Origin of the sequence: Muribaculum sp. NM65_B17, from assembly GCF_004793735.1 — a bacterium.
Lineage (GTDB): Bacteria > Bacteroidota > Bacteroidia > Bacteroidales > Muribaculaceae > Muribaculum > Muribaculum gordoncarteri.
Window position 1 is genome coordinate 1 of the sequence record NZ_SRYY01000004.1, and the last position, 57,671, is coordinate 57,671.

Consider the following 57,671-nt stretch of genomic DNA (forward strand, 5'->3'; position numbering starts at 1 on the left):
TTCATCCTGAGCCAGGATCAAACTCTTCGTTGTTTGTATCTTTTTTCTTATTTTTTTTCTGTGTCTTGACGGAAACGCTTCCATCTCGACCCCCTGGCCGGAGTGTTGTGCTATCGCAGAATTGACAGAGTGGCAATCATGTTTAACATGACCCTTCTCTTGTACTACTTCTTGTCTATTGTAATAATTTCAATGTCCTCGCTCTCTCGGGCTTTCCGGGAAAAGCGTTGCAAAGTTACAACGTTTTTTTCATTCCCGCAAACTTTTTGTTCAAAATTTTGTTGCCGCCCTTCCGGAGCGTCCCGGCCTCCGCCGGATGACCGCTTTCTCAAAAGCGAGTGCAAAGTTACACCCTTTGTCCGTAACCGCCAAATTTTTTCGCCACTTTTTTCAATCAAAATCCCAAACAAATCCGCAATCGCCTGGGAATCAACACCTGCAGAACACGAAAAAAAGATGACCGTGCATTGAAAGCAGAGTCATCTTTTCTAAATATTTGTGTCGCAAAAAAAATCGACAGACTAATTATATTTTCATTCAGTCACCTCACGAAGGAGAAAAATCTCGGTAGGGAAATGGTCGGAATAGCCGTTCAGAAATTCGCCTCGCGAATAAGTGCGCAACGGAGTGTCCTTATATTGACCCGAAGGCGTGCGCAGGAATCGCTTGTTAAACACGGTGCATTTCCAATACTGCAGCCCCACATCCTCGCCGTCGACAAGATTTCCCGAGAGTATAATCTGATCAAACAGATTCCACTTACCACGATAGGCCAATGTGCCGACACCGTGATCGAGCACACGCCAGAACGGGTTATAGAATCCGTGAGGCTTGGCTTTTTTCATGTCACGCACAGCACCGAGCGACTTGGCACACGACTTGTCGAACGGATCATCGTTCAAGTCGCCCATCACGATTACACCCTGATCGGGGTTTACGGTCCAAAGCGAATCGGCAATGTGCTTCGACAGCTCGCCGGCAGCCTCACGCAGGTAGCTCGACTCATCCTGTCCGCCAAGGCGCGAAGGCCAGTGGTTGACAATAAAGCTCATGGGCTTGTCAAGCAATGAGCCGGTAACGCACAGCTGATCGCGAGTGCGGAAATCGGGGTTGTCGGGAATCACGAGAGTGTGAGCCGTGACATTCTCAACGGCAAAATAGAGCGGATTGTATAGCAACGCCACATCAATACCGCGAAGGTCGGGCGACTCATGGTGTACAATCTGCAATCCCCACGGGTCGCGCCCCTCCTCGGCAAGACGATTGTCGACAGCCTTCACAAGATCCTCAACAACGCTGCGGTTCTCAACCTCGCTGATGCCTATTATGGCAGGACCGAGCGGAGTTTCGGGGGTAGCCATGGCCGATATGGCTCGCGCAAGGTTGTTGACTTTTTTCCAATATTTGTCGCTATCCCACTTGCGGGCACCTTGAGGCGAAAACTCAAGGTCATACTTGCCGTTGGCATTTATCGTGTCAAACAGGTTTTCCAAATTATAGAAGGCGACACCCACGATAAGATATTGCTTATCGGAATCAGACGAAGCGTCACGCTTACCGGCCACGGCATTTAATGCCACAATCAGTGCAAAAAAGGATATGAATATTAGTCGACGCATGATAATGATTATGTATTTTCAATTAAAATCAGACATGAAAACATATCACAAATATATAACATTTCACGCAATCGCGCCAACTTTACCATGCAAAAAGCAACCTCCATGCAGATAATATCGCTACATAATAATATATTAATGTATAGCTAACGGTGATTTTGATGAAAATTCACCGATAATTAGTAACTTTGCATGAGTAAACGCTTAATGAGCAAAAACAATTTCGACATGAACATCACCATAATCAACGGCCCCAATCTGAATCTGCTCGGAATCAGAGAACCCGGAATATACGGTTCAAAAGGATTTGACTCCTATCTGGAGGAGTTGCGCAACAGATATCCGCAGGTCGACATAGCATACTTCCAAAGCAACCACGAGGGCGACATCATAGACAAGCTCCACGAAGTGGGATTCGGAGCAACCGACGGCGTGGTGCTCAATGCCGGAGCCTACACCCACACCTCGCTCGCCATAGCCGATGCCATATCAGCCATTAATGCGCCGGTGATAGAAGTACATATAAGTAATGTACACGCGCGAGAAGAGGTGCGTCACCACTCAATGATATCGAGAGTGTGCCGCGGAGTCATCGCAGGCTTCGGGCTCGACAGCTACCGACTTGCGTTGGAACACCTCTTGAACAGCCGGCAATAATGCCGAAGCTGTGTCACGCATATTTTTTTCAAAATCCTATAATTCACTCTACAATGAACAAATTTACAAAAATAGTAGCCACCATATCGGACCGTCGATGCGACATACCGTTCATTCAGTCGCTCTACGACAACGGCCTCAATGTCGTGAGAATGAATTCGGCACACCTCCAGCTTGAAGGTTTCCGCCGAATAGTCGACAATGTTCGCGCAGTGTCACCTTCGATAGCGATACTAATGGACACGAAAGGGCCTGAGATACGCACTACGACCAACAAGGACGACCTTACGCTGTCGTTCTCGGCCGGCAACAAAGTGACATTCATCGGCGACCCCAACGGCACCACCGACAATGACACCATATACCTCTCCTACTCCAACATCGCCAACGACATCCGCCCCGGAATGCACCTGCTAATCGACGACGGCGAGCTCGACTTCCTCATCGACAGCATCGACGGATACCAAATATACGCAACAGCGCAGAACGGAGGCGAACTCGGTTCGCGCAAGAGCGTCAACATACCGGGAGCGAGCATAAACCTGCCGTCGCTCACCGAGCGCGACCGCACCAACATAGGATATGCCGTAGACCTCGGGCTCGACTTCATCGCACATTCATTTGTGCGCAGCGCACAGGACATACGCGACATCCAGGAAATACTCGACTCACGCAACAGCAGCATAAAGATAATCGCCAAGATAGAGAACCAGGAAGGCATCGACAACTTCGACGAGATCCTCGACGCCTCCTATGGAATCATGATAGCCCGCGGCGACCTTGGCATCGAAGTACCCGCCGAGCGAATCCCCGGCATACAAAGTTCGCTCATCAACAAGTGCATTCTCAAACACAAGCCGGTGATAGTGGCCACGCAAATGCTTCACTCGATGATAAACAGCCCGCGCCCGACACGCGCCGAAGTGAGCGACATTGCCAATGCAGTAAACCAGCACACCGACGCCCTCATGCTCAGCGGCGAAACGGCCTATGGCAAATATCCCGTAGAGGCGATAGCCACAATGTCGAGAGTAGCCTACGAAGTCGAAAAATCGCTTGCCAACACACGCATCACCCCGACAGTCGAAGCCGATGTCACATCGTTTCTTTCGCGACAGGCGGTAGCCTCATCGGCAACACTCGGCACCAAAGCCATAATAACCGACAGCTACACCGGGCGCACGGCACGCTACATATCATCCTACCGCGGCAGCTACCCCACCCTCGCAATATGCCATCACGAGCATGTGGTAAGATTACTCGCCCTATCCTATGGAGTAATAGCCATGCACCAGCATCGCGCCGAATCATCGCGCCGATACCTAATAACCGGGCTTGAGCACCTGATTGAAGCCGGCTTGCTCACCCGCGAGGACGACATAGCCTATCTCGGAGGATCATTCGGCGAAGGTCACGGCACATCGTTCCTTGAAATCAACCGCGTAGGGAAAATAATCGAGAACTACTCGTCATTTGAACTACCTAATCTTGAAGAAGCCAACACATGCAATTGACAGTCGACGAATACATATTGTCGCACATCGACCAGGAACCAGCGCACCTGCAGAAGCTCAACCGCGACACACACGTGATGTGCCTCTACGCCAATATGTGTTCGGGGCATCTTCAGGGAAGACTCCTAAAGATGCTCACACGCATGATAAAGCCGAAGCGCGTGCTTGAGCTGGGCACATTCACCGGCTACTCGGCGCTATGCTTCGCCGAAGGGATGCCGGGAGGCGCCGAACTGCACACGGTGGAAATAAACGACGAGCTCGAGGATTTCATACGCCAACAATTTGACGAATCGCCTCAAGCCGGTCAGATACACCTGCACATAGGCGATGCCGAAAAGATAGTGCCGTCGCTCGGAGGCAAGTGGGACCTTGTGTTCATCGACGCCAACAAGCGCAACTATCTCGACTACTACAACCTCGTGCTGCCACATGTCAACGACGGCGGATTCATAATCGCCGACAACACGTTATGGTATGGCAAAGTGGCCGACAAAAGCGCACATGACGCACAGACCGTCGGCATCCTCTCGTTCAATGACTTCGTTGCCGCCGACGACCGTGTGGAAAAAGTAATGTTACCTCTGCGCGACGGCTTGACCATAATATATAAGAAGCCGTCAGCGCAACGCCAATCCCACATCGACAGCTAACATTGCAGCAGTCACGAGCGTTATTCATTATAAGAAGTTCAACCAAAAACAGTATATAATCATGGAATCAACCCGTCAAGCAAAAATAGCACGACTCCTTCAGAAGGAGCTGAGTGAAATATTCCGTCAGCAGACAGCCAAAACCCACGGCGTCATCGTGTCGGTGAGCGCAGTGCGCGTGTCGCCCGACTTAAGCATAGCTCGAGCCTACCTGTCGGTATTCCCGTCGGACAAAGCCGCCGAAATGCTCGAAAGCATCAACCGCAGCGCGAAGACGATACGCTACGAGCTGGCCCAGAAGGTGCGCTACCAGTTGCGCAAGACACCCGAGCTCGCTTTCCATCTCGATGACTCGCTCGACTATCTTGAAAACATCGACAACCTCCTGGCAAAGGACCACAAGGAAGACCAGAAGCCCACACAACAGCCCGAGCAGTAAATGTTTACACTCCGAGTCGCCTTACGATACCTTTTCTCCAAGAAAACCCACAGTGCAGTCAATGTCATCTCCCTCATTTCGGTGACCGGGGTGGCTCTGGCATCTATGGCCATTGTGTGCGTGCTCTCGGTGTTCAACGGATTCACCGACCTCGCATCAGAGAAGATATCACAGCTGTCGCCCGACCTGCGCATAGAGCCAGTGCGGGGAAAGGCCATAGCCGATGCCGACTCGCTGTGTGCCGTCGTAGCCAATGTCGAGGGTGTCATGACGGCAGCTCCCACAATCGAGGAGCGGGCGCTCGCCATCTACGGGCCTCACCAGATGCCCGTGACCCTTAAAGGCGTAACACCAGACTATGACATACTGACCGGCATACGTGACATAGTGAAGGACGACGGCGACTTCCTGCTGACCGAGGACGACCTCGGCGATTTCGCTACACTGAGCGTAGGTGCCGCCATAAGCCTTGAGGCACATCCCGGATTTGAACAGCAGCTGATGCTTTACGCGCCCAAACGCACGGGAAGGATAAATCCCGCCAATCCGGCAAGCTCGTTCCGCGCCGACTCGCTGCTTGTGGGCGGAGTGTTTCAGGTCGAGCAGCCCGAATATGACACCGACCTTATAATCGTGCCTATAGATGTCACGCGAAAACTTCTCGACTACACCACTGAAGCCACAGCACTTGAAATCAAAGCCGACGACAACATCGAATCGACCGCATCGCGGTTACGCGATGCGTTAGGCCCCGACTTTAAGGTGAAAAACCGCATGGCCCAGCAAGAGGAATCGTTCAGGATGATAGCCATCGAAAAGTGGATAACCTTCCTGTTGCTCGCATTCATCCTCATCATAGCATCGTTCAATGTCATATCCACACTGTCGATGCTCGTCATCGAGAAGGACGACAACATACGCACCCTCTATTCCCTCGGAGCGTCACGTAACACCATAGCCCGAATATTCCTGCTCGAAGGATGGCTCATATCGCTCCTTGGAGGAGTCATAGGCATCATCGCCGGAGTCATCCTCAGCCTCGCTCAGCAGTGGGGAGGATTCATCAAGCTCGGAGGCAATCACGACGCAATGTCGATCGACACCTACCCTGTGCGCGTCGAGTGGATCGACCTGCTTGCAGTGCTCGCCCTCGTGGCATTAATAGGGTGGCTCACATCGACCGTCACCTCGATATTCACGCGCCGCCGGCTCAACCGCAAGAAGGCATAAGCAGATATCAAACGCGCCTGACTAAAGTTAATATTTATTAAAAATTCAATATAAGTCGGTAATGCGCCACTCCTCAAAAACCGTATAGTTGCATATCGCATAAATAAATCGTATCTTTGCAAATAGATTCGACAACCAGAGGGGGCGACAGTCCCCTCTGATTGTTTATGTAATTCTCACTCAACAATCTCACGATGATAGACAAGCAATTACTTATCGACACCATCCAAGAGGCGATAGCCGATACCGATGTATTTCTCGTAGAGGTACAGGTGAAGCCCGACAAATCAATAATCGTGGAGCTTGACAGCGACACGGCAGTCGACATCGACACCTGCGCCGATCTTACCCGCCGCATCGAGGAAACATTTGACCGCGATGTCGAGGACTACGAGCTTGAGGTGGGTTCGGCAGGACTGACCTCACCGTTCAAGATACGCCGCCAATATGTAAAAAACATCGGCAACGAGGTGGAAGTGCTCACCGGCGACGGCCGCAAGCTCAAAGGCGTGCTTACCGAGGTGGGCGACGACGACTTCACCATCGAGGTGCCCCGCAAGGTCAAGGAGCCCGGACAAAAACGCCCCGTCATCGTGAACGAGCCTTTGAAAATGAAATTTACCGATAACAAATACGTGAAATATTTAATACAATTCAAATAAGATTACCCCTATGGCTAAGAAAGAGGAAACCACCAACATGGTGGAACGATTTGCCGAATTTAAGGAGCTTAAGCATATCGACAAGACAACGATGATCTCCGTGCTTGAGGAGTCATTTCGCAATGTGTTGGCCAAGATGTTTGGCACCGATGAAAACCTCGATGTAATCATGAACCCCGACAAGGGCGACGTACAGATATTCCAGAACCTCGAAGTTGTCCCCGACGGAGAGGTGACGAATCCCTATACCCAAATCTCGCTCAGCGATGCACGCGCCGACCAGAACCCCGAAGTGGAGATCGGCGAAGAGCACACCCGCGAGATCATATTCGAGAAATTCGGCCGCCGCGCAATCCTGAACCTTCGCCAGACTCTTCAGTCCAAGATTCTCGACTTGCAGAAAGAGGCCATCTATTCACAGTTCAAGGGCCGTGAAGGCGACCTCGTGTCAGGCGAAGTTTATCAGACCTGGAGCAAAGAAACCCTCCTCATCGACTCAGAGGAAAACGAGCTCCTTCTCCCCAAGAGCGAAGCCATCCCCGGCGACTTTTTCCGCAAAGGCGAAACAGTGCGCGCCGTCATCCTTCGCGTCGACAACAAGAACAACAACATCCGCATCACCGTATCGCGCACATCCGACGAATTCCTGCGCCGCCTCTTTGAGCTTGAGGTTCCTGAAATACACGACGGCCTCATCAACATACGCGCCGTGGCACGCATCCCCGGAGAACGCGCCAAGATAGCCGTAGAGAGCTACGACGACCGCATCGACCCCGTAGGAGCATGCGTAGGTGTCAAGGGCTCACGCATCCACGGCATCGTGCGTGAATTGCGCAACGAAAACATCGATGTAATCAACTATACATCCAATCCCGAACTATTCATACAGCGAGCTCTCAGCCCCGCCAAGATATCGTCGATCAGGCTCAACACCGAGGAGAAACGCGCCGAAGTGTTCCTCCGTCCCGAGGAAGTGCCTCTTGCAATCGGTAAGGGCGCACTTAACATCAAGCTCGCTTCAAAACTCACCGGCTACGTAATCGATGTATATCGCGACACCGGCGAGGAGTTCAACGATGACATCTATCTCGACGAGTTCAAGGACGAAATCGACGGATGGGTCATCGACGCACTCAAGAACATCGGCTGCATCACCGCCAAAAACGTGCTTGCAATGCCGCGTGACCTTCTCATCGAGAAGGCCGACCTTGAAGAGGACACCGTTGATCAGGTGATTTCCATCCTCAAGGCTGAATTTGAAGACTAAATTTCGACAACCCCCTTTTCACATATATGGCGAGAATAAAGATAAGCAAAGTAGCAAAAGATTTAAACATTGCCCTTCCCACAGTAATTGAATTTCTTCAATCCAAGGGCATCAACATCGACATGAATCCCAATTCACGTATCGATGAGGATGCCTACAACCTGTTGGTAGCGGCTTACAGCAGCGATAAAGCTCAAAAGAGCAAGTCGGAGAAGCTCTCGTCCGACCGCCAGAAAGAGAGAGCGGTAAAACCCGAACCCAAAGCCGAGCCCGAGGCTAAGGAGATAAAAATCCCCACAACCACAATCAAGCCCAAAGTGGTGGGACACATCGACCTTGACGCTCACGGCAAGCCCGTAAAGAAATCGGAGCCCGAGCCCAAGGCCGTAGAAACTCCCAAGCCCGAACCCAAGGTTGAACCCAAACCCGAGCCCAAGCCTCAGCCCAAGCCCGAGGTAATCAAGCCCGAGCCTAAGGTTGTAGAAACGCCCAAGCCCGAGCCCAAGGCAGAACCGAAGCCTGAACCCAAGCCCCAGCCTAAAGCCGAGCCCAAGCCCGAAAAACCCGAACCCGCTGCAAAGCCCGTTCAGGAGCCTCGTGCCGAAGTAAAGCCCGAGGTGAAAAAGGCCGAAGCTCCCGCGCCAAAGGAAGAGCCCAAACCTCAGCCCCAGAAGGAGCCGGTTCAGGATGAGCCCGCAGCCTCCGACGATGTGTTTACAATGGAACGCACCGTTTCAGGCCCTCAGCTCAACGTAATCGGGAAAATCGACCTGTCGGCAATCAATCAGCAGACTCGCCCCAAGAAAAAGAGCAAGGAAGAGCGCCGCAACGAGCGTATAGCCAAGGATCGTGCAGCCCAGAACGCTCAGGGTGGTGCCGGTGCACAGCAGTCGGGCGACCGCAAAAAGCGCCGTCGCATCGGTAAGGAGAAGGTCGACATCGAAAAGACATCCAACCAGCAGCCCTCACAGCGTGGCGGTGATTCGGAAAAAGGACAAGGGGGAGGTTCTCGCCACGAACGCAACCGTGAGCGTGACAGAGATCGCGACCGCGACCGTGAACGCGAAAGAGCGCCCAAATCCAAGGAGCGCAACAAGCGACCCATCCACGCCGAAGCCAATGAGGAGGATGTTCAGAAGCAGGTAAAAGAAGTGCTTGCACGCCTCACCAACAAGGACAAAGGCCAGAAGAAAGGCGCGAAGTGGCGTAAGGAAAAACGCGAGGCCTTCCAGTCACGCGAGCGCGAAGCTGCCGAAATGGAAGCAGCCGAGAGCAAGGTGCTGAAGCTCACTGAATTTGTTACAGCCAACGACCTCGCTGTAATGATGGATGTACCCATCAACAACGTAATAGCAACGTGCATGAATCTCGGCGTAATGGTGTCGATAAACCAGCGCCTTGATGCCGAAACCATAAACATTGTGGCCGAGGAGTTTGGCTACAAGACCGAATACGTTTCAGCCGAAGTGGTTGAAGCCATACATCAGGAAGAGGATGATGAGGACAACCTTACCACCCGTCCGCCGATTGTCACCGTAATGGGACACGTTGACCACGGTAAAACCTCGTTGCTCGACTACATCCGCAACGCCAACGTGATTGCAGGCGAGGCCGGAGGTATAACCCAGCACATCGGAGCCTACAATGTCAAGCTCGGCGACGGCCGACGCGTTACATTCCTTGACACACCCGGTCACGAAGCGTTTACCGCCATGCGTGCCCGCGGAGCCAAGGTCACCGACTTGTGTATTATCATCGTCGCAGCCGACGACAACGTGATGCCCCAGACCGTTGAGGCCATCAACCACGCATCGGCAGCAGGCGTACCTATAGTATTTGCCATCAACAAGATTGATAAGCCCACCGCCAATCCCGACAAAATCAAGGAGGAGCTCGCAGCCATGAACTACCTCGTTGAGGATTGGGGCGGAAAATACCAGTCGCAGGACATCTCGGCCAAGAAGGGCCTCGGAGTCGACGAACTCATGGAGAAAGTGCTCCTTGAAGCTGAAATGCTCGACCTTAAAGCCAATCCCGACCGTCCCGCAACAGGCTCAATCATCGAGTCGTCGCTCGACAAGGGTCGCGGTTACGTGGCCACAGTGCTTGTACAGAACGGAACTCTCCACGTTGGCGACATAATCCTTGCCGGAACTCACTTCGGAAAGGTGAAAGCTATGTTCAACGAGCGTAACCAGCGCATAAAGGAGGCCGGTCCGGCAGTTCCCGCACTTGTACTCGGTCTTAACGGAGCACCCACCGCAGGCGACACATTCAATGTAATGGCCACCGAGCAGGAAGCCCGCGAAATCGCCAACAAGCGCGAACAGCTTCAGCGCGAACTCGGACTACGCACCAATAAGCGTACAACCCTCGAGGAGATTGGCCGTCGTCGCGCCATAGGCAACTTCCACGAGCTCAACATCATCGTCAAGGGCGATGTCGACGGTTCGATTGAGGCCCTGTCCGATTCACTCATCAAGCTTTCGACCGAAGAGGTACAGATCAACGTGCTTCACAAGGCTGTGGGCGAGATTTCGGAAAGCGATGTCACTCTTGCTGCGGCATCCGATGCGATCATCATCGGCTTCCAGGTGCGTCCCTCACAGGCCGCCCGTCGTGCCGCCGAGCGTGAAGGCGTTGAAATACGACTCTATTCGGTTATCTATCAAGCCATCGAGGAGGTCAAGGACGCAATGGCCGGAATGCTTGCACCCGAGCTTAAGGAAGAGGTGCTCGGTACCGCCGAAGTATTGCAGACCTACCACATCTCCAAGGTGGGCACAATCGCCGGAGCAATCGTGCGTGAAGGAAAAATCAAGCGTTCTTGCAAGGTGCGCCTGATTCGCGAAGGTATCGTGCGCTACACCGGCGAGCTCGGCTCACTGAAACGCTTCAAGGACGATGTAAAGGAAGTGCTTACCGGTTATGACTGCGGTCTAAGCATCGCAGGCTACAACGACCTTCAGGAAGGCGACTTCATTGAAGCGTTTGAGGAAGTTGAAGTAAAGAAGCAACTCTGATCTCTTGCATAAAGTCTACATAAACATAGGTTCCAATCAGGGCGATCGCGAAACTGCAATCGGCAGGGCGGTCGCCCTGATTGAGCATTTATGCGGCTCTCCCGCAAGGCGCTCGCCCATCATCGAAAGCGACCCGTGGGGCTACGAGTCGTCCAACCGATTCATGAACATGGGCATCGTGACCATGACCTCCATGCCACCTGAAAAAATGCTCAAGTCGCTGCTCGACATAGAGAAGTCGATATCCTCGGCATCGCATCGCGACGGGAGCGGCAACTATGTCGACCGCATAATCGACATCGACCTCATAGCCTACGACGACCTCATAATCGACTCCGAATCACTGACGCTTCCACATCCCCGCATGCACCTAAGGGAGTTTGTACTGCGTCCTCTCGCGCTGCTCTGGCCCGATTGGCGGCATCCGATTCTCGACCTCACCGCACAGGAATTGCTCGATTCAATGACCTCATTGTAGCTTCGCGACATTATGGGGTGAAATCGAGGCATCCCCCACACTATCTTTGCAGGCACAACCACCAACTACTGTCCTGCAATGAAAACACACATTCCCATCGCCGTAATAGCCACAATGGAGATAGCCACTCCGTTAAAAGCCAAAGAAGCCGTAAGCCACTTCACCATCGCCGAGCTCTCACGAAGCTCCACCGCACTGCGCCATGACATTGACAACACTCCCCCTCCCGAAGCGGTGCTGAACATGCAGCGCCTCATCGACAATGTTCTCGACCCTGCGCGAAACCTGCTGCAGAAACCTATAATCGTCAACAGCGGCTATCGGCGCCCGAGGCTTAACTCCATGGTAGGCGGCGCGAAACGCTCCTATCACCTGAGCGGTCGGGCGGCCGACATAACTACAGGCAACATCGACGACAATCGGCGGCTCATGGAGATACTGTCGCAACTCCCGCATGTCGAATTGATTTCGGAGCACGGGGGACTATGGATTCATGTTGCCTTTTAACAAAAGTTAAGAATCTATTGTAATTTTGAACACACTTAAAATTGCCGTTAGTGATAAATTTACTAACTTAGCAAAATCGAATACCAAATTTTTATATCATGACCGACAATCACAGATATTGCGTGATAATGTGTGGCGGTATCGGCAGCCGCTTTTGGCCATATAGCCGTACTGACCGTCCTAAACAATTTATCGACTTTTTCGGCACCGGTCGCTCTCTTCTCCAAATGAGTTACGACCGAATATCGCCGTTAGTACCTAAGGAAAACATCATAATCGTCACCAACAGCCACTACGCACCGCTGGTGAAAGAACAACTTCCCGAACTTAACGACGACCAGATTCTTCTTGAACCGGCCCGTCGAAACACAGCACCCTGCATTGCCTGGGCCGCCTACCACATCGCAGCCCGCGACCCTCAGGCATCAATGATCGTTACACCGAGCGACCATCTCATTACCCGCGACGCTGAATTTGAAAAGTCAATCAGGCTCGGATTCAACTTTGTGGAGAAACATGACGCTCTCCTCACCCTCGGCATAAAGCCTACGCGTCCTGAAACCGGCTACGGATACATTCAAATCGGACGCCCTGTCGAGGATGATGTACTGAAGGTAAAAACATTTACCGAGAAACCCGACATCGATTTGGCAAAGGTGTTTGTCGAGAGCGGCGAATTTTTCTGGAACTCGGGAATATTCCTGTGGAGTGTAAAGTCAATACTGGAGGCACTGCACAATTACGCTCCCGACCTCACATCGACCTTTGACAACGGACTGGCTACATTCGGTACTCCCGAAGAGAATGCCTTCATTCAACGTGAATTTCCAGGATGTGTCAACATATCCATCGACTACGCCGTAATGGAACGCGCCTCCAACGTTTACGTGGAATGTGTCAACTTCGGCTGGTCGGATCTTGGCACATGGAGCGCCCTATATGATAATTCGCCCAAGAACCGCGACTCAAATGTGGTTCAGAACTGCCAAGTTCTCGCCTACAACTCTTCAGGCAACATATTCGCCGTGCCGGGCGACAAACTCGTTGTCGTGAACGGATTGCATGACTATATTGTGGCCGATGCAGGCGATGTGCTGCTCGTGTGCCCCAAGTCGGAGGAGCAGCACATAAAGCAATATGTCAACGATGTGAAGCTATCCTATAAGGACAAGTATCTCTAATCATCCCGCTCACTATCCATCCCAACCAATAAAGAGGCTCGGAGTCCTTTAAATTGTATATACAGGATTCCGGGCCTCAACAATTTAAATCCCTATCTGTCGGGAATAAAAATCCGCAAAATGTAACGCTAAAGTGTGATTGCACCGTCACAACATAGCCCGGTTGACTACTATAAAAAGTTAACCGGGCTATTTTTTTCATTCATTATCCTCTGTAGTATAAAAAGCTTTTGTATTTTTGCCAATTAAAGTTTAACTTTTGAATGAGCAAGAACATAGACCCCCCGGCACCGAATACCGAAAAATGGACTGAAATAACTCTGCTTCCCGAATGGGAAGAGGAGTATTATCTCGTGTACACTGCTAAAAAGCACGGCAAATGGGTAATGCTTAAGACGCTAAAACCGGAATTTGCCGACAAGCCGGAATTTCAGGCCATGATTGAAAAGGAGTTTGATGTGCGCTACAATCTTTCCCATCCGAGTATCGTAATGATTAACGATTTCGAGGATGTACCCGGACTCGGACGATGCATAATCACCGATGATGTCTACGGCGATTCACTGCGCAAGCTCATCAATGAAGGCAAGGTTACCCCGGCGATAATAGACAAGCTGCGGCATGAGCTCGTCGATGCGATGGAGTACATACAGACCAACCATATCGTACACCATCCGATACGCCCCGAAACAATCATTTTCACCGAAAACATCGGCAATCTGAAACTTATTGATGTTGGATTTGACCAGCTCCGTCATCTCGAACCCGCCGATGCGTCGGAGGACATATACAATTACGGTCTTGTGCTTAACGAGTCGCTCGACAACATCGACACAAAATATCCTGCCCTGCGCAAGATAGCACAACGTTGCACCGACCCCGATCCAAAGAAGCGCTATAACGACGTTCAAGATCTGCATCTCGCACTTGAACATCGTTCTAGCAATCAGCTATACATCCTGCTCATTGCATTTATGGCGACAATGATCGTGATTCTTGCATGGCTTAACATACGCCGTCCCAAGTCAGAGGCCTACACCACCCCTCAACAAAACATTGAGCAGGTTATGACCGACCAAGCTTCACAGGATAAATAACATTACTGAAAACGACTATAAAACATATATATGGCTGTAGAAATACGCGAAATAACCCCGACTAAAAGCAATCTGAAAAAATATACAAAATTCGGAATCGACCTCTACAAGGGCAACGACTACTATGTGCCGCCGTTGATAATGGACGATGTCGAAACTTTGTCGCCCGACAAGAATCCGGCATTCGACTATTGCAAAGCAAAGTCATGGATGGCCTATCGTGACGGAAAGCCAGTGGGACGAATAACCGGCATAATCAACACCGTTGTCAACGAACGCACCGGAAAGCGTGATTTGCGATTCGGATTTCTCGATTTCATCGATGACAAAGAGGTGGTCGATGCATTGTTTGACGCGCTTGCCGAATGGGGTCGCAGCCAGGGACTCACATCCATGGTGGGACCGATGGGATTCAGCGACATGGATCATGAAGGAATGTTGACCGAGGGATTTGAAGAGCTCGGCACCATGGCCACCATCTACAACTATCCCTACTATCCCCAACACATGGAGCGCATGGGCTTTCACAAGGATGCCGAGTGGGTGGAGTACCGCATGACTGTTCCCGATAAAATACCGGAGAAGATGCTGCGTGTAGCCGAAATCGTGAAAAAGAAATATGGCGTGCGCACCATCAAGTACACATCGGCCAAGAAAATCAAGGAGGAGTACGGGATGGCGCTGTTTGAGCTTATAAATGAAGCCTACGACCAGCTCTACGGTTACTCACCGCTGTCACAGAGGCAAATTGAATACTACATCGACATATATCTCCCCATACTTCGCCTTGAGAATGTGTGCCTCATCGTCGACAGCAACGACAAGCTCATAGGGGTAGGCATCTCTATTCCCTCGATGTCACGCGCTTTGCAGAAAGGGCGTGGAAGGCTATTGCCTACAGGATGGATTCATCTGCTTAAAGCCATGTACATGCACAACGATGTTGTCGACCTGCTGCTCGTGGCCATCAAGCCCGAATATCAGAGCAAAGGAGTTAACGCACTACTTTTCGCCGACTTGCTTCCCGTCTACATCAAAAACGGATACCGCTGGGCCGAAAGCAACCCGGAGTTGGCCGACAACGAGAACGTACAGCTGCAATGGCAATACTTCGAGCGCCGACAGCATCGCCGTCGCGCGGCATTCCGCAAGGATATCCCTGCGGCTAAATAGGATAGAAGTAAATCGTTTGGGATGTATATGTATCGTATAGCTCAAGCTCCATATCAGGAGTAAAGTCCCATTGATAGTTCCATTCGTCCTCAATGAAGTAGATATTCAGATACCAGTCATCATAGTCCCATGTGAATTCGACGACATCGCCGTCATAATAGTTGGTGTAGTAGCCCGAACCGTTGGAGAAGAAAGTGAATCCGGTGGCTCCGCTATCTTGAATCCATGAACCCAGGAACGGGGCATCGGCGGGGTCGTATTCCACATCATCGCATGAAGAGAGTCCTGCAGCTAAGAATGCCATAACGAGGCTAAGAAGGAATGTCTTGGTCTTGGTCATTATTGTTGTGTAAAAAGTTTAAATTAGTGCAAATTTATAGAATTTAAACAAATTTACCGTACCTTTGTTGAAATAGTCTGAAAATTTAGTATGAGTGTCACCTCATTGATCAAGCCGATTTTCATGCAACGCGTAAAGGCAGCCCGCTACAACGCCACGCACACCGAAGCTGTACAGCGCAAACAGCTGTCATGGCTTCTGAGTCGCGCGTCACGCACCGAAACAGGCCGCCGTTACGGATTTGACGCCATGTCGGCCTACGAGGATTTTGCCGCCAAAGTGCCCGTAATCGAATACCCCGACATGCGTCACAGCGTAGAGCGCATGATACAAGGAGAGCGTGACATCCTGTGGCCCGGAGCTACGACACATTTCGCACAGTCGTCGGGCACCTCCGACGGCAAGAGCAAATACATCCCCATAACGGCCGACTCCTTCAAGCTTACCCACTATCGCGGTGGATTTGATGTCGTGGCACACTACCTCAGCCTTTACCCCGACAGCCGCATATTCGACGGAAAAAGCTTCATTCTCGGAGGAAGTTACGCCAACGAGCTGACGCTTCCCCGCGGAGTTGTGGTAGGCGACCTATCGGCCAACCTCATCGACCGCATAAACCCGTTGGTCAATCTCGTGAGAGTGCCATCCAAGCGTGTCGCACTCATGAAGGAGTGGAACGAAAAGCTTCCGGCGCTTGTCAAGGCCTCGATGCACGAAAACATCACCAACATATCGGGTGTGCCTTCTTGGTTCATGACCGTCATAAAGAACATCATCGAGCAAGCCGGAGCCGACACCATTCACGATGTGTGGCCCAATCTCGAAGTATTTTTCCACGGAGGAATATCTTTTGAACCCTATCGCGAACAGTATGCCCGAATAACCGATCCGTCGCGCATGCGTTATCTCGAAACCTACAATGCCTCCGAAGGGTTCTTCGCCCTCCAGAACGACATAGACGACCACGCCATGATGCTGCTTCTCGACCTCGCCACATTCTACGAGTTCATCCCCATCGACCAGACCGGCATTCCGTTCCCCGAGGCACTTCCGGCATGGAAAGTCGAGCCGGGTCACACCTACGCACTGGCAATCACATCGTGCAACGGATTGTGGCGCTATGCAATCGGCGACACGGTGACCGTAGAGAGTGTCGAGCCGCTCAAAATAACCATCGCGGGACGCGTCAAGCACTTCATCAACGCATTCGGCGAGGAGCTTATGGTGCATAACGCCGACGCAGCCATTGCCCGCACATGCCATGATCTCGACTGCTCGATAGCCAACTACACGGCCGCTCCCGTCTATGCCGGCGACCACACCCGAGGCCGTCACGAGTGGCTCATCGAGTTCAACCGCCGACCGGCCGACATGAATCAGTTTGCCGCACTCCTCGACAAAAACCTGCAGGCCGAGAACTCCGACTATCAGGCCAAACGCACCGACGGACTCTTCCTCGACCCGCTCACTGTAATCGAAGCCCGAAAAGGACTCTTTGACTCATGGCTTGCCTCGACCGGAAAGCTCGGCGGACAGCGCAAGGTGCCGCGACTGAGCAACGACCGTCACTTCATCGAACCCATGCTGAAATTCAACAACGGCAACAACGGCAACAAATAATTACCAATAAATAATATCAATTATCAACTCATGAAAATACGTTACATAATCCTAAGCGTAATCACATTGATTGCATCGCTCTCGGTAAGCGCAAAAGTACGTTATGTGTTCTACTTCATCGGCGACGGTATGGGCATGGGCCATGTAAACACCACCCAGTACTACAACCGCATGGTGCTCGGCAACGACACTCCGCTGCTCATGATGCAGTTTCCCGTAGCTTCACAGGCTCAAACCTACTCCGCATCGGCACCCATCACCGACTCGGCCGCAGCCGGTACAGCACTGTCAACCGGAAGCAAGACACGCAACTACACCATAGGTCTTGCTCCCGACACCATAACCCCCCTCATCTCAATAGCACGCAAACTCAAGGACGACGGATGGGGCGTGGCCGTACTATCGTCATGTGCCGCCGACGATGCGACCCCCGCGGCATTTTATGCCCATCAGGTCGACCGAAACATGTTCTATGAAATCAATCTTGACGCTGCAGCATCGGGCTACGACTTCCTCGGTGGAGCAAGCCTGCGTGGGGTGCGCAAACCCGAACAGGCCAAGGAGGTTTACTCCGCTCTTAAGAAAGCCGGATATGCAATAACCCACAACCCCGACAGCGTTACGCTCTTGGGTTCCGACCGCGTTATGCTCCTCGCCGACCCCGACAAGCGAGGCAACGACAACTCCATAGGCTATACGGTCGATTCACTTCAGGGGGCAATGACAGTGGCTCAAATGACTCAGGCCGCTCTCAACCACCTCATGAAGCAGTCGCCCGACCAATTCTTCATGATGGTCGAGGACGGTGAAATAGACCATGCTTCCCACGCCAACGACGCCGGAGCTGCAATAAAGGATATACTAAGCTTTCAGGATGCCATAAAGGTGGCCTATGACTTCTATAAGCAACACCCCGACGAAACACTGATAATCGTGACTGCCGACCACGACACCGGCGGCATGGCAATCGGAAGCCGCACCAACAGAGTAAACCTGAACCTCATCGACTCACAGCGCATAAGCAAGGACAAATTCTCGGACTACTGTCGCTCACTCATTCGCAACAACGAGTCAATGTCATGGGACGAAATGAAAAAATTCCTTTCCGACAAACTCGGATTCTGGACCACGGTACCCATCACCGAAAATGAAACCAAGGACCTGCAGGTGCTCTTTGACAAGGCAATCGTGGCTCGCGAAAGTCAGGACCAAAGAACCCTTTACAACAACTTCAACCAGTTTGCCGTAAAGGTGTTTGACCTGTTCAACTCACATGTAGGCACAAGCTTCATAAGCGGCAACCACACTGCCAATCCCGTTCCCGTATTTGCCATAGGAGCAGGAGCCAACAACTTCAAGAAGGCACTCAACAACATCGAAATCCCATTGTTGATCTACGATTTGACACGCTGATCAGTGCTTGTCGACACCGATACCAAGGAGCTCTGACACATAAGGCGTAGCCTTTATTGTCAGGGCTCTTTCCAGATATTCACGCGACTGTGCCATGTCGCCCTTCTGCCGGTAATAGTTGCCGAGCACAAGCAGCGCGTCATAATTATCGGGATGCAGCTTCAATATTTCCTTATAGGTGGCTATGCCCTGCTCCTCATCGCCTGAAAGCATGTATCCGTAGGCCAGATTGTTCATGAAGGCTACATTGTCGGGAGCCCCCGACAGCATTATCCGGCTATAACGTATTATCTCGGGAGCGTTACATCGAAACACGTAATAGCCCAGGAGTTGCTTCTCGATGCTTCGGGTGAGCCAAGGCTGACGCTCCTTCACAAGCAAAAGGAAATTCTCATATAACGACGACTGACCGATAGAGAAACTCACTCTCCTGACACCCTGAAACACCGAGTCAAGCGGAATCAACTGCGATTGGGCGCGCTCCAGAAGCGACATCTCATAGTCGGGCAAATTACGCATCCCCGCCGTCACTATGGCATGGGCGTAGGTGTCACATACTTTCGCACTATCCTCTATCATAAGCTCGTACATTGCCGCAGCATTGGTCCATTCGCGATAATGAAAAAATCGCGCCGCTTTTGTGGCTATTGCATCATAATCGCGCGTAACGGCAGCATTGGCCGATGCACAACCCACCAGCAGCACAACGGCCATACACAACTTCATCGTGTCGTTAAATGAAAATTTCAACATCTTATAATTTTGTTTTTCAATTCTCTTGATTATCTTTGTAAAGTAAACAATTAAAATTCATAAACTATCGAATTATGAGAACAAAATATAAGCGCATTTTGCTGAAACTTAGCGGTGAGTCACTTGCCGGAACTCAAGGTCACGGCATCGACACGGTGCGCCTTAACCAATATGCCGAGCAGATAAAGGAAATTGCATCACAAGGTGTGCAGATAGCTATCGTGATAGGAGGAGGCAACATTTTCCGCGGACTTTCGGGCGCGTCAAAGGGTTTTGACCGCGTAAAGGGCGACCAGATGGGAATGCTCGCAACCGTAATCAACTCCCTTGCGCTGAGCAGCGCCCTCGTGGCAATAGGACAACCCGCACAGGTGTTCACTGCCATAAACATGTTTCCCATCGGTGAGCACTACAGCAAGTGGCGTGCGATAGAGGCGATGAACAACGGAGCCGTAGCCATCATATCGGGTGGCACCGGCAACCCCTTCTTCACTACCGACACCGGTTCGGCACTGCGCGGAATCGAAGTCGAGGCCGAGGTTATGCTCAAAGGAACCCGCGTCGACGGCATATACACCGCCGACCCCGAGAAGGATCCCACTGCCGAAAAGTTCTCGGAAATAACCTACGATGAAGTCTACACCCGCGGACTAAAGGTGATGGACCTCACCGCTACCGCACTTTGCAAGGAGAATCACCTTCCCATAATCGTGTTCAACATGGACTGCCCGGGCAATCTTGCCAAGGTGCTTGCCGGCGAGCCCATAGGCACACTCGTGTATTAAAAATAAAATCAATAACTACATAAATCATTAAAACTATGACCGACGTAAAGACCTACCTCGACCCCGCCGAGGAAAAAATGGAAATGGCCGTGGCATATCTTGACGAAGCACTTGCCCACATTCGCGCAGGAAAAGCCAATCCCAAAATTCTTGACGGAATCCGCGTGGAATACTACGGAAGCGCAGCTCCTATTTCCAATGTGGCCAACGTAAGCGTGCCCGATGCCCGCACAATCACCATCACTCCATGGGAAAAATCGATGTTCAAGGAGATTGAGAAAGCCATCATCAATTCCGAACTCGGAATCACACCCGAAAACAACGGCGAGGTAATACGCATCTCAATCCCGCCGCTTACCGAGGAGCGTCGTAAAGCACTCGTGAAGCAGTCGAAAAGCGAGGCTGAAAACGCCAAGGTATCGGTACGTAACGCTCGCCGCGATGCAATCGACGGTCTTAAAAAGGCAGTGAAGCTCGGAATGCCCGAGGATGTCGAGAAGGATGCCGAAGGTTTGGTTCAGAAGCTCCACGACAAGTATCTCAAGAAAATCGATGAGCTTTTCGCCGCCAAGGAAAAAGAAATTCTCACCGTATAACGATTTTTCAATCCTGAACGAGGGCACTGACTTCCACGGGAGTTATTGCCCTCTATCTTTTTTTGTGTACTGCCCAACGATGCTGCTTATTAGCAACTTTTAACTGTCATGGGCGGCATCTCGGCACAAGGCAGTCACTATCTTTGTATCGTAAATCAACAAAAACACTTGACAACAATGAAAACAGGCGACACCATCCCCACTCTCCTCGGAGTCAATGCCCAAGGGCAGGAAGTAAAGTCAACCGACTTTGCCGGAAAGCCCCTGATAATCTATTTCTATCCTAAGGACAACACCCCCGGCTGCACGGCCGAGGCTTGTTCGCTACGCGACGGCTACGACTCATTGCGCAATCTCGGTTACGAGGTGATCGGAGTCAGCAAGGATTCGTCGGCAAGCCATGCAAAGTTTGCCGAAAAATATTCACTCCCCTTTACCCTCATCAGCGACCCGTCGACCGAGCTGAACCAGGCATTCGGAGTGTGGCAGAAAAAGAAAATGGCCGGACGCGAATACATGGGTACCGTGCGCACGACATTCATCACCGATGCCGACCACCGCGTGACCCATATAATCAACAAAGTCGACACCAAAAACGCCGCCGCGCAGATAATGAAGCTGCTCGCCGAAAGCCAACAGTCATAAACCCTTAAAAACACTCAGCACTACATGGAAAAGCCCAAGAAAGCAACAATAAAGAAAAACGACCCCGCACAGGAAGCCGCAGCCGCCAAGCTCAACGCCCTGTCGCAGGCAATGGAGAAGATAGCCAAAAACTTCGGTCGCGGAGCCATCATGAAGCTCGGCGACGACAATGTGGAGGATGTCGAAGTGATTCCCACCGGCTCGATAGGATTGAACTTCGCCCTCGGTGTGGGAGGATTCCCCCGCGGACGAATCACCGAGATCTACGGCCCCGAATCGTCAGGTAAAACCACGCTCGCAATACACGCAATCGCCGAGGCTCAGAAACGTGGCGGAATAGCCGCAATCATCGATGCCGAACATGCATTTGACCGCTTCTATGCCGAGAAGCTCGGTGTCGATGTCGATAATCTGCTCATTTCACAGCCCGACAACGGAGAGCAGGCTCTCGAAATCACCGAGCAGCTCATTCGTTCCTCGGCGATCGACATAATAGTCATCGACTCGGTTGCAGCACTCACTCCCAAAAGCGAAATCGAAGGCGACATGGGCGACCGCAACATGGGACTCCAGGCCCGATTGATGTCACAGGCCATGCGTAAGCTCACCGGAACCATATCGCGCACCAACACCACCTGTATATTCATCAACCAGCTCCGCGACAAGATAGGCCAGATGTTCGGTCCCTCCGAAACGACTACCGGCGGTAACGCGCTGAAGTTCTACGCATCGGTACGCGTCGACATACGCCCCACTACCACCATCAAGGACGGTGAGGATGTACTCGGACGCCACACACGCGTCAAGATTGTAAAGAACAAGGTGGCTCCCCCATTCAAGCGTGCCGAGTTTGACATCATGTTTGGCGAAGGCATCTCAAAGTCGGGCGAGATAATCGACCTCGGCGTGGAGTATGGCATCATCAACAAGAGCGGTTCATGGTTCAGCTACGGCGACACAAAGATAGCCCAGGGTCGCGATGCCGCAAAGCGTGTGATTGCCGACAATCCCGAACTTGCCGACGAACTTGAAGCAAAGATTATGGAAGCGATGAAGGAAGCCGCCGAGAAAGGAAACAAGTCGGGGAAAGCCAAAATAACCATAAAGACCAAGAAAGAAGAGGCCGCCCCCAAAGCAAAGGAGGCCGATGAACTTGAACTCGACTTCAACGATGAAGAGTTTCCCGACGACTTCTCTATAGAAGAGGACGCACAGGACGATTAAACGACACTACTTTACTACTACATCATAAGGTCGAAGCATCTATTGATGATGCTTCGACCTTTCTGTATATGTACCGGTCAGTCACCCAATGTGAATCGCAATCCTACGTTTAGATTGAAGTTAAGAGGCCGTTCGCTGTAGATTGTTTCAACAGGCGAACCGTTGTCGATATAACAGCTTACGCCCGGCTCGGCATAGATGCCTAACGCGCGTGTGATGTTGAACTGCAATCCTGCCGAGGCATTTACAGACCATTGCAGAGGCTTAACCTTTACATCCTCTTTCTCGGATTGTGTAGCGTGATTGTCAAGAATAAAATCCCTTTCTATTTTTCCTGAAACACACTTTTCAGCAAGCACTCCGGCCGAGGCATAGAGGTCAAATGAACGCCAGGACAGCACCCGGTAACGTGCATTTACAGGCACTCCTATATAGTGCAGCTTCTGCTGCCCCGCGATGTAGTGGCTTTCGCTTCCGTACTTCAGGTCGGAGGTTAGAAGCGTGTACAACAGGCCGCTCTCGATTGACAGGCGATCGTTGATGCGATAGGCAAATGAAAGTCCCGTCCTTACCGGCAAACGATGTTTCACTTCATTGGCCACATCTTGTCCCTGATTGAACAGAAGTATACCGAGCATGGGATTATCCTCCCATGACGCCTTGTCGGCACCAAGTACACCGGTGACTTTTCCGGCATATTCAAGGCGGTTATTCGATAAGTTAGGACTACCCGATGTAAACACTCCAAGCGACAAGCGTCCAGAATTTGCATCACAGCGTTTTGTCGCGCTCATACGCCTGTTGTTGTATATCCGGTCGGATTTCTCATCGTTTACCTTCGGAACCGGCCGACCTTCCGGCTTGGATTCGTTAGTCGTTGACTCGCCCTTATCGTTACCGGCAACTTCACCGGAGCTTTCAGGCTTGACCGAATCACAATCATTTCCATATTCCGGTATTATTTCGGTTGACATTTCAACCGGAATATATGATGATTTATGTACTGCCGGTTGTACAGTCGGCGATAAACACAAATCAGGTTCTATATATGTTGATGATAAAAGTTTGTTTTCAGCATTGCCGGAAGAGGTGCCGGCGGCTTGTGTGATTTGGTCGGTAGAGAGGTCGTCGTCATTGCGCGTAATCAGCACAACGGTCGTAACGGCAATAGCGAGCATGGCAGCAATGCGGATGGCTCTTTTTATCCATATAGGCATCACGTGGCGTGATGCTTCAGGCATCGGAGCGGCGACATTGCGTCGCAGGTCGTCCCAAAGGCCGTCAGGCTCGTCGACCTCAAAGCTTGACATTTTGTCATGTATGTGTTTCAGCCATTCCTCTTTCATAGTGGTGCAAATTGTAATTATTTCTGATATTGCTTTATTTTCATGGCAAGCATGGCCTTTGCTCTGAAAAGCTGTGACGCCGAAGTGTTAGCTTTTATATTAAGCATCTCCGATATTTCCTTATGGCTCTTCCCTTCGATTACGAATAGATTGAATATCGTGCGGTACCCGTCGGGAAGTTCCCTGATGAGCCGGTATATCACTTCGGCATCCATGTCGTCGAGGCGCGGATCCTCGTAGGGAATTGATGCCTCGGCTTCGGTTATTTCCTGAAAATCTAATCGGCTGTTGCGACGTATGAATCGCAGCGTTTCGTTTATCACGATTTTCGTGAGCCATCCTTTTAAAGAACCTTCGCCCCGATACTCGAATGTATCGATGGCCGAGAATACTTTCATGAAACTTTCCTGCAGAATATCCTTTACATCCTCGGGATTGATGATATAGCGTGAGCACACAGCCGTAAGATAACGAATGTGAAGTTTATAGACAGCTTTCATGGCAGCAGTATCACCTCGGCGGACACCACTTACCAACAATCGTTCGTTGTCGTTAGCATTCACTGTCATTATCTTGAATATCGGCTTAAAGGAGAATAGGCGGGATTCCGATGAGATGGGAATCCCGCCTGCCCACGCTCCAATTATCGGGTTTTCACTTTATTGTTAACGGAGAATTCCCGAATTTTCTTGTACAGGCTTTTACTTGATGTTAATGTCGCTGAGCTGTTCGACAAGCAATTGCGGCTGCTTGCCGTCGCGCATCCTCAGGCTGAACTCCGATGTCTTTTCGCCCGAGAACGACTTCCAACGCAGTTTTATGCTTATAGTGCCGTTAAGCTCGGGAAGGCCGTTGAGATTGAATGCGATGAGTCCGTCGCCCCACTCTCCGTTAGTGTCGCCGTGAGCATTGTGACGCAGTTCAAATTCATGGGGATTTTCGGGATTAACTCCTGTGAGCAGGTTGAGCTCGTGTACTGCCGACGGATTGTTCCAACGTGTGCGCACACGCAGGGTTAAGTATCCGTCCTCGGCAACTGTAACCCAGTCACGCATAATCTCCACGGGGTCGTTACCGAATTTGGAATCATTGATGTCGGTCGTCGGCACAGGGCGCTTCGTGCGTATACTGTCAAGCCAGTTTACGTAGACCTTGCGGAAGCTGCCGCCATTTTCAGGAGCCACGGTTTCCGAGAAATTCACAAGCGCTCTCACTTCTTTCTTGCCATAAGGCGACTTAGCCATATTTACGGGCTGAAGAATAGTGTTGTCATCGAGATGCATGATGAATGATTCGTCGTCAGCCGGTTCTACTGTAACCAAGGCGGTGGGATGATACATAGCCTTATCGTCGTCATCGTCCAAACATGACTGGAATGTTACGGCCAATCCCACAAAAAGAAGCGGAGTGATGAAATGTTTAAATTTATTCATGTCTATTGTATTTGATTGGTTGTTCTATTCATTAAATCACAATGTCCCGGAATTCTTGCATCAAACAGCTATTTTTTTTCAACCGAATAATTGCAACCGAATCCCCCAAAGCAGGTTTAATTATTTTTGACAATTATATTCCATTACCATTATGTCCAAATTCGTAACTTTACATTAGTTCAAAAACATTTTATTTGGCATGAAGAAAAAAGGTACATTTGTATTAGCGGCTGCGATATTAATCAGCAGCATGATAAGTTGTGGAGTAAAGAAAAACGACCGGCCGGATGAAGAAATTTCTTCCAACGGCATGGTCCTGGACTCTGTTGAAATCTACGATTCCATAACGGCCAATGGGAGCTGCAAGGCTTTGTGCAAGATAAGCGTTATGTACCCCACAGGCGATAACACAGTCGATGACTCGGTGAGAGCCTGGATAGCCGACAGGCTGGCATATTCTTACAAAGACAATTCGACACCTTCATTCACTATAACTAAGGAGATGCAGAACAATGTGCCGGAAATGGCAAAGCTTGCTTGCGACTCGTTACTTAACTCGTCACGCCGCGATTTCAACAGCATGAAGGGATTCAGCATCAACTACACTTTCGACTATTCAATCGACACCGTGTATACTGCACCATCATATATTACCTACTGCTTCAACAGCTACTGCTATCTCGGCGGAGCGCATGGAGGCTCTATGTTCCAGCCCGCGACATTCTCCAAGGCCGACGGAACAATGTTGACATGGGACAACACGATAAAGCGTGACGATGAGCCGGCCGTTATCGCCATGATAAAGCGGGAACTCGCCAAGCAGTTTTTCACGCCTGAAAGCGGATGGACAATGGATGACGGACTGCTCGTAAGCCCCGACTCGATCAAGCTTCCCGTGACACCGCCGCTATTTGATGCCGAAGGGCTGGTGGTGACCTACCAGCAGTATGAAATATCGCCCTACGCTGCGGGAATGCCGTCATGTGTGCTGCCGCTTGACTCAATCGCTTCCAGCCTCACCCCTACCGCCAAGGCCACAGTTATGCCCGACGACGCATCGACCCGATAGCCAGCGACATTAGAGCCGGTTCGACAATAAATGTTAACGGCGGTATTTGCGCATCAGCCACGGCAACATTCGCCACAAATGAATCACGGCGGCTACCGACATAATGATGCCGAGCCAATAGTGCCACAGTCCGAGATTGGGTATCTTCACGGGCGACAACAGCTTGACAAGCCCCGTCAAAAAGACGATTGCAAGCATCACCATCAACACCTGTGAATTGATCACGGTGTAGGGATACTTCACGCTCAAAGCCTTGAATGACTTGATGTAGTTTCCCACATGGACAGCGGCAAGCGCCACCATCACAAAGCCTGTACAGTAATGCAGCATCTTCAACAAGGGACGCGGCTCTATTATTATGCCATGCTTTTTAAGGTGCAGCATTACACCCGTCGTCAGCACCACAACAAAACATAGCACCAACGCGCTGTCAATGATAGTCTTTAAGTTCTTATTCATGACTGAACGTTTACGGTTATTGTTATAACGCCCGATTGCCCTGAAGTGATTTATGCAGAACGTCGGTCGGCCACTTTGTATCTATCGGACGGCCCGAAATTTCTGAAATATAAATAAATGCACTATCTTTGCAAATCGAAATCACATCATTTATTACGACATGTCAATAGATAACATCATAGCACAAGCCGTAGCGCATGCCGTGAAGGCTCTGTACGGAGTCGATGCCTACCCGTCGTCGATAGTACCGCAAACGACCAAGAAAGAGTTTGAAGGCAATCTCACAATCGTTGTTTTCCCCTGGGTAAAGGCCGCACGCAAGTCGCCTGAAGCAGTAGGAACCGAAATAGGCGACTGGCTCGTTGCAAACGAACCCGCCGTCAATCGATTCAATGTCATCAAGGGATTCCTGAACATAGTAATCGAGCCTACCTACTTCACTTCGATGCTGCGACACATCGAGGAAACCCCCGACTACGGATTCAAGAAAGCCGATGCCGACAGTCCGCTGGTAATGGTCGAGTATTCATCGCCCAACACCAACAAGCCTCTCCATCTCGGCCACATTCGCAACAATCTCCTCGGCTACAGCCTTGCACAGATACTCAAGGCCTGCGGCAACCGTGTCGTAAAGACCAACATCGTCAACGACCGCGGAATCCATATATGCAAGTCCATGCTCGCATGGCGCAAGTGGGGCGAGGGCGCAACCCCCGAATCGACCGGAAAGAAGGGCGACCACCTCATCGGCGACTTCTATGTGCTCTTTGACAAGCACTACAAGGCCGAGCTGAAAGAGCTTATGGATAAGGGCATGACCCAGGAAGAGGCCGAAAAGGCATCGCCCCTGATGCTTGAAGCGCGTGAGATGCTGCGCCGCTGGGAGCAGAAGGACCCCGAAATACGTTCATTGTGGGAAATGATGAACAACTGGGTGTATGCCGGATTTGACGAAACCTACAAGCGACTCGGAGTCGACTTCGACAAGATATACTACGAGAGCAACACCTACCTCGAAGGAAAGGACAAAGTGCTCGAAGGTCTTGAAAAAGGCATCATGTATCGCAAGGACGACGGCTCGGTGTGGGCCGACCTTACCGATGCCGGACTCGACCACAAGCTGCTTCTGCGCAGCGACGGCACTTCGGTCTACATGACCCAGGACATAGGCACGGCAAAGCTCCGCTATCAGGACTACCCCATCGACAAGATGATATATGTCGTAGGCAATGAGCAGAACTATCACTTCCAGGTGCTCTCGCTGCTTCTCGACCGACTCGGCTTCAAGTGGGGAAAGGATCTCGTGCACTTCTCCTACGGAATGGTCGAGCTCCCCGAAGGCAAGATGAAGAGCCGCGAGGGAACAGTGGTCGACGCCGACGACCTGATGGACGAAATGATACAGGGCGCACGCGAAGTATCGGCCGAACGCGGAAAGGGCGACTTCACCCCCGAGGAGGCCGACGAGATAGCCCGCATCGTGGGAATGGGCGCGCTCAAATACTTCCTCCTCAAGGTTGACCCGCGCAAAAACATGACCTTCAACCCCAAGGAGTCGATCGACTTCAACGGCAACACAGGTCCCTTCATCCAGTACACCTACGCACGCATCCGCTCGGTGCTCCGCAAGGCCGCCGAAGCCGGATACACCGCCACAGGCTACGACATGGTAGAGCCCAACGAGAAGGAGATATCGCTCATACAGCACCTCGCCGACTTCCCCGCAACGGTAGCCGAGGCCGGACGCATATACTCGCCCGCTCTCATAGCCAACTATGTCTACGACCTCGTGAAGGAGTACAACCAGTTCTATCACGACTACACTATTCTTAACGAGCCCGATGCTGCAGTGCGCGCACTGCGACTCGCCTTGAGCCAATGCGTGGCCGGAGTCGTTCGCAGCGGAATGTCGCTGCTCGGCATCGAAGTCCCCGAAAGAATGTAATTTAACTTATTTAACACCTCTGCGATGCTACTTAATCGCAGTTAAACGTTATCTCTCTATACAACAATTATTATCAATCATGAACAATTACAACCTCAATTCCTACAACAATCAGGCCCTCGACAGTCACGTGTCAAGCGTAATGAAGCGTGTCTACGTTAAAATGTTCCTGGCCATGATTGTAACAGCGTTAGCTGCTTGGGCATGCACCATTATTCCCGGCATAGGCATGTTCCTGGTAACCCACTCATGGGTCTACTGGGGAATCGCCATCCTTGAGCTGGTGCTCGTGTTCAGCCTCTCGGGCGCCATCAACAAAATGAGTTCAAGCACTGCGTCACTGATATTCTACCTCTATTCACTGCTCAACGGTGTAACGTTTGCCTTCATCTTCATGGCCTATACCCCGGTGTCGATCTTCAAGACATTCGCCATCACGGCAGGTGTATTCGGCGCCATGAGCATCTACGGCTACTTCACCGAGCGTGACTTGACCAAGATAGGCTCATTCCTTACAATGGCCATCATAGGCTTGTTCATAGCTATGATTGTCAACATCTTCTGGGCCAACTCAACACTTGAATGGATAGTGTCGATAGCCGGTGTGATCATATTCGTAGGCCTCACAGCCTGGGACACCCAGAAAATCAAGCAGTGGGCCGAGAGCGGAATCGGAGCCACCGACGGTCGACTCGCAACCATAGGAGCGCTCACACTCTATCTCGACTTCATCAACCTCTTCTTGTTCCTGTTGAGATTCTTCGGAGCCTCATCACGCGACTAAGAGCTCGGGATTGCATCCACCACATCACAGCACCGTTGAGCCCACATGCGGCTCAACGGTGCTGTTGCATTATCGGGCTCGATTGTCATATTTCCATAATACCGCACCATCCCTTACCCGCAAAATGGATGAAATGAAAAATTTTTGCGATTTTTCAGGCGAAACTCTTGCATATATCAAATTACGTGATTAACTTTGCACTCGCAAAACGGCAGAGGCCGCAAGCATAATCTCTAAAAAATATTGGTGCGTTAGTTCAGTTGGTTAGAATACATGCCTGTCACGCATGGGGTCACGGGTTCGAGTCCCGTACGCACCGCTGAGGAGAGAGGAGAATGAGTATGCGTCAAACCTTCGGGTTTACGTTTACTCATTCTTTTTTATGCCCCTGCCTGAAGCTGCCAAGGCCCATAACTAAGGGCCAATTGGCCTAATTGCAAAAGAGTTGTTCCGTTTGGCACATCTGTCAGAGAATCTCGGCTACGGACTCCGTAAACTCAAACGTTGGCAAGAAGTAACGGGTCGACCTATACACATCGAAACAACTATCAATTCCGTCAAAGTAACATTCGACCTCCAAACGCGCGAAGCGGAAAAGTCTGGTGTCGCCACCAAAACAATCGAACGCGAACTCGCCGCACTCTCTGACATAGTACATTATGTCGGCTCTAAGAAAGGCGGCCACTGGGAAATGATTAGCAATGAATAAGCCAACAGTATGGATAATAAGTGCTTTATAAATTTGATTATATCAGCATATCCCAATGTCACGCTTACATATTTAAGCCATATCCACAAATAGCTGAACATTTCATCGACTTCTCAACTTTATTTGAGAATTTTATGTAAATTTGCTGCCTAATAAAGTTCAAAATTTATGCCAAACCGAATCATTACATCGATGTTTTGTGCCGCCGTTGCGATAGCAGCGATAGCGCAGACCGAAACGCCCGACAGCACAATTACGCAAGAGCCCAATGCCATTATCGGCCGTCCTTATAAATTATTTGACACAACAGCATTCTGCTCTTACTCAAGTTTTCACCCTTCACAGTATCTTACTGATAATAATTGGGATATTCTTTGCGCGTTTGTTCAGCCAGGAACTGTCGCCAAATTAGATTCGCTCGGCATACCGTATAGCAAAAGTCAGTTAAGGCTGCTTGAAGTCGGAGATTTGCTTTCTTCAAACAAAGGAGTTTATACGACCTCAATGAATATCTTTGGGAAATCCGAAACTACCGATATACGTAAACAATCTAAAGAGTTTGCCGACAGTATATTCCCGGAGATAGAGCCGGAGATAAAGCAGCTTATTTCTGATTTTGCCAAAGCCGGATATTCCAAACACACTTATAGTCTTATATTCTCGTATCTTCTTGACTCATACATCTGGGATGACGAGCGATTGGGCTCTCCCGTGAATTGCGAAGATCATGGCACTTGGTCGGGCGCATATTGGGCGATGTTTGAAAGCCGTTTACACGATAAAATTGGCACAAATGGCTATGGTCCGGTACTACAGAATTGGACAGACAATCTTGGATATTGGCTAAATTCCAACAAGCTTATTTCATTTGCGCGAGAAGTAATCAAGACCAAAGGCGGCCGCATTGAGAATCAAGAAGTGATAGATGCTATAGCCGGATGGGGGCTGACTGACGAAAAAGGCAATATTCTAATCCCTGTATTGCATAAAAACAACAATGATAATATAGATAATTTATGTAGGAGCATTACAAACAAATTAAGCGATGCCATTAAGAAATACTGCTCCGCATGGCATACAGCACATAATATTTCGTCGGAACGAGTTGGTCAAATTATGTTCTATCACGAAGTGATGTGGGACTTGCTTGATATACTTGAGTCAAAAGGAATGATTGCAATGCCTGCAATTCTCAAAGGCGAAGAGGTGGGCAAACAACATTTTGGCGACATCTGCTTTATCGTAATTGATGATTCCGAGCAAGAATGAACGGACAAATAATCCGGCACAAAATCAACATATTACACACAATCCATCACCTTAAATGGCCTAATTGCAAAAAAGTATGCTGAAAAGTGCTATATCGCCCATTGCTGCAAAGCGTTACACACTCTCAAAGCTTTTTGGCAAAGCTTATTGCTGCCGAAACCGGATGTGCGAATATCGACCGCTCTGTCCGGCAAAGGAAGAAGCGTTCTAAGAGCTTCATATTTCCGGGTTAAAACTCCACTTGCTTGGTGTAGTTTTTGCTGTAACATCGCATAAATCCAATTTTATTGTAGTATGGCAATTTGGTTTTGTCGCAAAAATATTATAAATTTGCGACAAAACCATTGCAAATATCAAATGCAATCTATTGAGGACAGAATAATTACAAGCATATCAAAGCGCGGAAGAGGCACAATAGTATCACCTCTCGATTACGCAGGATATGGCGATTCAAAGGCCGTTCAAAAAGCCTTTGAACGGCTGGCTGTTTCCCAAAAACTTATAAGGGTGGCACGTGGTATATATTGTTATCCCAAAATTGACAAGGCTTTGGGATTGGGTGTGCTTTATCCTACCTTTGAAGAGATTGCCGCTGCTATTGCCCGGCGCGACAAGGCGAAGATTGTACCGACCGGGATATATGCGCTAAATAAACTTGGGTTGTCAACACAGCTGCCTATGAATGTCGTTTACCTTACCGACGGCTCATCTCGTAAGGTAAAGCTTGACGGAGAAAGGGGTATTCAATTCAAGCATACGGCGAAAAAGAATCTGGCATTTCAAAACGATTTTGCCATGCTCCTTACATTCGCACTCCGTGAAATCGGAGAGAACAATCTTACAGCTGAACAGTTGGCGCATGTGCAGGAGTTGATTAAGAGCGTACCAATTGAAACTATAAAAAAGGATTTTGCTCTAATCCCGGCATGGATTCGTAAAATAATACTTGCATCCTATGAATAAGTTTCTGACACTTACCGAGGCTCAACGCCGCACTGTATTTGAACAGACGGCGATAAGAATCAAACTCCCCGTCGCCTCTATCGAGAAAGACTTTTGGGTGACAGAGATACTCAACATTCTTTTCTCGCTGCCATACGCTGACAAGATGGTATTCAAGGGTGGCACATCACTTAGTAAGATATGGGGTGTTATCCGACGGTTTTCTGAGGATATAGATATTGCGATTGACCGCAGTATGTTCGGAATAGAGGGAGATGTCACAAAGAAACAGTTAAAGAAACTTCGTAAAGCCTCCTCTATATTTGTGAGAGATACATTTGCCAACGACCTCATAGCGACAACAGAACAGACGGGATTGAGCGATTTCGTTACCATAAAAGCAGACCCGGATGGAGAAGGCGATGCCACATACCCGGAACCCCGTCAGATTCATATAATCTATAAATCGGTATTGCCTTCCGGCACAAATCCATATCTACGCGATGAGGTGTTGTTGGAAGTGGGAGCGCGCTCATTATTTGAACCGACCGCTAAAGCCAAGATTGAATCATTTGTAACCGCAGCCTACCCGCATCTGACATCAAACGACAAGGAAATTCAGGTCGTCACAGCCGTCGCTGAGAAAACATTTCTTGAAAAGGCGTTTCTATTGCATGAGCTGTTCACGACCGAGGGTTGTCGTAATGCCAACCGCAAGTCAAGGCACCTTTATGACCTGTAAAAGATGCTTGAAGCCGGTATTGCAGACATGGCCATCCCAAATAATGAACTATGGGAAACCATACGCCACCATCGGGAAGTGTTCACTTCAATTCGAGATGTTGACTATACACCGGATGTTCGCAAACGGATTGCCCTCACTCCCCCTGAAAGCGTCATAGAGGACTGGAGAAACGACTACGACACAATGGTCGCGAACATGATTTATGAAGATAAAGTTCCAACATTCTCCGACATCCTTGCAGGTGCAACAAAAATAGAAAGCAAATTCAAAACACTCTAACTGTATGTGTTTTCATCTACAGGACATCAGCATATTACATACAATCCATCACCTTAAATGTCCACGCTGCCGAAAACATGAAAGTAGGGCAATAAAAAAGCGGGTTCAGATTGGAATCTGAACCCGCTCGTGGGTGGAGTATAGCGGACTCGAACCGCTCACCTCGACACTGCCAGTGTCGCGCTCTAGCCAGATGAGCTAATACCCCTTATTGCTCGGCAAAGGTAATGCAAAAATATCAGTTACGCAAGTGTTGGCGCGAAAAAAATAACAGTCATTATGACGAGAAACTGAAAAAGCGGCGCGGTCATCCCAAGAATAATGAATCAGGCCGTCGCGCGACAAATTTTGAGAGGGCAAAAATTTGGGTGACGAAGTTAAAAGTCGTAAATTTGCAGCCAAGACCAAGTAATCTCGGAAAATAATATATGAAAAAGGTTTTGCTACTCGGTTCCGGAGCCCTTAAGATAGGGCAAGCGGGCGAATTTGACTACTCGGGTTCGCAGGCCCTGAAGGCATTGCGCGAAGAAGGTATCTCAACAGTTCTCATCAACCCCAACATCGCTACTATCCAGACTTCGGAAGGCGTAGCCGACCGGGTTTATTTCCTTCCCATTACTCCATATTTTGTCGAGGAGGTTATAAAGAAGGAGCGTCCCGACGGCATTCTCCTTGCATTCGGCGGACAGACCGCGCTCAACTGCGGCACGGAGCTCTACCTCAACGGCACGCTCGACCGCTACGGAGTGAAAGTGCTCGGTACCTCGGTAGAGGCAATCATGATAACCGAGGACCGCGACCTCTTTGTAAAGAAGCTCAATGAAATCGAAGTCAAGACTCCCGTATCACAGGCTGTAGAAACCATCGGCGACGCCATCGAGGTAGCCCACCGCATAGGCTTCCCGGTTATGGTGCGCTCGGGATACGCTCTCGGAGGCCTCGGTTCAGGCATCTGCTACAACGACGAGGAGTTCCGCACTCACTGCGAAAGTGCCCTCGCCTACTCCAAGCAGATTCTCGTCGAGGAGTCGCTCAAGGGATGGAAGGAGATTGAATTTGAGGTGATACGCGACGCCAACGACCACTGCTTCACCGTGGTGCCGATGGAAAACTTCGACCCGCTGGGCATCCACACCGGCGAATCAATCGTTGTCGCTCCCATTGTGTCGCTCACTCCCGACCAGATCAAGATGCTTGAGGACATCGCCACCCGCGTTGTGCGTCACATAGGCATCGTGGGCGAGTGCAACATCCAGTATGCATTCAACGCCGAAACCAACGATTACCGCATCATCGAGATAAACGCCCGCCTGAGCCGCTCGTCGGCGCTTGCATCGAAAGCATCGGGCTATCCCCTTGCATTCGTAGCCGCAAAGCTTGCTCTCGGATATACTCTCGACCAGATTGGCGAGATGGGCACCCCCAACTCAGCCTACGTGGCTCCCAAGGTCGACTACATGATCGTGAAGATACCCCGCTGGGACTTGACAAAATTTGTAGGCGTCGACCGCGAAATCGGTTCGTCGATGAAGTCGGTAGGCGAAATCATGTCGATAGGCAAGTCATTTGAGGAGATCATGCAGAAGGGTCTTCGCATGATCGGCCAGGGCATGCACGGATTTGTAGGCAACAACGACATCCACTTCGACGACCTTGACAATGCGCTGACACACCCCACCGACCTTCGTGTATTCGCCATAGCACAGGCTCTCGAAGAGGGCTATACAATCGACCGCATCGAAGAGCTGACCAAGATCGACAAGTGGTTTATCGAGCGGTTAAACAACATCGTCACCTATGCAGCCAAGCTGAAAGAGTATGACAAAATCGAGGATCTGCCGCGCGAAGTGCTCCACGAAGCCAAGCGTCTTGGATTCTCCGACTTCCAGATAGCCCGCCTTGTGGAGAACCCCGAAGGCACCATGGAGAGCGAAGTGCTGCGTGTGCGCGCTCACCGCAAGTCGCTTGAAGTGCTTCCCAAGGTGCGTCGCATCAACACCGTCGCATCAGAATACCCCGACCTCACCAACTACCTATATGTCACCTATGGTGCCGATGAGAACTCAATACGTTACGACCTTAACGCCGGCAACAACATCGTGGTGCTCGGCTCGGGTGCCTACCGCATCGGTAGCTCGGTAGAGTTTGACTGGTGCTCGGTAAATGCAGCCAGCACCTGCCGCAAGCTCGGCTACAAGTCGATAATGATCAACTACAACCCCGAAACCGTGTCGACCGACTACGACATGTGCGACCGCCTCTACTTCGATGAGCTCAGCTTTGAGCGCGTCATGGACATCATCGACCTCGAGGCACCCCGCGGAGTCATCGTGAGCGTGGGCGGACAGATACCCAACAACCTTGCGATGAAGCTCTATCGCCGTCACGTGCCCGTGCTCGGCACATCGCCCATATCGATTGACCGCGCCGAAAACCGCCATAAGTTCTCGGCCATGCTCGATCAGCTCGGCATCGACCAGCCGCGTTGGAAGGAGCTCACCACCACCGAGGACATCGACAGCTTTGTCGAGGAGGTAGGATTCCCGGTTCTCATCCGTCCAAGCTACGTGCTGTCAGGCGCAGCCATGAACGTGTGCTACGACTACGAGCAGATGCACCGCTTCCTCGGACAGGCCGCCAAGGTTTCTAAAGAGTACCCTGTAGTCGTTTCCGAATTCCTCCAGAACGCCAAGGAGATCGAGTTTGACGCCGTTGCACGTAACGGCGAGATCGTTGAATACGCCATCTCGGAGCACATCGAGTTTGCCGGAGTTCACTCGGGCGACGCCACACTCGTGTTCCCCGCTCAGAAGATATACCTCGCCACCGCACGACGCATCAAGCGCATCAGCGCACAGATAGCCCGCGAGCTCAACATTTCGGGTCCGTTCAACATCCAGTACCTGGCCAAGGACAACGATGTAAAGGTAATCGAGTGCAATCTCCGCGCTTCGCGTTCGTTCCCCTTCGTCAGCAAGGTGCTCAAGCAGAATTTCATCGAAACCGCAACACGCATCATGCTCGGCGAGAAGATTGAGCCCATAAATTCATCGACATTCGACATTGACTACATCGGCATCAAGGCTTCGCAATTCTCATTTGCCCGTCTTCACAAGGCCGACCCGGTTCTGGGCGTCGACATGTCGTCGACCGGCGAAGTAGGCTGCCTCGGCAAGGACTTTGACGAAGCGTTGCTCAACGCCATGATTTCAGTTGGCCACCACGTACCCAACGGTGCCGTCCTCGTAAGCTCGGGCGATGTACGCGGCAAGGTTGACATGCTCGACGCATGCCGCCTGCTCGACGAAAACGGCTACAAGATATATGCCACCGAAGGCACCGCACGCTTCCTCAACAACAACGGCATCGAGGCACAGGCTGTGTGCTGGCCCGACGAGGAGGGCGAAAACGTGCTCGACCTCATAGCCGGACACGGTGTCGACCTTATCATCAACATTCCCAAGAACCACACCAAGCGTGAGCTCACCAACGGCTACCGCATACGCCGCTGGGCCATCGACCACAACATCCCGCTGCTCACCAACGCCCGACTTGCAAGCGCCTACGTAAAGGCCTTCATCAACAAGCCGGTCGACAAGCTCGGCATCACATCATGGCAGGAGTATTGATGACACTCTCTCCAAGTTAGAGTTATTCATGTTTAATTTTTGCGAAACGCTCCGTGATGCAGCCATCGACAATGCATCACGGAGCGTTTTGTAATGTAAGAGCCGGTTCGACAATAAATGTTAACGGCAGGGCGGTCAATTGTTGAGTGATTTTTCTTTAGCTCTTGAGGAAGCGATGGGGCTCCATCGTGACCGAAAGAGCTAAAGAAAAGCGCCAACGAGTGGCCGAGGCGAAGGTAACTTTCGTCCCATCAAATATCTGGGCAGCATCTTCCACTGACATCCGGTGTAAACCAGATATGCAATAGCCGTGAACATCTTATAGAGGTCTGTCCGTTCCTTTCCATGGAAGCCTGACAAAAACTTACGGATGCGCTTCCGCCGGCAATGCTTAAACTTTATTTTCATGGAGCCAATGATTTATGTTACTGAGATATAACACAAATCAAACCTTTTCCCCTTTTGTTTGAACCGAAATTACCATCGCCTCGCATATTGCGGGCGCTTTTCGGACTGTTTGTCAGTCGTGTACATCCGGTACACTCCTTCCTCGCAGACCAAAAATCGCTCCGCACTATGCGACCCTTCCGTTAACATTTATTGTCGAACCGGCTCTAAAGCCGGCATTATCCGGTCATATTGCCTCTTTTGCGAGAACCAAAATGCACCGGTGAGCATTTTTTTAGTCATAGCAGCATAAAAATGTCAAAAATTCTGGCTAAGTTTGTATGTTAATATAACGTAGTAATATCGTGGCGCCAATGAATAAAGTAAAACCAAAGAAGGCCTTGGGTCAGCACTTCCTGACCGATGAAACGATTGCCGCTCGCATAGCCGCGACACTTGACGACTACAAGGGAATGCCCGTGCTTGAAGTGGGCCCCGGAATGGGTGTCCTCACCAAGTATCTTCTGGACTACGGACACGATGTGACCGTGGTTGAAATCGACGAAGAGAGCGTCGACTACCTGAATCAGAATTTTCCATCGCTTCACGGTCGCATACTTGGCGACGATTTCCTGAAGATGGACCTTGCCAAGGTGATGGGCGACCGGCAATTCTGCGTCATAGGCAACTACCCCTACAACATATCATCGCAGATATTTTTCAAGGTCCTCGACTACAAGGATCTCATACCCTGCTGCTCGGGGATGTTGCAGAAGGAGGTCGCCGAGCGACTCGCCGCCGCTCCCGGCTCCAAAGTCTACGGCATATTGAGCGTACTGCTTCAGGCATGGTACGATATCGAGTATCTGTTTACTGTCAATGAAAATGTGTTCAATCCTCCGCCCAAGGTGAAGTCGGGCGTCATCAGGATGAAGCGCAACGATGTCACGCAGCTCGGCTGTGACGAGAAGCTGTTCCGCACTATCGTCAAGACAACCTTCGGACAGCGTCGCAAGACACTGCGCAACTCCATACGCGGACTTTTGCCGCCCGGATGCGTGCTGCCCGACCTGCCGGTGTGGGGACAGCGACCCGAGCAACTGAGCGTGCAGGAATTTATCAATCTCACCAATGTCGTCACGGCTATTCGCGGTGGCGTTGAAAAATAAACGATGAAAGAGTTTAACCCCGAATATCTTGACCGCCTGAAGTACATCATTAGCGAGCACGACGAGGCGGAGGCTCGAAAGGAGTTGGCCGATCTGCATCCGGCCGACATTGCCGAGCTATATCAGGACCTCGATCTCGAGGAGGCTGAATTCCTTTACAGACTCCTTGATGATGAAACCAAGGCCGATGTGCTCATGGAGCTTGACGAGGACGACCGTCACAAGCTGTTGAGCGCAATGCCAGCCGAGGACATTGCCCGACAGGTTATCGACCACCTCGACACCGACGACGCCGTCGACATTATCCAGGAGCTCGACGAGGAGGACCGTGACGAAATTTTGTCACACATCGACGATGTGGAACAGGCCGGCGACATCATCGACCTCTTGAAATATGACGAGGACACGGCCGGTGGTCTTATGGGCACCGAGATGATTGTCGTGAACGAGAACTGGAGTATGCCGCAATGCGTGCAGGAGATGCGCAAGCAGGCCGAAGATCTCGATGAAATCTACTACGTGTATGTGGTCGACAACGACTACAAGCTGCGCGGTGTGTTCCCGCTGAAAAAGATGATAACCCACCCGTCGGTGTCCAAGATAAAACACGTTATGGAAACCGACCCCGTATCGGTGAAGACCGACACGCCCATCGACGACCTTACGCTCGACTTCGAGAAGTACAACCTTGTGGCAATGCCCGTGGTCGACTCCATAGGGCGACTCGTGGGGCAGATTACAGTCGACGACGTCATGGACGAAGCGCGTGAACAGAGCGAACGTGACTACCAGTTGGCATCAGGTCTTTCGGGCGATGTGGAGAGCGACGACACGCTTTTCCATCAGACACGCGCCCGACTCCCCTGGCTGCTGATAGGAATGCTCGGCGGAATCGGGAACTCTCTTATCCTCGGACATTTCGAAAGCGGATTTGCCGTCAACCCCGCCATGGCGCTGTTCATCCCCCTCATCGGCGGCACCGGAGGAAACGTGGGTATACAGTCGTCGGCAATCATTGTCCAGGGACTTGCCAACGGCTCGCTCGACATCAAGAGCTCGACCAAGCAGCTCTTTAAGGAACTCGGAGTGGGATTGCTCAACGGATGCATCATCTCGCTGCTGGTGTTTATCTACAATGTGTTTACGCTCGGCCCTTCGCAGGTCACCACGGTTGCAGTATCGTTGTCGCTATTTGCGGTGGTGGTGTTTGCATCGATTTTCGGCACATTCGTCCCGTTGACTCTTGAGCGGTTCAAGATCGACCCGGCGCTTGCCACAGGGCCCTTCATATCGATTACCAACGACATTATCGGCATGGTCATCTACATGTCGATAAGCTCGGCACTGCTTGCGGCATTCGGAACCGCCGTTTAATCCTTTTTGGCTCGATTTTTGTTATTAACTTATATTACAATTAAGTATATCACACTATAAAAACTGAATAAATTATGGAAAAGATTGAACCCGGCAAATATGTCGAGATGGTATATGACCTCTACGTAGTGGAGCCCGACGGCGAGAAGCTTGTTCATCAGGTTGATGCCGAAGCTCCCGAGAAGATAATATTCGGCGTTACTCGCGGTGTCATTGTTCCGCTTGAAAAGGCCATCGAAGGCTTGACAACAGGCGACGCATTTGATGTCAAGGTATCGGCAGCCGAAGGATTCGGAGCTCACGACCCCGAGCAGGTGGCTCACCTTGAGAAGGAGCTGTTTGAGGTCGACGGAAAGTTTGACTCCGAGCTTGTAAAGGTAGGTGCCACAGTGCCTATGATGACAGCCGACGGATATCGCATCGACGGCAAGGTGATTGAAATCACCGACAAGGAGGTGGTAATGGACTTCAATCATCCTCTTGCTGGCAAGGACACCCGCTTTGTAGGCAAGATCGGTGTAGTACGCGAAGCAACTCCCGAAGAGCTGCAGCCGGCTCACGGTTGTGGTGGATGCGGTTGCGGCGACCACGGTTGTGGCGACGGATGCGGTGATGGTTGCGGCGACCACGGTTGTGGCGACGGATGCTGCAAGTAAGCTCCCTGTAATTGGTTTTCAATCCATCGAAACATGGTTCTGATCAATTGCCACAGCTTCTATGGATTATCTTGAGATAGTAGGCACGGCAATAGGCGTTGCCTATCTATACCTGGAATATAAAGCAAGTATATGGCTATGGACAGCCGGCATAATCATGCCGGCTGTCTATCTTGTTGTCTACTACCGGGCCGGACTTTATGCCGACTTCGGTATAAACGTGTACTATCTTTTAGCTTCGTTCTACGGACTGGCGTGCTGGCTTAAAAGCTCCCCCGCCACCGATAAGGGCAAGGAGCCTGAGCTTCCCGTAAGGCGCACTCCGGTTCATCTCTACCCGAGGCTGGCGGTTGTATTCTTGGTTCTCTTTGTGGCTATAGCCCTGATTCTGATAGAATTTACCGACAGTAATGTGCCCTGGGCCGACAGCTTCACTACAGCACTGAGCATCGTCGCTATGTGGATGCTTGCCAAGAAGTATGCCGAGCAGTGGCTCGTGTGGATATTGATCGACATAGTAAGCAGCGGCCTGTACGTATATAAAAGCCTCTATTTCACAGCCGCACTGTATGCGGTATATGCTGTCATCGCAATATTCGGTTATAGAAAATGGTTACAACTTGCAAAAACGAATCAATGCTGTCAGTCAATGACTTCAAGCCCGAAGCCGTAATTGTAGGAGCCGGCGAGTTCCCGAGCCATCCCATACCTCTTAAATGGCTTGAGGGATGCCAACGGGTCGTGTGCTGCGACGGAGCGGCCGACCGATATCTGGAAACCGGCATGCCTATATGGCGCATCGTAGGCGACTGCGACTCTTTGTCGCCCGAAAATAGCCTGCGCCATGCCCCGATTATAAGACGATTTGCCGACCAGGAAACCAACGACCAGACCAAGGCAGCCCTATATCTGCACGGAAAAGGCTACAACCACATTGCCATCATAGCCGCCACCGGCATGAGGGAGGATCACACCCTCGGCAACATCAGCCTGCTCATCGACTACATGAGGCAGGGCATCGACGCGCGCATCTATACCGACTATGGCGTATTCATCCCCGTTTCCGGGAACGCTTCATTCCGGTGTCCCGCAGGCACGCGAGTGTCAATATTCAGCTTTGGAGCAACGAAATTCCGCGCCGAAGGATTGCGCTATCCACTCCACGACTTTACAAGCTGGTGGCAGGGCACACTCAACGACACCGTCAACGACGACTTCTCAATAGAAGCCGACGGCGACTACCTCGTATTCATAAACTACGAAAAATAATCACTCTACACTAATCAACATTGATGACAAGCTCGATGCTTGATTCATCGTAGGTCTTGGGTATCACATAAGCCTCGGCTATGTCGGTAACAACTGCAGTAATATCTCTTCTTACAAGTATATTAAGAATGTACTTCCCGTTGCTGTAACTCAATCCGTAGTTTAGTTTCTTGATACCATAGTATATTGTCGATTTCACTATCAGCAGTGTGTGCTTGTTGAAGTCCACCTTGGTTGGATTTGCCGATTCCCCCACTATCCGGGTCAACTCCGCCTGGTCGTTGACCAAGACAGGCTCGTCAATCGGGCAGTTCAGCTCCGAAGCACTTACCGGTAACTTATATTCATGCCATGTAAACTCATCCTCATCGTCGGAGCACGACATCGTGACAAATGCCGTCATCACACACAAAAGCACAATCAGATACTTTAGTTTCATATATATTCTATCCTATTTAATCTTTTAAATAAAGCTTGAAATTATTATCTATAGCTTCTATACGCTCTTTTGCTATCGCGCTGTCAACCTGTTGGTACAATTGCTTTGCCATTGCATAGCTGCGCACTAAATCATCGGTACCTGAATAGAACGCATCGCCCCACGATTGAAGTGACTCGTTATTGGATATCTCCGACACAAGTTTTAGATTCGTATTAAAAGCCGATTCAACCGATAACGATACCGAAACTATCGATATTAACACTGTCTGCAAATTCAAATCATCCTCACGCTCTGCAATGTCCAATAGTCGCTCTTGGTCAAGAATTGTCGCATCCGAAAATTTATCAGGATATTTAGCTTTTATTCTGAGCCACAATAATGAAGCTTCTTCCGCAAATTTCTGTCCGATACCCATGCTGCAATAAGGGAATATATCCTCCTTCTCATTAATCACCCTGTCGCATTGAATGCCCAATGCCTCAGCCGATTCAACACCATTCATCCAGTCGACAAACAAATCATTAAGATTTTTAGGCAAATACTTGCATTCGATGTATTCGGCCGCAATATTATTCAGCATAGGCAAATAGCAAGTTCGGCGACGACACACACTATAGAAGTCCTGCAAATAAGAGTCAACCTCTTCTTCGTCGTAAATCTCCAAAGGTATCATCAGCTTTACATACTCGTCAAGGCGTGAAACATCGATATTATCTTCAATCTCCTTGATTCGTTCCTTACGTTCATTATCAGCTATTTCCAATTTTTCGTGAGCTGACTCGTTTTTACGCTTCTGGGCAATTCCGTACCAATATACAGCTGCCGACAGATTTCCTATGCCTTTATCTTTTTCTTCAAAGTATATTTCGCCGAGATTATAAGGAGAAACTTTGTCATTGCGTAGCGAAGCCTTTTTATACCATTTTATAGCCTCGGGAATGTCTTTCTTTGTTCCTACTCCCATTTGATGGAAAACTCCCATATCGATTAAGTTCTGTACTGAGTTTACCGATTCAACAGCTTTATTCAAATATCTAAATGCCTCTATATGGTTGGGCGATGTACTTAAATCGTCCCCCATATTTATAAGCATTAACGAACTGTAGTAAGGCTCGTATGCCTCTTTTAATTCGGCCTCGGCGGCACGTTTCAAGTAAACGTTGGCCTCCTCAAGAATCTTTTCATCCGCTTTATCGTCATCATATTGGCTCTTTATAAGCTTACCGTATTCCAAATCGGCAACCGGCCCTGCTCCTCCGTCAATCGCCTGTTTATAGTACTCTTTAGCTTTTTCAATTTTTATGGGAACTCCGATACCGTTGGCATAGAGATACCCGAGTCTTATAGCCGCCTCTATTTTACCGGCATCCAATGCCTTTTCAAGATATTTAAGGCCGGCAATTTCATTGGAAAACGGCAGTTCGATATCCGTAAGAATGACTCCATACTTTAACATTGCTACGGCATCTTCATTCTCGGCAGCACGTTTAAGGTATTTCATCGCTCTTTTGTCATCTTTTTGAGCCCAACTGTATTCCTGAAAATTGCTGCTGTCTTTCAGTATAATGTAATCCTCCAGCTCTTTGGTACGGAATATTTCATATAACCCCAACAACGAATCATTTCTGCCACCGCCTGCCAAATCGGCGGATTCTTCAAAATATTTTATACAATCTTCATTTTTGCCCTCAGGTGAGTTTGAGTCACGACACATTACACCGAGCATATAAAAACAATTGGATTGAAACATTGCCGCTCCACGCTTAAACCAATCCCATGCAAGTTTATCATCCTCATCTACACCTTCGCCATAATAGTACATGACCCCAATGATATAGCAAGAAAATCCATCTCCCGCACCGGCAGCTTTGAGGAACCATTTCAACGCATTTGAATAATTCTGGGCTACACCGGTACCAAAATAATAACATAATGCAATGGCCGACAAGCATGATGGCTCTCCATATTCGGCTCCTTTCATCAGCCACTCGATACCTTTTTGAGGATCTTTTGTTTTAAATGTATTTGGCTCATACATATACAGTTTGGACATATCATCGTATGCTTCCATATATCCCAATGATATTGCTTTGTTATAGCATTCAACAGCCTTATCCATATCTTGAAGTATATGATTCCCTTCCCAATACATTTGACCCATAACCGAATATGCCTCAGGGATATTGGTTTCAACGGCCTTTTTCAGCAATTCTATTCCCTTTAACGGATTCGGTCTTGTCGACCATCCAAATAATGTTTCCTTTGCAAAATAAAGAATTGCTCTATTATTTCCCGCCTTTATCGATCTTTTCAACAGCGATAGATAAGTGGGGAGATCCTTCTCCACTCCAATGCCTATAGCATAGCATTTGCACAGGGAGTATATGCCGAATGAATCATTCTTTTCCGATGACTCTTTAGCGTATTTATATGACTTTTCGTTGTCAACGTGCTTATTCTTATAATAGCACGACATGATGAATGCCGCGTATGAATTACCATTATCGGCCTGCTCCTTAACGTAGTCAAACTCCGCATCGGGAATGCTCCATATTCGAGATCGGTAATCTACTATTCCGGCAATCAATTCCCGCGAATCCTTGTAGTCGTTCAATGCGGGTTCCAGAAGATCGGAAAATGCCGATGGCAAATCGAATTCCAAAAGAGCGCTCTTGCCGAATTTATAGGACGATTCATATTTCGACTCATCAGCATTTTTATGCACACTCTTATCAATGGACGGTTTTACATTGTCGCGCTCCTGAACATTATCGGCCTTCTTGTCCTCCGACTTATCCTTTAGCTTTTTACCAAGTTGTTGCGACAGTTTCTTGCCAAGCTCAACTATTTTATCTTCATTGAATGGCACAGCGTCAATGCGGTTGAACCTCACTAACCGATAAGCCAGTTTATAATCCGACTTGAACGTGCCTATCTTAAACGACACTATGGTCTTTTCAAAGTCAATGGCCAATGCTATCTCATTGGCGGTATTCTCCGATTGATTTGAATTTTCCGACCATACAAACAGTACTATCTGACATTCAAACAAAGCTTTTGCAATGACTTCAGCAAAGTCATCGCCTAAATCGATTGCCGAGCGGTCGATAAAACTCGTTATGCCGTATTTATCCAACTCCTGCTCTATGCGGTCTACTATTTCGGAATCCTTGCGCGAATAGCTTATGAATACATCGCTCATAATGATTGGCCTATGTGAGAAAAGTTTATAAAGGCTGCAAATGCAGCTGAAATATTTCGAGAAAAAGCGGCAAAGCCCTGCCGACAAACGGTTTGTTACGACAAAGATGCTTTTCTGATTCAAATATAACTAATCCGTTTATAAATTCAAACTATTTCATGTCATATTTAGATATTAATTAACCATTGCAAATGCCTCAATGAGAAATTTTTAGTTTCCGGTAATTTTTTATCTGCCGTAATCGTGACGCGGAACAATACTCGCAATTGAAAACAACATCACGATATTAACAATAATTAGCATTGCTGTTGTTGCATTTTACCCATGTAGTATTGTATATTTGCAACCACAATACCACATTATAGTTCTTATATGAAACCAAACATTACATCCCGTGACAAAGACTTCATCGAAGCTTGTCAATCTGTTCTGTCACACTGTTCATGCGATTCGAGGCCATGCATGAGGGCTATAGTGGCATCGGCCATCACATCTCCGGCACCGAGTTACTATGTTTCACCCGATTATGCATTCCGAATCATGTCAAGCTACCTCAACCATGGTAAATTGCCAAGCAGGAGGCTTGCGCGTGAAATGTGGCTTGAGATAGCCTCTAAAGTGACACGGCTGAGGCGCGAAAATCCATCTATGCCATTGATAAAAGCGGTTACCGAGGTAACCGCGAACGAGCATGCATCGCGGTTCTTTATCTCCGACGGCTATGCGCTGCGATTGCTTCAGCGACGCAACCGCAGCAGCCGGCTCGCACTGAAGCCCAACCTGCTCTCATGGCACGACGGAGGAAATCCGTTCCGCCGCAGTCCGCGCCACATCCGCCACACACGACAATCCGATTAACACTCTAAAATTTAATATTTTATAAATCAATCAAACACACACCCATGAAAACGACTATTTCAACAGTTTCACTACGACTTAGTTACGATGAAATTGCTAAGGAAATTCACGCCGCTTCGGCCTTGCGAAGCTACTTCTCGCGAATCGACGAGCAGTTGCCGCCCATGCTGCTGAGCAACCATGACAAGGCCCTCGCTCCCGTAATAGCCGATGCCTGCGCTCTTATGGCACTGCGTCTTGCCGACAATTTGGCCGATGTCACTCTCGACAACGAAGAGTATGCTGAATTTGTGGTGATGCCACGCAACATCTCGGCGGCTTCGGCATTGCGCCGCGCATTGGAGCATGCAGTGGCCGCTTACGCGCTTCACCTCTGCTTCGCCGGGGTCGATAACACCCTTGCAGCCGACGGCTATAGAGTGGAGTCTGACACCCATATCGACGGCGTGAAGTCGTCGCTCCTGCGCATCAGCGGCACGCCCCGTGTGACGGGTTGGTGATGACGCCTGCATAAGAGCCGGTTCGACAATAAATTATTGCTACAAAGGGTGGTGAGTTGAAAAATTTTACGTAAATTTGCAGAGCTTTATAATAGCATCGGCGCAGGAGCGTCGTTTTTGTTTAACTAATTTATAACGACTTGGACACTGACCCCTTGCCAGCCACATCGCCTTTGGTAGCGATGATAATGGCTGCTGAACAACTTGTTACCGTAGTTCCCCCATCTGCAGGCTGCATAGTCGCACTCGTGTGCGCCGCCATAGCCCTTGTGGTTTCCGGATTTGTTTCAGGTAGCGAAATTGCGTATTTTTCACTCACCCCCTCACAGTGTGAGGAACTTGATGAGTCACCCAAAGGAGCATCTATAAGAAAACTGCTCTCGGCTCCGGAAAGACTTCTTGCTACTATTCTCATAGCCAACAATCTCGTCAATGTGACGATTGTTATTCTGTGTAACTTCGCCATGAACCGCATTTTCATATTTCATAGCGGAGTCCTAAGTTTTGTATTCCAGACCGTAGTACTTACATTCCTGATTTTGCTCTTCGGCGAGATTCTGCCGAAACTTTATGCCAACAACTACACCCTTCAGTGGGCGAAAATGGCCGTAGGCGGAATCGGAGCTATGGTCAAAACGTTCTCGCCGCTCTCGTCGATGCTCGTCAAGAGCTCTACTATCGTAAACCGCGTGGTCACAAAAAAGGCCGAGAACATATCTACCGACGACCTCACCCAAGCTCTTGAAATAACCGATGTAAAAGCGCCCGACGAAAAGGAGATGCTTGAAGGCATTCTCAAGTTCGGCGACACTACAGCTTCCGAAATCATGACACCGCGCGTCGATATGACCGACATCGACATCACTTCCACATTTGAAGAGGTTATGGATGTGGTGCTCTCAAGCGGATTCTCCCGACTTCCCGTCTACGCCGACACCGAGGACAACATTAAAGGCGTGCTCTACAGCCGCGACCTGCTTCCCTATATCGGACGCAAGACCGAGAACTTCGAATGGCAGAAACTTGTGCGTGAAACCTACTTCGTGCCCGAATCGCGCATGATCGACGACCTCCTTGAGGACTTCCGCCGTCGACGCATCCACATGGCTATCGTGGTCGATGAGTACGGAGGCACCCAGGGCCTTGTGACCCTTGAGGATGTACTTGAAGAGATTGTGGGCGACATCAACGACGAGTACGACGAAGAAGAGATTACCTACCGTAAGCTTCCCGACGACACCTACGTGTTTGAGGGCAAGACACTGCTCACCGACTTTTTCCGTATCACCGACCTTGACGAGGAGGATTATGCCGCCGTAACCGAGGATTGCGACACCCTTGCCGGAATGTTGCTTGCCATAAAGGGTGACTTCCCCAAAAGCAAGGAGTCGATTGTCTACGGCCGCTGCCGATTCCTCGTGTTGACAATAGAGCGTCATCGCATAGCAAGCGTAAGAGTCAAGGTAATGCCTGTCGAGGACTATGCTGAAAAGTGATCTACGCCGCAGTCGCGTCATAAGCTATGCGGCAGTACTGCTTGTCACGGCCGTTTCCGTGCTTGGAATGGAGTGTGGCCGCTCCGACAACAGCTCCCCCGCCCCGCGGCGCACGGCCTACCCCCGCATCGAGTGTTACGACACGGTCTACGCCCGCGTCAACTCTTTCCCTTTGAACTTATGGATAAACTTCAACGCTTCGGTCGACGGACAACGCGATGACGACGGCTCGCAATGGCTCGATGTCACCTATCCGCGTTACAACGCCGTCCTGCACCTCACCTATACGCCTGTCAACCGTGGCACAGCAGCCCGGGTGCTCGACAACCGCCGGGAGCGCATGGACATGAACGTTGGCGAACATCATGCCGATGTTACCGCAACAACCTCGCAGTCGGGCGTGACATCCCTTATCGTCAAGGCTCCTGCCGCTGTCGTGACTCCGCTGCAGTGGATGGCTACCGACAGCGTTGCATTTGTGCTCAGCGGTGCCCTGGAGATTAAAGGCAACGACAGGTCGGCGGAAGAAACGGCTCCTATTGTCGAAGCCGTCTACAACGACATCCTGATGGCGGCGCGGAGGCTGTCACGTGATGATTGATACCCTTGAACTTGCCGGATGCAGGGTCTACCTGCTGGAATTTGCCGTGGGCGACAGGTGCAGCGGTCAGCGCGAAGGCGAAAAGCGGGCCGTAAGGGAGATTGTTGAGTCGGTTTTCGGCGACAATGCCGTTTTGTCGCATCGCCCCGACGGTTCACCCGTGGTCGAGGGATGCAATGTGGAAATATCGGTTTCCCACTGTCGCGGAGTCGCGGCGGTTGCTGTCAATACCGATTCGCAGCGCATCGGCATCGACATCGAGGAGTTTCGCGACGCCTTGAAGAAGGTCGCTAAAAAATATCTTTCACCGGCTGAAATGGAGCGATGCACCGCTCCCTGCCAACTGCTTACCGCATGGACCGTCAAGGAGGCCCTTTACAAGGCCGCCGGAGTAAGCGGTGTGAATTTTGCCAACGGTGTGAGGCTTCCGTTGCCTGAAAGCGACACGGGCGAAGTCGACACTCCGTCGGGTGTCAAGCGGTTCAAGGTCATGTCGGTTGACTGGCGAGGTCGACGGCTCAGCATTGCCATTCCCTGCGCTCACTCCTTTATTCCGTAGGCAAGATCGCCGGCATCACCGAGTCCCGGCACAATGTAGCTGTGGGAATTTATTTCGGGGTCTATTGCGCCCACCCACACCGTGGTCTTGTCATCGGGAAATCGTTCGCGTATATAGTCTATCGCAACCTGTGAGGCGATCACCGATGCTATGTGAATCTTTTCGGGCTCACCCTTTGTAAGCAACGCCCGGTAGCTCAGCTCCATCGATGCGCCGGTGGCGAGCATGGGATCGGCAAGTATGAGCGTCTTCCCGTCAAGGCGCGGCGATGCTATGTATTCAATGAACACATCGAAGTTCTCTTTCTCCTTATATTTGCGATAAGCCGACACAAAAGCGTTTTCGGCCTGATCGAGTGTGTTCAGGAAGCCGAGATGAAAAGGCACTCCTGCGCGGAATATCGTGCCGAGCACAACTTTGTCGGCAATTACATTGCAGGTTGCGGTGTCGAGCGGTGTCGTTATTTCGACCTGACGGTAATTGAATGTCTTGCTTATTTCGTAGGCCATAATCTCGCCTATTCTTTCAAGATTGCGGCGGAATCGGAGCATGTCGTGCTGAATGTCGACATTACGCAGCTCCATCATGTATTGACTGATGACCGAATGATTGTCGTCGAAGTTTACTATCTTCATGGTTGTTATTGTTTAGTGACGGTGTTATGTTGTTATGAGAGGCCCTTCTCGGCGATAAGGTCGTAGAACTCCTTGCCGGGAGCCACGTGCATTATATTGAATCCCAATGCGGCCGCAGCATCGACATTGGCCTGCGAATCGTCGAAAAACAGGGTTTCCTCAGGCTGTATGCCCAATTTGCTCACGACACGCTCAAATATTTCGGCATCGGGCTTTATGCACTTCTCCTCAAATGAGGTGACGGTGCCGTCGAAGTAGTCGTGCAGTTGCAGTCCCTCCTGGCGGAACTCCTCGGCGATGCGCGAATTCCACATGATTGAGTTGGTGTTGGAGAGCAGGTATATTCCGAAGCGCTCACGGAGTTTGCGCAGCTCTTGCAGTCGGCGCAAGGGTATTCCCACCAGAAATTGGTTGAATGCGTTGTCGATTGCGGCATCGTCGACATCCTCGGGAATGTGACGGCGCACCTCCTCGCGAAACTCCTCTTCAGTTATTTTACCCTCCTCAAGTTTCAGGAATGGGCCCTTCTGGCCGTAGTCGCCCAGAAAGCGGTCTATGTCGTTCATTCCGAGCCGACGGAAAGCTGCCTCGCAGTTTTGTCGGCGTATGTCCATGATGACACCGCCGAGGTCGAAAAGCAAATTCTTTATCATGTCACAAACTTACTAAATTTTATCATTACGGCATCGCATTAAATGCCCGAAAATGCAGAATCCGGCAACTCAGTTCAGTGAGAGGCCGGATTCCGTAAAAATTTTAATTGGCTTATTATATCGACAAGCGGCGAAGTGTGTTGAGCAGGTCGCGGTTGATGGGCTTGTCATTCTTGATGGCCTTTGAGAACGGAACGTAGACAATCTGGTCGTTGGATATACCGATCATCACGTTGCGCTGATCCTCAAGGAGAGCGTCGATGGCGGCTGAACCGAGGCGCGACGCAAGGATGCGGTCGCTTGCCGTGGGTGAACCACCGCGCTGCAGATGTCCGAGTATCGACACTCTTACATCATAGCCGGGATACTCGTTCTTCACGCGTTCGGCGAGAGCCATTGCACCGCCGGTGACGGGGCTTTCGGCTACGAGCACGATCGATGAGTTTTTGCTCTTGCGGAATCCGTTCTGGATAAGTTCGGCCAACTGGTCGACCTCGGTCGATATTTCGGGGATTATAGCTGCTTCGGCTCCGGCGGCTATGGCACCGTTAAGGGCAAGGAAGCCTGCGTCGCGGCCCATAACTTCGATAAAGAAGAGTCGCTCATGGCTCGTTGCGGTGTCACGTATCTTGTCGACACACTCCATGATGGTGTTGAGGGCTGTGTCGTAGCCTATGGTCTTGTCGGTACCAAACAGGTCGTTGTCAATTGTACCGGGAAGACCGATGATGGGGAAATTGAATTCGGAAGCGAATATGCGCGCTCCTGTAAGCGAGCCGTCGCCGCCTATCACAACAAGAGCGTCGATGCCGTGCTGGCGTATTGTGTCGTAAGCAAGCTGTCGTCCTTCTGCTGTTTCAAACTCTTTACAACGGGCGGTTTTCAGGATTGTGCCGCCCATCTGAATGATATTCGATACGTTTTGGGTCTTGAATTCAACTATCTCGTTGGTTATAAGGCCGCGATAGCCGCGGTAGATGCCTTTTACCTTGAAACCGCTGAATATTGCCGAGCGGGTTACCGCACGAATTGCGGCGTTCATTCCGGGAGCGTCGCCTCCCGAGGTGAGAATACCAATAGTCTTAATTGCTGGCATATATATTATTATTAATAAAATGAACAAGCGTCACGGCGCAAAGATACTTAATAGGAGTGTGATATGCAATAAATGAAATCCTAAATTTTATTTACGGGGCTCTCTGCGTCGGCGTCACCGTTGTTCATGTTGTCGGCCGGCGTTGAGGCCTCGGCGGCCTTGGTTGTTGCTACAGGTTCCACAGCGGTGATGATGCAGCATGTGGCACCGCGCCAGGGGAGCGATCCCCAATAGCGTTTATAGGTGACATTGACCTGACGGCCGGTACCCTTGACATCTACGAGCATTTTTGCCAGTTCGGGATTGTCGACCGAGAAGATGAAGTCACGTGAATAGAGTCGCGTCGAGTCGGTAAGCGCACTCTGCACAATCATCTGTCCCTCCCAGGTCTTGAACACGATTCCCCTGCGCTCCATCGACACTATATAGCCTCGCTCGGTGGCATCGGTAACGTATGGATTGAAGTAGCGTATCCATGTAGCGGCGGCGAGCACAAGCGCGATAATGACCACCGACCACCAGAATATGCGTTTCCACGCGCGGCGACGGCGATGCGGCTTCTCCTCGCGTGCGGGCTGCTGTGGCTCGTTGGCTTCAGTCTTGGCGTTAATGTCGTTGTCGAAGTTGATCGTTGAAGGCTGCGTCGACTGCTTGTTATCATCGTCGTCGGCCATGAAGTAATCGGGCTTGTTGTCGAAGTCCATGTTATAGGGAGCTTTAGTTGATTGATTGTTGTTGCTTTGAGGTGACGCTGCGCTTGTCGAGGGCTATGCCGATGAATGCATATAGTCCGAGCAACACAAGCAGGCATGTCTGTGCGCCCCACACTATCATGGCGAATGCCGCAGCCTGATTCATGCCCACGCCGTAGATGCCGAGCGAGAAAATGACGGCAATGTGCCAGGGGCCGAGTCCGCCGTTGCTGGGGATGCCCATAGATACGCTCGAAAGCACGAATGTCACGAGAGCGGCCACGATGCCGAGATGCTCGGTGAAGGGGAAAGCGAAGAATGCAAGATAGAGCTGCATGAAGTAGCAGCCCCAGATGGCTACGGTGTAGAGGAGCCAGCGGCCCTTGTGAGGCATGCGACCTATGACGGCAAATCCTTCCCAAAGGTCGGCCACTGCCTTGCGCACCTTCAGCACCCATTTGTTGGTGGTGCGGCTTGTGAATAGCCACACAAGCAGGAGCGCGCCCACTACGACTACGCCCCACACCCACGGCGAACTGATTGTGTTGAGAATGCCCTGATAGGTTTCAGGATATTTTTCGCCGAAAGCGATAAACGCGCTGTTGGCGATGAAGAATGTGCTCACTGTGAGCAGCAGCACGGTCACGGTGTCGGCAAGTCGGTCACACACCATTGAGCCAAACACGGTGGTGAATTGCGAGTCTTGTCTTTTTGCGATGTAGATCGAGCGCCACAGTTCGCCAAGACGCGGAAATATCAGGTTTATGGCGTAGGTGCCGAATATACTCCACACGAGAGGATTCAGCGGAGTCCTTATGTTGAGCGCATTAAGCTGTATGCTCCAGCGCATGGCTCGGAAAATGTGGGAAAATATGCTGATTACGAGAGCTATACCTATCCAGATGTAGTTGCATTTGCTTATCTCCTCCTTCATGGCTTCGATGTCGACCTTTGTGTAAAGGTAGTAGCATAACCATGCGCTCAGCACTATAGGCAATCCGTACTTGAACAGGTTGCGAAGCAGGTCCATTGATTTTTTCTTTTCCACGTTGTTGAAAAATGTAGGTTGAAAGACTCACTTTAGTGATGCAAAGATAGCACAATTAAATTACACCGTCACAACATAGCCAAGCCTAATTTGGGCAACGAAATGGATGATTGTTTCTATTTGTTGGCATAAAGGTCGAATAATAGGTAAATATTATGATGATTTTATGAAATATCTTATTTTTGTGGAATCAAAGGATAAAAACTGACATGAAAGAACAATCAATCGAGCTCGACCACATTAAGCATATTGCCAATTTTTCATCAGACTACAGCAGTTTCGGCCGCGATTACGTGTTTTCACGGTTGAAGCCGGGCACGCATCCGGCGTTGAACTATGAGAGTCCGTGGCGTTTCAACGGCATGACATTGGTGCTGGCCCTTGAAGGATTTAAGTCTATAGAGGTCAATCTTGAGATGCTGGAGGTAAGTCCGGCATCGATAATATCGATACATCCCGACAGCATCGTGAGAATGGGTGAGATTGACTGGTCACACCTTGAAGCATACGTCCTGTTTATGTCACGCGATTTCATCCGCGACATAAACCTCGACATGAACGTGATTAATGCAAGTGTGCTGATGTCGCATCATAAGCCGGTAATAAAGCTTTCCGATAAGGAAACCGAACTCGTGCGACGCTATCTTGAACTGCTGCACCTGAATGCTTCGGAGGACGAAAAAAGTCTATACGTAAAGAGCATTGCCCGCAATCTTGTGGCCGCACTCGTTTATCAGATTATGGAAGCCGTGTCAAAGCGCAAGAACGAAACCGAGGAGGAACCCGATTCTCACTCGCGTTCTCGCCGTGTGAGTTATGTCCACGATTTTATGACTCTTGTCAACCGACACCACGGGCGGGAGCGTTCGGTGGGATTCTATGCCGACAAGCTTTACATCTCTCCGAAATATCTGTCGCTGATAATCAAGGAATCGACCGGTCGCAGCGCAGCCGAATGGATCGACGAGTATGTGATACTTGAAGCCAAAAATCTGCTCCGGTTCTCAGGCAAAAACATCCAGCAGATAGCCTACGAGCTCAACTTTACCAACCAGTCATCGTTTGGTAAATACTTCAAGCACCTCACCGGCATGTCGCCTTCGGAATTCCAACGCTCCTGATTAGTGGCGGCGGCGATGGCGGTTGCGGCGGCGCGACCTGTGGGCGATGAGCTTTTCAAGCGTGCTTTTGCCCGGTTGGCCGGCAGCAGGGACATTGACTGCGGCAGGCGCAGGCTCGGCCACCGGAGCGGGCTGTCGGCCGCTTGGCACCGTTGCCGGGGCAGGAGATGCCGATTCCGGTTGCTTAACCACTTTCACAGGGTCAGACTGCACTGCGGGCTTAGGTTGCATTGCGGGGCTGGGCTGCGCCGAAATGTTGCGGACTATCGAGGGCCTTTGCTCGGCCTCCTGGCGGCGGGATTGTGATGCGGCCTTGCGCTCGCGGGCGAGGCGGCGAAGCTCACGGGCACGATAGCGGCGGCGTATCGTGGGCATGATGAGCATGAAGATGGCGCGGGGAACGCCCTCCGAAACTTCAATTACCGTCAGGTCGCGCTGATAGGCCTCGATTGCGGCGCATATCTCGTCGCGGTAATGCTTGGGAAGGCGGTCGACTGCATCCTTCCACTCCTGATCAAACTTTAATCCCCGGCCTCGGCGGCTCTGTACTTTCGATGTATTTTCCATAGTTACTTTTTTCCTGCAAATATAGTACGCCGAAACCCCCGATTTCACCCCATAATGTCGCGAAGCGATTTCGCACATGTAATGCCCGTCGGCATATCCCGGGTTGCACATCCCTCTGCCGACGTATTTCATCCTGCTTGGACTGATTAAGCGGTTTGAGGCTTTCTCCGTCACGACCGTATGCGATTCCCTTCCATTTCATCACGATATTTCGTGGCGAGGCCGGAATCTTGAACATCAGTATTCGCTTTCCATCTACCTCAATCGGGATAATCTCGCGGAAAGTCTGTCCATCGGTGGTATGCTGAGAGAAATCGTGCTTGAGATTGTTGAGAGCCCCTTCGCCGTTTTTATATGACGTGCCGACAATCTCATGCCTTTTTTCATCATAGCCAAAAATCAGCCACGCGAAATCGAGTTTGCGAAGATTCGCCTCATTGCTCAACGCCGAGAAATACTTGCCCAAGTCATCAAAGTCGAAGTTGTTCTCCGCCTTCTTGAACTCAACTACTTCACTCTCTGAATGATTAGTAATTGTTTGGAAAACCTCTTTATACATAGACATCTCGTATTGACTTAAAATGAATTAATCAATTGTGGATTAATCGTGAAGAAACTTACTATCACTTTTTTTGACGATATCCTCTATTTGATTATTTGAGAAACCGATAAAATTTAATAAGCAACAAATCAGCAATTTCCTAATTCTGCTTGTTAAAAGATATAACTCTAATCCATCTTTTGCAAATGGCTTTTTATCTTTAGGGACAAAATGAGAAAAATAATGTCTAGAGTCTACGATTTCCTGAATATTAATCTCATCTAGTTTGAGAATCGCTATTCCGTTAAATTCGTTTATCAATGATTCCAATATGGTGTTTAAATGGGTTTGCCTTCTACTTGGAATATGATTCTCCAACTTATAATCATCATCTCTAAATCTCCACCAAAAACCTTCTATCGCTTGAATAATAACAAGGAAGTCTACACTAGAAAATGTTCCTTTTTGACTAACACACTCAATCAAATGATGACGTATGGGTGCAATATCCGCCTGTTCACTATACCATTTTTTTAGAATTGTTTTGAATTCAGTTTTTATGGTATCATACGAGAAAAGAAATGACCATCTTTTTGTTATATTTTGTTCATCTTTAATTTCTGTGCCATGGTATACGCGTATGTATTGTATTGGAAAGAAATGTTTCGTTCCATTTTCTAACTGCTGATATTTTGATTTATCATATAAAACAATTTTGCTACTTTCGACAGGCTTTAAAGCAGCAAATGACAGGAATTGTTCAAATAGGAAAATCTTTCCAAGAACATCTCTTAAAGAATAGTCAGATTTGTTGGTCAATGAAATCACTGTTTTTTGTTTTATTTTTGGCTCAAAATAATCTCCTTTATAGTTAACAGCCCCATCAATGGATAATGTGTATTCTTCAATATCTACAGTATCAATATGAAATCCTTCTGGTTTAAAAGAAATACAATATTTTTCAATTTGCTTTTCATTAAAGAACGTGGTAGTTTCAATCGAATTCGGTGTTGCCCATAAACTGAGATAAGGAATTTCTATTTGTGTCTTAAAGAACAAAGGATTATCCAATGTCTCAATGTGAGTCCCAATAATTAAATGTTGACACCTATAACGTTGGATTGGGAATCTGCAACTGAAATTTAGGTTTCCTCCAGATGGATAGCAGTTTAAAAGAGAGATATCTTTTGCATCGGAACTATATCCGAAGATGACACCTTCTTCCTCGCGATTAATAAACTCTTCCATTGCTGAGATTCCAGATTTAAGCTGCCCAACCAGTTCTAAAACTATAGATTCGTTGGGAGTATATGTCAAAAT

55 protein-coding genes, 2 tRNA genes and 1 pseudogene (1 of these 58 running past the window's edge) are annotated in these 57,671 nt (G+C 49.9%); 40 read left to right on the forward strand and 18 right to left on the reverse strand.

The window, feature by feature from the left end; genetic code table 11:
* Positions 1 to 533: 533 nt before the first annotated feature.
* Positions 534 to 1,619, reverse strand: coding sequence for an endonuclease/exonuclease/phosphatase family protein (locus tag E5354_RS06665; protein WP_246863757.1), 1,086 nt, complete (start codon positions 1,617 to 1,619; stop codon positions 534 to 536).
* Between the two features lie 228 nt (positions 1,620 to 1,847).
* Between E5354_RS06665 and aroQ the strand changes: the two genes are divergently transcribed.
* The 13 genes from aroQ to E5354_RS06730 all read left to right on the forward strand — a co-directional run bounded on the left by aroQ (position 1,848) and on the right by E5354_RS06730 (position 15,500).
* Positions 1,848 to 2,276, forward strand: coding sequence for a type II 3-dehydroquinate dehydratase (aroQ, locus tag E5354_RS06670; protein WP_123395383.1), 429 nt, complete (start codon positions 1,848 to 1,850; stop codon positions 2,274 to 2,276).
* Positions 2,277 to 2,329: 53 nt separating this feature from the next.
* The gene (gene pyk, locus E5354_RS06675) at positions 2,330 to 3,790 is read left to right on the forward strand and encodes a pyruvate kinase (protein ID WP_135946857.1); all 1,461 of its coding nucleotides are present in this window, start codon (positions 2,330 to 2,332) and stop codon (positions 3,788 to 3,790) included.
* On the forward strand, positions 3,787 to 4,443 hold the full coding sequence (locus tag E5354_RS06680; RefSeq protein WP_135947174.1) for an O-methyltransferase: 657 nt from the start codon (positions 3,787 to 3,789) through the stop codon (positions 4,441 to 4,443). Before pyk ends, E5354_RS06680 begins: the two co-directional genes overlap by 4 nt.
* Before the next feature lie 61 nt (positions 4,444 to 4,504).
* The gene (rbfA, locus tag E5354_RS06685) at positions 4,505 to 4,882 is read left to right on the forward strand and encodes a 30S ribosome-binding factor RbfA (RefSeq protein WP_123394709.1); all 378 of its coding nucleotides are present in this window, start codon (positions 4,505 to 4,507) and stop codon (positions 4,880 to 4,882) included.
* Positions 4,883 to 6,112: an FtsX-like permease family protein gene (locus E5354_RS06690; protein WP_123394710.1), complete on the forward strand. Its 1,230-nt coding sequence runs from the start codon at positions 4,883 to 4,885 to the stop codon at positions 6,110 to 6,112.
* Positions 6,113 to 6,306: 194 nt separating this feature from the next.
* The gene (gene rimP / locus E5354_RS06695; RefSeq protein ID WP_135946858.1) at positions 6,307 to 6,774 is read left to right on the forward strand and encodes a ribosome assembly cofactor RimP; all 468 of its coding nucleotides are present in this window, start codon (positions 6,307 to 6,309) and stop codon (positions 6,772 to 6,774) included.
* Between the two features lie 10 nt (positions 6,775 to 6,784).
* Complete coding sequence (gene nusA / locus E5354_RS06700) at positions 6,785 to 8,041, forward strand: transcription termination factor NusA (protein WP_123394712.1); 1,257 nt, start codon at positions 6,785 to 6,787, stop codon at positions 8,039 to 8,041.
* Positions 8,042 to 8,067: 26 nt separating this feature from the next.
* Complete coding sequence (gene infB, locus E5354_RS06705; RefSeq protein WP_135946859.1) at positions 8,068 to 11,064, forward strand: translation initiation factor IF-2; 2,997 nt, start codon at positions 8,068 to 8,070, stop codon at positions 11,062 to 11,064.
* A gap of 4 nt (positions 11,065 to 11,068) precedes the next feature.
* Positions 11,069 to 11,542 carry a 2-amino-4-hydroxy-6-hydroxymethyldihydropteridine diphosphokinase gene (folK, locus tag E5354_RS06710; protein ID WP_135946860.1) on the forward strand — a complete coding sequence of 158 codons (474 nt, stop codon included), beginning with the start codon at positions 11,069 to 11,071 and terminating at the stop codon, positions 11,540 to 11,542.
* A gap of 78 nt (positions 11,543 to 11,620) precedes the next feature.
* Positions 11,621 to 12,049: a D-Ala-D-Ala carboxypeptidase family metallohydrolase gene (locus E5354_RS06715; RefSeq protein WP_370455919.1), complete on the forward strand. Its 429-nt coding sequence runs from the start codon at positions 11,621 to 11,623 to the stop codon at positions 12,047 to 12,049.
* Between the two features lie 98 nt (positions 12,050 to 12,147).
* On the forward strand, positions 12,148 to 13,230 hold the full coding sequence (locus E5354_RS06720) for a mannose-1-phosphate guanylyltransferase (RefSeq protein ID WP_135946861.1): 1,083 nt from the start codon (positions 12,148 to 12,150) through the stop codon (positions 13,228 to 13,230).
* A 263-nt stretch (positions 13,231 to 13,493) separates the two neighbouring features.
* Entirely contained in the window at positions 13,494 to 14,327 is an 834-nt protein-coding gene (locus E5354_RS06725) for a protein kinase domain-containing protein (protein ID WP_123394716.1), read from the forward strand.
* Between the two features lie 30 nt (positions 14,328 to 14,357).
* Positions 14,358 to 15,500, forward strand: a complete 1,143-nt coding sequence (locus E5354_RS06730; RefSeq protein ID WP_135946862.1) for an N-acetyltransferase — start codon at positions 14,358 to 14,360, stop codon at positions 15,498 to 15,500.
* Here the strand turns inward: E5354_RS06730 and E5354_RS06735 are convergent.
* A complete protein-coding gene (locus tag E5354_RS06735) occupies positions 15,493 to 15,840 on the reverse strand; it encodes a hypothetical protein (protein ID WP_123394718.1) in 348 nt (115 codons plus the stop codon). The genes E5354_RS06730 and E5354_RS06735 overlap by 8 nt on opposite strands.
* Positions 15,841 to 15,963: 123 nt before the next feature.
* Between E5354_RS06735 and E5354_RS06740 the strand changes: the two genes are divergently transcribed.
* Together E5354_RS06740 and E5354_RS06745 are read left to right on the forward strand one after the other, a co-directional pair.
* The gene (locus E5354_RS06740; protein WP_246863758.1) at positions 15,964 to 17,460 is read left to right on the forward strand and encodes a GH3 auxin-responsive promoter family protein; all 1,497 of its coding nucleotides are present in this window, start codon (positions 15,964 to 15,966) and stop codon (positions 17,458 to 17,460) included.
* Positions 17,461 to 17,490: 30 nt separating this feature from the next.
* Positions 17,491 to 18,873 (forward strand): alkaline phosphatase, encoded by a 1,383-nt coding sequence (locus E5354_RS06745; RefSeq protein ID WP_135946864.1) that lies wholly within the window; start codon positions 17,491 to 17,493, stop codon positions 18,871 to 18,873.
* On the opposite strand, the gene E5354_RS06750 is transcribed toward E5354_RS06745, so the two are convergent.
* Positions 18,874 to 19,626, reverse strand: a complete 753-nt coding sequence (locus E5354_RS06750) for a tetratricopeptide repeat protein (RefSeq protein WP_135946865.1) — start codon at positions 19,624 to 19,626, stop codon at positions 18,874 to 18,876.
* A 74-nt stretch (positions 19,627 to 19,700) separates the two neighbouring features.
* On the opposite strand from E5354_RS06750, the gene pyrH reads away from it, so the two are divergent.
* The 4 genes and pseudogenes from pyrH to recA all read left to right on the forward strand — a co-directional run.
* Complete coding sequence (pyrH, locus tag E5354_RS06755; protein ID WP_123394723.1) at positions 19,701 to 20,411, forward strand: UMP kinase; 711 nt, start codon at positions 19,701 to 19,703, stop codon at positions 20,409 to 20,411.
* 35 nt (positions 20,412 to 20,446) lie between these two features.
* A complete protein-coding gene (gene frr, locus E5354_RS06760; RefSeq protein WP_123394724.1) occupies positions 20,447 to 21,007 on the forward strand; it encodes a ribosome recycling factor in 561 nt (186 codons plus the stop codon).
* A gap of 177 nt (positions 21,008 to 21,184) precedes the next feature.
* Positions 21,185 to 21,652 carry a thioredoxin-dependent thiol peroxidase gene (gene bcp, locus E5354_RS06765; protein ID WP_135946866.1) on the forward strand — a complete coding sequence of 156 codons (468 nt, stop codon included), beginning with the start codon at positions 21,185 to 21,187 and terminating at the stop codon, positions 21,650 to 21,652.
* A 24-nt stretch (positions 21,653 to 21,676) separates the two neighbouring features.
* A pseudogene (recA, locus tag E5354_RS06770) lies at positions 21,677 to 22,711 on the forward strand (recombinase RecA); the annotation flags it as partial.
* A 242-nt stretch (positions 22,712 to 22,953) separates the two neighbouring features.
* On the opposite strand, the gene E5354_RS06775 reads toward recA, so the two are convergent.
* From E5354_RS06775 to E5354_RS06785, 3 genes are all read right to left on the reverse strand, one after another.
* The gene (locus E5354_RS06775; protein WP_135946867.1) at positions 22,954 to 24,222 is read right to left on the reverse strand and encodes an outer membrane beta-barrel protein; all 1,269 of its coding nucleotides are present in this window, start codon (positions 24,220 to 24,222) and stop codon (positions 22,954 to 22,956) included.
* Positions 24,223 to 24,239: 17 nt separating this feature from the next.
* Positions 24,240 to 24,791: an RNA polymerase sigma factor gene (locus E5354_RS06780; RefSeq protein WP_135946868.1), complete on the reverse strand. Its 552-nt coding sequence runs from the start codon at positions 24,789 to 24,791 to the stop codon at positions 24,240 to 24,242.
* 132 nt (positions 24,792 to 24,923) lie between these two features.
* Positions 24,924 to 25,655, reverse strand: coding sequence for a NigD-like protein (locus E5354_RS06785; RefSeq protein WP_123394729.1), 732 nt, complete (start codon positions 25,653 to 25,655; stop codon positions 24,924 to 24,926).
* Between the two features lie 199 nt (positions 25,656 to 25,854).
* Here E5354_RS06785 and E5354_RS06790 point away from each other — a divergent pair, with 199 nt between their 5' ends.
* Positions 25,855 to 26,724 (forward strand): RsiV family protein, encoded by an 870-nt coding sequence (locus tag E5354_RS06790; protein WP_135946869.1) that lies wholly within the window; start codon positions 25,855 to 25,857, stop codon positions 26,722 to 26,724.
* Between the two features lie 33 nt (positions 26,725 to 26,757).
* Here E5354_RS06790 and E5354_RS06795 read toward each other — a convergent pair whose 3' ends face one another.
* A complete protein-coding gene (locus tag E5354_RS06795) occupies positions 26,758 to 27,183 on the reverse strand; it encodes a DUF4405 domain-containing protein (protein ID WP_135946870.1) in 426 nt (141 codons plus the stop codon).
* Between the two features lie 160 nt (positions 27,184 to 27,343).
* Between E5354_RS06795 and argS the strand changes: the two genes are divergently transcribed.
* The 8 genes from argS (at position 27,344) to E5354_RS14425 (ending at position 33,856) form a co-directional block, all read left to right on the forward strand.
* A complete protein-coding gene (argS, locus tag E5354_RS06800; protein WP_135946871.1) occupies positions 27,344 to 29,128 on the forward strand; it encodes an arginine--tRNA ligase in 1,785 nt (594 codons plus the stop codon).
* Positions 29,129 to 29,207: 79 nt separating this feature from the next.
* Positions 29,208 to 29,912, forward strand: coding sequence for a Bax inhibitor-1 family protein (locus E5354_RS06805; protein WP_135946872.1), 705 nt, complete (start codon positions 29,208 to 29,210; stop codon positions 29,910 to 29,912).
* 245 nt (positions 29,913 to 30,157) lie between these two features.
* Positions 30,158 to 30,231 (forward strand) — tRNA-Asp (locus E5354_RS06810).
* 135 nt (positions 30,232 to 30,366) lie between these two features.
* Positions 30,367 to 30,621, forward strand: coding sequence for a hypothetical protein (locus E5354_RS06815; protein ID WP_135946873.1), 255 nt, complete (start codon positions 30,367 to 30,369; stop codon positions 30,619 to 30,621).
* Positions 30,622 to 30,789: 168 nt separating this feature from the next.
* On the forward strand, positions 30,790 to 31,890 hold the full coding sequence (locus E5354_RS06820; RefSeq protein WP_135946874.1) for a hypothetical protein: 1,101 nt from the start codon (positions 30,790 to 30,792) through the stop codon (positions 31,888 to 31,890).
* A 294-nt stretch (positions 31,891 to 32,184) separates the two neighbouring features.
* Complete coding sequence (locus E5354_RS06825; protein WP_238337188.1) at positions 32,185 to 32,853, forward strand: DUF6088 family protein; 669 nt, start codon at positions 32,185 to 32,187, stop codon at positions 32,851 to 32,853.
* Positions 32,846 to 33,574, forward strand: coding sequence for a nucleotidyl transferase AbiEii/AbiGii toxin family protein (locus E5354_RS06830; RefSeq protein ID WP_317130409.1), 729 nt, complete (start codon positions 32,846 to 32,848; stop codon positions 33,572 to 33,574). The genes E5354_RS06825 and E5354_RS06830 overlap by 8 nt, the downstream gene beginning before the upstream one ends.
* A 3-nt stretch (positions 33,575 to 33,577) precedes the next feature.
* On the forward strand, positions 33,578 to 33,856 hold the full coding sequence (locus E5354_RS14425; RefSeq protein WP_317130410.1) for a hypothetical protein: 279 nt from the start codon (positions 33,578 to 33,580) through the stop codon (positions 33,854 to 33,856).
* A 134-nt stretch (positions 33,857 to 33,990) separates the two neighbouring features.
* On the opposite strand, the gene E5354_RS06835 is transcribed toward E5354_RS14425, so the two are convergent.
* A tRNA-Ala gene (locus E5354_RS06835) sits at positions 33,991 to 34,064 on the reverse strand.
* Between the two features lie 220 nt (positions 34,065 to 34,284).
* Here E5354_RS06835 and carB point away from each other — a divergent pair.
* The 6 genes from carB (at position 34,285) to E5354_RS06870 (ending at position 42,340) form a co-directional block, all read left to right on the forward strand.
* Positions 34,285 to 37,485, forward strand: a complete 3,201-nt coding sequence (gene carB, locus E5354_RS06840) for a carbamoyl-phosphate synthase (glutamine-hydrolyzing) large subunit (RefSeq protein ID WP_135946875.1) — start codon at positions 34,285 to 34,287, stop codon at positions 37,483 to 37,485.
* Between the two features lie 761 nt (positions 37,486 to 38,246).
* Entirely contained in the window at positions 38,247 to 39,041 is a 795-nt protein-coding gene (gene rsmA / locus E5354_RS06850; RefSeq protein WP_135946877.1) for a 16S rRNA (adenine(1518)-N(6)/adenine(1519)-N(6))-dimethyltransferase RsmA, read from the forward strand.
* Positions 39,042 to 39,044: 3 nt separating this feature from the next.
* Positions 39,045 to 40,415 (forward strand): magnesium transporter, encoded by a 1,371-nt coding sequence (gene mgtE, locus E5354_RS06855; RefSeq protein ID WP_135946878.1) that lies wholly within the window; start codon positions 39,045 to 39,047, stop codon positions 40,413 to 40,415.
* A 74-nt stretch (positions 40,416 to 40,489) separates the two neighbouring features.
* Positions 40,490 to 41,071, forward strand: a complete 582-nt coding sequence (locus E5354_RS06860; protein WP_135946879.1) for a peptidylprolyl isomerase — start codon at positions 40,490 to 40,492, stop codon at positions 41,069 to 41,071.
* Between the two features lie 61 nt (positions 41,072 to 41,132).
* The gene (gene pnuC, locus E5354_RS06865; RefSeq protein ID WP_135946880.1) at positions 41,133 to 41,744 is read left to right on the forward strand and encodes a nicotinamide riboside transporter PnuC; all 612 of its coding nucleotides are present in this window, start codon (positions 41,133 to 41,135) and stop codon (positions 41,742 to 41,744) included.
* The gene (locus E5354_RS06870; protein ID WP_123395387.1) at positions 41,708 to 42,340 is read left to right on the forward strand and encodes a thiamine diphosphokinase; all 633 of its coding nucleotides are present in this window, start codon (positions 41,708 to 41,710) and stop codon (positions 42,338 to 42,340) included. The genes pnuC and E5354_RS06870 overlap by 37 nt, the downstream gene beginning before the upstream one ends.
* 10 nt (positions 42,341 to 42,350) lie before the next feature.
* Here the strand turns inward: E5354_RS06870 and E5354_RS06875 are convergent, their stop codons facing one another.
* Both E5354_RS06875 and E5354_RS06880 read right to left on the reverse strand, forming a co-directional pair.
* On the reverse strand, positions 42,351 to 42,779 hold the full coding sequence (locus E5354_RS06875; RefSeq protein WP_123394740.1) for a hypothetical protein: 429 nt from the start codon (positions 42,777 to 42,779) through the stop codon (positions 42,351 to 42,353).
* 16 nt (positions 42,780 to 42,795) lie between these two features.
* Positions 42,796 to 45,984 (reverse strand): toll/interleukin-1 receptor domain-containing protein, encoded by a 3,189-nt coding sequence (locus E5354_RS06880; protein WP_123394741.1) that lies wholly within the window; start codon positions 45,982 to 45,984, stop codon positions 42,796 to 42,798.
* 372 nt (positions 45,985 to 46,356) lie between these two features.
* On the opposite strand from E5354_RS06880, the gene E5354_RS06885 reads away from it, so the two are divergent.
* The 5 genes from E5354_RS06885 (at position 46,357) to E5354_RS06905 (ending at position 49,998) form a co-directional block, all read left to right on the forward strand.
* Positions 46,357 to 46,842 (forward strand): hypothetical protein, encoded by a 486-nt coding sequence (locus E5354_RS06885; protein ID WP_123394742.1) that lies wholly within the window; start codon positions 46,357 to 46,359, stop codon positions 46,840 to 46,842.
* A 44-nt stretch (positions 46,843 to 46,886) separates the two neighbouring features.
* Positions 46,887 to 47,342, forward strand: coding sequence for a hypothetical protein (locus E5354_RS06890; RefSeq protein ID WP_135946881.1), 456 nt, complete (start codon positions 46,887 to 46,889; stop codon positions 47,340 to 47,342).
* 188 nt (positions 47,343 to 47,530) lie between these two features.
* A complete protein-coding gene (gldE, locus tag E5354_RS06895) occupies positions 47,531 to 48,838 on the forward strand; it encodes a gliding motility-associated protein GldE (protein WP_238337191.1) in 1,308 nt (435 codons plus the stop codon).
* Positions 48,825 to 49,439, forward strand: a complete 615-nt coding sequence (locus E5354_RS06900) for a hypothetical protein (protein WP_135946882.1) — start codon at positions 48,825 to 48,827, stop codon at positions 49,437 to 49,439. The genes gldE and E5354_RS06900 overlap by 14 nt, the downstream gene beginning before the upstream one ends.
* Entirely contained in the window at positions 49,432 to 49,998 is a 567-nt protein-coding gene (locus tag E5354_RS06905; protein ID WP_123394746.1) for a 4'-phosphopantetheinyl transferase family protein, read from the forward strand. Before E5354_RS06900 ends, E5354_RS06905 begins: the two co-directional genes overlap by 8 nt.
* Here the strand turns inward: E5354_RS06905 and upp are convergent.
* From upp to E5354_RS06930, 5 genes are all read right to left on the reverse strand, one after another.
* Positions 49,980 to 50,633 (reverse strand): uracil phosphoribosyltransferase, encoded by a 654-nt coding sequence (gene upp / locus E5354_RS06910; protein WP_123394747.1) that lies wholly within the window; start codon positions 50,631 to 50,633, stop codon positions 49,980 to 49,982. The two genes, E5354_RS06905 and upp, sit on opposite strands and share 19 nt — an antisense overlap.
* A gap of 32 nt (positions 50,634 to 50,665) precedes the next feature.
* Positions 50,666 to 51,286 (reverse strand): HAD family hydrolase, encoded by a 621-nt coding sequence (locus E5354_RS06915; protein WP_123394748.1) that lies wholly within the window; start codon positions 51,284 to 51,286, stop codon positions 50,666 to 50,668.
* Positions 51,287 to 51,401: 115 nt separating this feature from the next.
* Positions 51,402 to 52,382, reverse strand: a complete 981-nt coding sequence (gene pfkA, locus E5354_RS06920) for a 6-phosphofructokinase (protein WP_123394749.1) — start codon at positions 52,380 to 52,382, stop codon at positions 51,402 to 51,404.
* Between the two features lie 80 nt (positions 52,383 to 52,462).
* Complete coding sequence (locus E5354_RS06925) at positions 52,463 to 53,086, reverse strand: hypothetical protein (protein ID WP_123394750.1); 624 nt, start codon at positions 53,084 to 53,086, stop codon at positions 52,463 to 52,465.
* A 13-nt stretch (positions 53,087 to 53,099) separates the two neighbouring features.
* Positions 53,100 to 54,122, reverse strand: coding sequence for a lysylphosphatidylglycerol synthase transmembrane domain-containing protein (locus E5354_RS06930; RefSeq protein WP_135946883.1), 1,023 nt, complete (start codon positions 54,120 to 54,122; stop codon positions 53,100 to 53,102).
* Between the two features lie 209 nt (positions 54,123 to 54,331).
* On the opposite strand from E5354_RS06930, the gene E5354_RS06935 reads away from it, so the two are divergent.
* Positions 54,332 to 55,243 carry a helix-turn-helix domain-containing protein gene (locus E5354_RS06935; protein WP_135946884.1) on the forward strand — a complete coding sequence of 304 codons (912 nt, stop codon included), beginning with the start codon at positions 54,332 to 54,334 and terminating at the stop codon, positions 55,241 to 55,243.
* Here the strand turns inward: E5354_RS06935 and E5354_RS06940 are convergent, their stop codons facing one another.
* The 3 genes in view from E5354_RS06940 to E5354_RS06950 are tightly spaced (at most 42 nt apart) and all read right to left on the reverse strand, a layout consistent with a single transcriptional unit that may run on beyond the window.
* A complete protein-coding gene (locus E5354_RS06940) occupies positions 55,244 to 55,810 on the reverse strand; it encodes a DUF6291 domain-containing protein (RefSeq protein WP_135946885.1) in 567 nt (188 codons plus the stop codon). It lies immediately after the preceding gene.
* The gene (locus E5354_RS06945; protein WP_246863759.1) at positions 55,758 to 56,369 is read right to left on the reverse strand and encodes an ATP-binding protein; all 612 of its coding nucleotides are present in this window, start codon (positions 56,367 to 56,369) and stop codon (positions 55,758 to 55,760) included. Before E5354_RS06945 ends, E5354_RS06940 begins: the two co-directional genes overlap by 53 nt.
* A gap of 42 nt (positions 56,370 to 56,411) precedes the next feature.
* Positions 56,412 to 57,671 carry the 3' portion of a HEPN domain-containing protein gene (locus E5354_RS06950; protein WP_123394755.1) on the reverse strand. 69 nt of this gene lie beyond the right edge of the window, so the window shows 1,260 of its 1,329 coding nt (coding positions 70-1,329); its start codon lies beyond the right edge, outside the window; it ends in the stop codon at positions 56,412 to 56,414.

Excerpts from the sequence above, each read along its gene's own strand:
- E5354_RS06665 (WP_246863757.1), bottom strand. The coding sequence starts at position 1,619 with ATGCGTCGACTAATATTCATATCCTTTTTTGCACTGATTGTGGCATTA.
- aroQ (WP_123395383.1), top strand. The coding sequence starts at position 1,848 with ATGAACATCACCATAATCAACGGCCCCAATCTGAATCTGCTCGGAATC.
- pyk (WP_135946857.1), top strand. The coding sequence starts at position 2,330 with ATGAACAAATTTACAAAAATAGTAGCCACCATATCGGACCGTCGATGC.
- rbfA (WP_123394709.1), top strand. The coding sequence starts at position 4,505 with ATGGAATCAACCCGTCAAGCAAAAATAGCACGACTCCTTCAGAAGGAG.
- E5354_RS06690 (WP_123394710.1), top strand. The coding sequence starts at position 4,883 with ATGTTTACACTCCGAGTCGCCTTACGATACCTTTTCTCCAAGAAAACC.
- rimP (WP_135946858.1), top strand. The coding sequence starts at position 6,307 with ATGATAGACAAGCAATTACTTATCGACACCATCCAAGAGGCGATAGCC.
- nusA (WP_123394712.1), top strand. The coding sequence starts at position 6,785 with ATGGCTAAGAAAGAGGAAACCACCAACATGGTGGAACGATTTGCCGAA.
- infB (WP_135946859.1), top strand. The coding sequence starts at position 8,068 with ATGGCGAGAATAAAGATAAGCAAAGTAGCAAAAGATTTAAACATTGCC.
- E5354_RS06715 (WP_370455919.1), top strand. The coding sequence starts at position 11,621 with ATGAAAACACACATTCCCATCGCCGTAATAGCCACAATGGAGATAGCC.
- E5354_RS06720 (WP_135946861.1), top strand. The coding sequence starts at position 12,148 with ATGACCGACAATCACAGATATTGCGTGATAATGTGTGGCGGTATCGGC.
- E5354_RS06725 (WP_123394716.1), top strand. The coding sequence starts at position 13,494 with ATGAGCAAGAACATAGACCCCCCGGCACCGAATACCGAAAAATGGACT.
- E5354_RS06730 (WP_135946862.1), top strand. The coding sequence starts at position 14,358 with ATGGCTGTAGAAATACGCGAAATAACCCCGACTAAAAGCAATCTGAAA.
- E5354_RS06735 (WP_123394718.1), bottom strand. The coding sequence starts at position 15,840 with ATGACCAAGACCAAGACATTCCTTCTTAGCCTCGTTATGGCATTCTTA.
- E5354_RS06740 (WP_246863758.1), top strand. The coding sequence starts at position 15,964 with ATGCAACGCGTAAAGGCAGCCCGCTACAACGCCACGCACACCGAAGCT.
- E5354_RS06745 (WP_135946864.1), top strand. The coding sequence starts at position 17,491 with ATGAAAATACGTTACATAATCCTAAGCGTAATCACATTGATTGCATCG.
- E5354_RS06750 (WP_135946865.1), bottom strand. The coding sequence starts at position 19,626 with ATGTTGAAATTTTCATTTAACGACACGATGAAGTTGTGTATGGCCGTT.
- pyrH (WP_123394723.1), top strand. The coding sequence starts at position 19,701 with ATGAGAACAAAATATAAGCGCATTTTGCTGAAACTTAGCGGTGAGTCA.
- frr (WP_123394724.1), top strand. The coding sequence starts at position 20,447 with ATGACCGACGTAAAGACCTACCTCGACCCCGCCGAGGAAAAAATGGAA.
- bcp (WP_135946866.1), top strand. The coding sequence starts at position 21,185 with ATGAAAACAGGCGACACCATCCCCACTCTCCTCGGAGTCAATGCCCAA.
- E5354_RS06775 (WP_135946867.1), bottom strand. The coding sequence starts at position 24,222 with ATGAAAGAGGAATGGCTGAAACACATACATGACAAAATGTCAAGCTTT.
- E5354_RS06780 (WP_135946868.1), bottom strand. The coding sequence starts at position 24,791 with ATGACAGTGAATGCTAACGACAACGAACGATTGTTGGTAAGTGGTGTC.
- E5354_RS06785 (WP_123394729.1), bottom strand. The coding sequence starts at position 25,655 with ATGAATAAATTTAAACATTTCATCACTCCGCTTCTTTTTGTGGGATTG.
- E5354_RS06790 (WP_135946869.1), top strand. The coding sequence starts at position 25,855 with ATGAAGAAAAAAGGTACATTTGTATTAGCGGCTGCGATATTAATCAGC.
- E5354_RS06795 (WP_135946870.1), bottom strand. The coding sequence starts at position 27,183 with ATGAATAAGAACTTAAAGACTATCATTGACAGCGCGTTGGTGCTATGT.
- argS (WP_135946871.1), top strand. The coding sequence starts at position 27,344 with ATGTCAATAGATAACATCATAGCACAAGCCGTAGCGCATGCCGTGAAG.
- E5354_RS06805 (WP_135946872.1), top strand. The coding sequence starts at position 29,208 with ATGAACAATTACAACCTCAATTCCTACAACAATCAGGCCCTCGACAGT.
- E5354_RS06820 (WP_135946874.1), top strand. The coding sequence starts at position 30,790 with ATGCCAAACCGAATCATTACATCGATGTTTTGTGCCGCCGTTGCGATA.
- E5354_RS06825 (WP_238337188.1), top strand. The coding sequence starts at position 32,185 with ATGGCAATTTGGTTTTGTCGCAAAAATATTATAAATTTGCGACAAAAC.
- E5354_RS06830 (WP_317130409.1), top strand. The coding sequence starts at position 32,846 with ATGAATAAGTTTCTGACACTTACCGAGGCTCAACGCCGCACTGTATTT.
- E5354_RS14425 (WP_317130410.1), top strand. The coding sequence starts at position 33,578 with ATGCTTGAAGCCGGTATTGCAGACATGGCCATCCCAAATAATGAACTA.
- carB (WP_135946875.1), top strand. The coding sequence starts at position 34,285 with ATGAAAAAGGTTTTGCTACTCGGTTCCGGAGCCCTTAAGATAGGGCAA.
- rsmA (WP_135946877.1), top strand. The coding sequence starts at position 38,247 with ATGAATAAAGTAAAACCAAAGAAGGCCTTGGGTCAGCACTTCCTGACC.
- mgtE (WP_135946878.1), top strand. The coding sequence starts at position 39,045 with ATGAAAGAGTTTAACCCCGAATATCTTGACCGCCTGAAGTACATCATT.
- E5354_RS06860 (WP_135946879.1), top strand. The coding sequence starts at position 40,490 with ATGGAAAAGATTGAACCCGGCAAATATGTCGAGATGGTATATGACCTC.
- pnuC (WP_135946880.1), top strand. The coding sequence starts at position 41,133 with ATGGATTATCTTGAGATAGTAGGCACGGCAATAGGCGTTGCCTATCTA.
- E5354_RS06870 (WP_123395387.1), top strand. The coding sequence starts at position 41,708 with ATGCTGTCAGTCAATGACTTCAAGCCCGAAGCCGTAATTGTAGGAGCC.
- E5354_RS06875 (WP_123394740.1), bottom strand. The coding sequence starts at position 42,779 with ATGAAACTAAAGTATCTGATTGTGCTTTTGTGTGTGATGACGGCATTT.
- E5354_RS06880 (WP_123394741.1), bottom strand. The coding sequence starts at position 45,984 with ATGAGCGATGTATTCATAAGCTATTCGCGCAAGGATTCCGAAATAGTA.
- E5354_RS06885 (WP_123394742.1), top strand. The coding sequence starts at position 46,357 with ATGAAACCAAACATTACATCCCGTGACAAAGACTTCATCGAAGCTTGT.
- E5354_RS06890 (WP_135946881.1), top strand. The coding sequence starts at position 46,887 with ATGAAAACGACTATTTCAACAGTTTCACTACGACTTAGTTACGATGAA.
- gldE (WP_238337191.1), top strand. The coding sequence starts at position 47,531 with ATGGCTGCTGAACAACTTGTTACCGTAGTTCCCCCATCTGCAGGCTGC.
- E5354_RS06900 (WP_135946882.1), top strand. The coding sequence starts at position 48,825 with ATGCTGAAAAGTGATCTACGCCGCAGTCGCGTCATAAGCTATGCGGCA.
- E5354_RS06905 (WP_123394746.1), top strand. The coding sequence starts at position 49,432 with ATGATTGATACCCTTGAACTTGCCGGATGCAGGGTCTACCTGCTGGAA.
- upp (WP_123394747.1), bottom strand. The coding sequence starts at position 50,633 with ATGAAGATAGTAAACTTCGACGACAATCATTCGGTCATCAGTCAATAC.
- E5354_RS06915 (WP_123394748.1), bottom strand. The coding sequence starts at position 51,286 with ATGATAAAGAATTTGCTTTTCGACCTCGGCGGTGTCATCATGGACATA.
- pfkA (WP_123394749.1), bottom strand. The coding sequence starts at position 52,382 with ATGCCAGCAATTAAGACTATTGGTATTCTCACCTCGGGAGGCGACGCT.
- E5354_RS06925 (WP_123394750.1), bottom strand. The coding sequence starts at position 53,086 with ATGGACTTCGACAACAAGCCCGATTACTTCATGGCCGACGACGATGAT.
- E5354_RS06935 (WP_135946884.1), top strand. The coding sequence starts at position 54,332 with ATGAAAGAACAATCAATCGAGCTCGACCACATTAAGCATATTGCCAAT.
- E5354_RS06940 (WP_135946885.1), bottom strand. The coding sequence starts at position 55,810 with ATGGAAAATACATCGAAAGTACAGAGCCGCCGAGGCCGGGGATTAAAG.
- E5354_RS06945 (WP_246863759.1), bottom strand. The coding sequence starts at position 56,369 with ATGTATAAAGAGGTTTTCCAAACAATTACTAATCATTCAGAGAGTGAA.